Below are 57,671 nucleotides of genomic sequence, written 5' to 3' on the forward strand. Positions count from 1 at the left end.
TGTTGTAAGGCCGATCCGGAACGGGCACCTTCTCTTGTTCCCATTTCTGAAAGACACTGTAGTAATTGCTTTCCTCTTCATATTGATTCACATATGCTTCGACAACTGCGACACTGCGTTCATAATCGGCTTTGGAAGGCTCTTTTCCAGAACCGTCCTTCTTGATGTAATTACCACCGACCAATAAACCGACTGCAATTACGATCAGGAATATACTTGCAGTAACATACACGAGTTTCTTTTTTGTCGTCACTTGATCACAACCTAACAGAATCAATTTTTCGAAATAAGCCGAATTTTCCGATAATAAATCAATAGTTTCTAAATGAATGATCTTCAAATAGAAACTATTGATTGTTCATCTTAAATTATTTACTATTGTATTCACTCAAGTAATCATCAAGTGTCTTGTTCAACAATGCGTCCCATTCAGGAGCAATATCGCTGTATTTTTTACCTTCATCTCTGATGTCGTTCCTAATTTCCCACGGGTTTAATGTTTCGTAGGCCTTAACTACAGCAGGAATGTTTCTTGGGAAAGCCACAGCATTAGAGAGCATTTGTTGGAAATCCACATTTTGGAACGCTTTGAAATTAAACATAGCCAAGCTGCTGCCTTCTGGGAATCCCTTAACAAGAGGATGATGCTTCAAGACTTCAGGATTGGTTGTAATCGGCCAGCCCATTATAAAGTCCATCAATCGATCTTCCGCTCTTAACGGCGCATCCTCTGGCAGATTGCTATATTCATCAATCAATGCCCAGCGGGACTTCAACCCTTCTTCACTGTATGTCAGCCATTTTATTAACTGAAATGCCGCCTCAGCCTTTACCGGATCTTCCGCCAATGCGCTGGATATACTCATGGTGTCATAGTAAGCGCGGATAGCGGTTGTGCCGCCCTCAGGGGCTTTCGGCATTGGGTAGATATCAATTTCCATTTTTCGTGTTTTGATCAATTCATTCACATCTGAACTCAGTCCATACAACCATACGTTTCCGACTGCTTCTAAACCATCACCCCAAGACCAGCTTAATTCTCCAACCTTCTTCTTTCTTTCTGCCTCTGGCAGGTCGTAGAAGTGCAGTCCTTCCTTGCCTTCATTGGAAACTAGATTGAGCCATTCGCCAAATCGTTTGCTATTGGTATAATCAAATTTCCGTGTATCCGTATTGAACCCTTTCCAACCGTTTGGAATACTGTCAAAGTAGTGCGACCCGATCTCGATAAAGTCAATCATTCCAGGGAAGATCGGCTTATTAGGAGTGAGCTTCGCTACTTCCGCACGCAAATGCTCATAATCTTCGTAAGTCCAGTTATATGGTGGTATCGCGATATTATTTTCCTTTAACAGCTTTACGTTAATAGCTGGGAATTGTCCTACAGACATCCAAGCTACCCCGTAAGTTTCTTTACCGTCATACGTTTTCATAATGCTTCTCGCATTATCAGAGATCCATTTGGACTCTGGGTCAGCTTCCAGGAAAGGCGTTAAATCTAACGTCAGCTCTCTATCGTACGCTTCAGCTGAAAGCGGTGAATAGAATATATCAGGCAGCGTTCCTTCCATCGCTCTTGCCGTTAATATCTCGAGCTCATCTGTATCGCTTTGTTCAATTGCAAATTGACGATCACGGACGACTTTGATGTTCGGATACTTTTCTTCAAACTTCCGAATGTTTAGATACAACGGATTGGTATCGTCATTTTCGCCATAGAAACGATGCGCAAATAACAATTCAATCGGTTTCTCTTGCCAATCCGCAACCCCGTTGCCATCTTCGTCAGTACCGTTGGCCTCAGCGGCCTTATCTTCTTCTTTCTCGTCCTCTTTTGGAGTAACGGTTTCTGTCTTATCCGTCTTTTCGGGTTCAGCTTCATTCGAATCTGACGAACAAGCGGACAACACAAGTGAAAAAAGTAACACAAATGAAAGCAGTAAAGAAATTCGTCTTTTCATGTGGACCCTCCATTTCTTTTTATACTTCGTAATTGCATCTTCATATATAAATTATAGTGAATTCACCATTTTTCAAGTTAGGAAGTAGTCGCTAGTTAAGGTAGATAAATGACTGTAAATTTCGGAGTTGAAGCCTGGATGTATTCATTCTGTCGGCATTACTCACCCTGTTTACCCACCATTAGTCCACCATTGTCTAGAAACTCCGCAGTGGGATGATTGAATAGAAAAAACGGCCTTTACCCCCCCCTCGACAAGTGGCCTGTCGATGAGTGTGTAAAAGCCGCTAAGTAAACCAAGCCAGATGCTCGACTATTATTCCTGTTTTATCGCATTTTCAACTTCACTCGTAATGAGACCGCCGCCCTTCTCCTTCCAGTCCATGACCCATTCATCAAATGCTTCGAGCGGAGCGACCCCCATAATGATCTGAGTAAACATATCTTTTTCTGAGTCCAATAGATGTCGCCATTGGGTTTCCATCGTTTCGGTATATGAATTATAAACACTGGTTATTTTATTCACATTCGGATCAAGCAGATTTTTACCGCCTACCAGCAAAGAATAAGCTCGTTTGAAATTGTTCTCCCATGTATTCCAATATTCGATATCCGTATGATCAAATGGCATCAGTTTCGTATTTCTGATGGTATACAAGTCGTTATTTAGCTGCGGATATGTAACTTTGTCCGCGAAGTCCTCCTTCTTGCGAACCCCCGTTAATACATCATTCAAGGCTCTAACCGAAAACGAAATCTCATCGCGCATAGACATGGAAATTCGCAGAGGCTGGAAGTCCACCCCGTATTTATACTCGTCTCTCAGAATAAGATTCGCTACTTTAATAACAGCTTCAGGGTGCTTGTAGCCTTTACGAACGACAACAAACGATCTCGTCGGCTGAAACACCTTGGCATTAAACTTTCCATTTCCATCGAGAGGTAAAGCATAAGCCTGCCAGTTTGCTCTTGGATTGTTCTTCAACGCTTCCGGTACCGGCCAATATCCACCTGAGTAAGGAGCAAAGAAGATTCCGGCTTTTCCGTCAATCACAACTTCTGCGACGGATTCGCTAATACCTATCTCCTGATAGATCAATTGGTTGGCGTATAGATCGCGCAGCTTGGCAAGGGCCTCCTTCATCTCCGGCTGTATGGACCCATAGACCAGGTTGCCTTCAGCGTCATTCAGCCAAAAGCCCGGGTGAGCGTTATAAGCGGAAAAGATAGGATCCAAATTAAAGCTATCGGGACCGGCAAGAAAATCATCATAGAGAGCAGCGCCTGTGACGATTCCCGTCGTATCCGCTCGTCCATTGCTGTCAGGATCGTTCTCGATAAATGCTCTCGCTACTTCTTCCAATTCATCCATCGTCGTTGGGGGTTGAAGTCCAAGTCGATCCAGCCAGTCCTTGCGTATCCACATCATACTGAAATCCTCTGCACATGCGGAGGGAAGAGCAAGCAGTTTGCCGTTGAAAGTGGCCTGTTCCAGCGCATTCCCATTTGTGCTGTCGATAATGCTTTTCATGACAGGCGATGCATAATCATAATAAACCTCCGTCAAATCCGCAAGCTCATCGGCCTTGACCATCTGGTTGAGTTGGAATTGCGAGACTACCATCGCATCCGGCAGCGTATTGCTCGTAATCGCCAAGTCCATCTTCTGTTTCATATTTTGATTGGTGACGATCCAGTCAATTTTGATATTTACATTCAACGTATCTTTTATAGCCTCAACCCAAGGATTTTTAGCCGGAGTATCCCCCAAGTAAGATTTAAAGTTAGGGTCTACACCCATTCCGACACTTAACGTAACCGGCTGCTCGTATTTACCGAATGGAAGATATTCATCACTTTCCGTCATGGAACTGGAATGAAGCGTACTTGATCCGTCACAAGCAGTTATCAATAACAATAATGCGATAATGACTATCATGGCGCTTTTGGTCTGCATTTGATCTCCTCTTTAGCACGGTGTCATTTAGTTGTTGGTACGTTTGCTAAGTCGGTACTCGCTTGGAAGCATACCTGTAAGTTCTCGGAAGGTACGACTAAAATACTTTTCATCCATGTACCCGGTTTTTTCCGAGATCCATTGAATGGTTTTGTTCGTATAGAGCAAATACTGTTTCGCTTTTTCTACTCGAATCATTCGGACATGGTCATTAAACGTATTCCCGATAATATCCTTAAAGCATTGGCTGAAATAGCTCCGGCTTATATTCAATCTTTTAGCTACCTCTGCAGCAGTCAATTGTTGATCCATTTCAGCCCTCATCATTTGCTCCGCTTTAAGGATGCAATCGATGATTTCCTGCGAGTAGCTGGTTTTATCTGCTGCAATCCGAGTCAATCTGCGAACCTCCTCTATCCATAGCTCAATTTGATACCAGGAATGAATAGGTTCGATCAGTTCGATTTCCCCCAGCACGGTTTGAGAAAATGAACGGTTCCACTCGCTTACAAAGGCATATAAGAGTCCAATGAGCTTGGCTTGCGGCAGTCTGAATAACTTTAATTCTCGAACGAGTTTATGGAATAAGTAATCATTAAACAGCCACTTTGGAGAAAGCAGCAGCTCTTTCAAAGCTTCTAAACATCCATCATGTGATTCGGGCCGTTGTTGATATATTCTGTGAATGCATATATTTATGATTTTGTTGTCCGGATGGTAATCATAGAACAAATCTCTTTCTCTAAAATCCCTGATCCATCGCTCTACTTCATTACGTGACAATCCTTTTACATCGGCCAGTTCGACCAACATCGCATGTTCCAATGTTTTCACTTTGGTATGCACTTGTTGAGCTAGATAACTATTATCACCCTCATTAGAAAATAACAGCCAACTGCCCCGATCCACTTCTACCATGCTGACATCTGCGGAAAAATTCATATCTTTGCTCCACTCGCTGCAGGAAACACTGTCTAAACAGAAAACTGCGCATCCATGGTTGATCGCAAGTGATGCTGATTTACTCTGACTGCGTGTTATGGTCTGCTCGTGAATCCGGCTCTCGATCCTGCCAAGGACTTCCTCCAATTGTTCTTTCTCAAGTTCTACCTTCGCGATATAATCTATCGCCCCTAAGCGGAGTGCTTCTTGTATATACTCAAAATCTTGGTGTAAGGTCAGAACGACGATATGGATCTCCGGGAACCGTTTGCGGACAATTCTCATCAATTCAATTCCGGACATCACAGGCATAGCGAGATCGGTCAACAATAAATCAACCTCTTGCGTCTCCAGCAGCTCCAATGCTTTCTCTCCATTGTTTGCTTCGCCAACAACCTGCATGTTGAAATCTTGCCACGGCATCATAGAAATGAGCCCTTTGCGGACCAATTTGTCGTCATCTACGACAAGCACTTTAATCATGTTGTGTGCTCACCTCTTCAATCGGAAAAGTTAAATATATGCTCGTTCCCTTCCCAATCTCGCTTTTTATTTCGAGCTTTGCTTTCCCTTCATATTGGGACTCTATCGTGCGTTTGACATAATTCATTCCAATTCCCATTCCAACCTTCTGATGTTCGGCAGTCGTATTGTTCAGCAGTTTATGAATCGATTCTTCCGATATTCCCATGCCGTTATCATGAATCGCAATCTCAATACCGTCTTTCAACCTGACATCTACTATTATATGTCCATCATCATTTAAACCATGATAAAGCGAGTTTTCCACGAGCGGCTGCAGGATGAATCGGGGGACCTGCATTTTCAGTACATCCTCATCCACCTGAATTCGAACGTCAAATTTAAAGTCATATCGAATCTGCTGCAACACCAAATATTGTTTGATCGCATCGATTTCTTCTTCTATGGTTGAAGGTCGGCCCAATTTGCCTAGATTATAATAGAGTAATTTATTCAGAGACTGCACCAGACGATCAATTTCATGCTGTCCGTTCATGACCGCGAGCCAGTGCGCGGTATCGAGCGTATTCATCAAGAAGTGGGGGTTAATCTGGTACAGCAGCTTTTCCACTTCAAGATCAACCCGCTGTTTCTCTTTCCCTTTGATCTCATTGAACAATTCCCAGATCTGCTCTTTCATGTGTTGAAATTGGCGCAGCAAATCGTCAAATTCAGGTATCTTCGTCTGTTCAATGCTAGTTTGGGATTGAGCATGTGTAATCGTGTTAATTTCCGTCTGAAAACGGTTGAGAGGCTTGTACACCATATTCCACATAAGCCATGCCAGCAATATCGTTACGACAAAAAAGATTAGGGTGAATAGCGTTATCTGGATAATCCATCGATTCTTCTCTTTATTGAAGTCTTCCTCCGCAATAACGGAAACGACACTCCAGCCTTGACTGCTCTCCTGCTTATACCAGTAATAACCTTTGTTATAGCCAGAAGCAGCTCCATTAGAAAATTCGGGATACATCTTTCCACTCCTGAATAAATGCGGAACCTCGCTATAGGAGATTCCTCCATTGCTATCCAAGATCACATGGGAAACACTATTTTTGGATTGTTCGTTTTCCAGCATATCCTGTACCAATTTCAATCCCATTTCGATATATACATACACATCATTGCGTTCTGGGTAATCTACTTTTCGTAATGCCGATATTACATAATTGTTATCAAGGCGATTAAAGCTCTCATGAGGTCCGTAATAAGAAATTCCGTAAAATTGAGCGAAGAGAGGCTGCTTCTCAGGCGAGAAGCTATATTTCACAGGCAGATTTTCGAACTGGTACGTTTTATCATTATTAAAATAATATAACGTCAATCCGACATCTGGATTCGTAAAGGTGATTAAGTTCAACTTGCTCATAAACTGGTGCTGCAGCTTCATTCGATGAAAGGGCTCTTCGGTTTGCATAAGCTCATCAAGCTCTCTTACGATCGTACCTTCATAAGCAAATTGTTGAGATATATGGTTTAGACTATTGATTGAGTTTTCTAAAGATAGAGATACCTGCTTCAGATTGCTCCTGATCCCAGCTTCAATCTTATTGGCCAGAATGGAGTTGATCGTATAGTAAGAGATCGTACTGATACATATCAAAGGAACAAACGAACTTAATAGAAAGATAATAAAGATTCTTACCTTTAACGTCATCGCATCCACCTTGCCTTGGAGGTCTCTAGTTTCAAAGATATGGATGAATAGTATATCTCAACCTTTTAGCTTGTTTTAACTCCACAATATCAAACATTTCCAAATTACGAAAGCGCTCTCTCTGAAAATTTAAAAAAAGAAAAGCCACTTGGAGTTGTTACACTCACATGTGGCTGCATAGCATCTATTTGGAGATTAGCTTATGGAAGCTTTACCGCATCCTCTGTTTTGCCGTCGAGACCATACACTTCAATTTCGTCGAGGAATACAAACCGCTCCACCGGGAACGTTACTTTCACGTACCTAGCATACGCCTTGGTCGCGTCAGGATGCCCAGGTATTCCTACCCTGCTTCCGTTCCATACATACATCTGCATCTGGCTTGTATCCATAAACGTCCCCGGAGGGTATATCGTGTTCGCTTCGCCAACCGGAATCCACGTCTGTCCGTCATCGGATACGGATACGGATATCTTCTCAGGGAACAGAATCGCTGCATCGCCATATTCGAAGAAGTCAGCGCGTACCATGCCAATCGATTTCTCAGCGCCGAGATCGAACACAACATCCCTTGAGCCGCCGTTTACATGGCCTTGATATTTCCAGTCGAACATATCGGTTCCGCCGAAGAAGCCATCCGTAAGCTCTTGCCCGGAATCAGGATACCCTTCCGATGCAGGAGCTGATATCGTATAACTCATACCCGCAACCAAATTCTTCGATCCGTCGGCAGGTCCGCCCTGATGCTTCGTATAGGTCCCTTTAACGAACTGGTACATCCATTCATAGTTATCGCGCACATCCGGGTCTTTACTTTGCGAAGCATTATACAGCGCAAGAATTCCCTGGTAATGTGCCTTGAACGTATTGTGCATATAACCATAATCCACTCCGCCATTCAAATATTCCGCGTATTTCTGTCGGAGCCCGTAGCTTTTGTTCATGTCCTCGTCGGTTTCCATTTCGAAGCCCATTCCATATTGTTTGATACGCTCCGCCGTATCTTGAATACGGTATTCTCCATGTTGGAAGAAGAAATGGTTCGGCTGCAACGCAGCGGCATCAAATCCTAATTCTTTCCATTCGAAGACGGAATTAGATTGGAAATAAGGAATCCAGAAAAACTTCAGATCTAACTGGTGAACGATGTCGCTTGTCGCCCGGATCAGGTCCTTCTCCCTTGGAGTTGTTGGTTCGACGTTTTCATTCAACCAATATAATCCGCTAAGATTCAGGTGAGAGAAATTGCTGTCATTCCATTTCTTCATCAGGTCGTCTACATGCCATTGTATCGTTTTCATCTTATTGTTGTACGCCGCATCGATACCGATGGCTTCCGAATTGAAGTTTTCCGATATTCCGTCGCCGTCGACGTCGCCGAAGTCCGATTGCGATTCAACCGGATACGGGATCGTTAGCACAACGTTTACCTTATGATTCGGCTGGCCGAGCTTCGCCCCGACTTCCTTGACCGCCTCATTCAAATGCTGCAAATCTCCATCCGTAGCAAAAGTTTTATCGGCGTACCACTGCCAGTCGCTTTTGTTGGCTGGCGGATCCGTCGCGAATTTGCGGTAGGACGGCGAATAATTCGGGCAGAACAGCAGCCCATCGTAGAACCAATCCTGGGGTTCGCCGTTACTGTCGACATAGCTGATATAAGGAATCAATTCTTCTTTGGTCCAGTCGCCCATGTTCGCCGGATAATAGCTGTTTGGTATGAGAACCAAATCATGAATACCGCCAGTAGCTTGTCCAGGCTTCAAATATGCCGTGTGATCCGGGGGAACAGGATTAGCGCCTTGAACTTTGCCGTCAACTCCCATAATTTCAATCTCGTCGATAAACACAAACATCTCCATTGTAAAAGTCACCTTAACATACCGTGCATACGCCATGGTCGCATGCGGGTTCCCGCGTGGCAATCCATCGGTTGACCCGTCCCAAATATAATCATGCAATTTAGGTGGTGACCATTTCCAAAATGCAGATTCAGCACCGACATGTGAGAGGAGGCCCCAGTTCTCTCCGTCCATCGAAACGTAATAGGACACGTCCATCGGCAGCATGATGCCTGGGGCAGTGTCGTGCAAGAAATGGGCATTAATGCGGCTGATCGATTTTTCCTCGCCCAGGTCGAACGTTACGGTGCGGGTCTTCCCTCTGGCATGTCCTTGCCAATTCTGATCCCAAAATTCCAAGCCGCCATATTTGCCGTCCGTTAATTCATTGCCGCTGTCGGCATAATCACTGGAAGGCGCTTCAGACAATACATAAGGTAAACCTGCGGCCAAGTTCCTTGGCTCAGGGGTCGGCTTCTTATCCGCTGTGTCCGCCGAAGCCGTTGAAACACTTGTCATCAGAAGCAGTAAGCATAGAAGAACCATAGTATATTTTTTGAAATGCATGATCAGTAAACACCTCCGTTTGTTTCTTCCATATAGCTTGCCTGTAAACAACCCATAAAGATCAAACACGTTACAACAGAGTAAATGGATATACATCGTGATCATGATCGATTGCGGAAGAATGAGCCTCTTCGCTGTTTAGTGTGCTAACACCTGTTAATGCTGAGAATTAAGAGACTAATAGAGGACGAAATGTTCAGTGATTCATGGAATTCAGGTGGGATTGCGTTGTAGACTGACTATGATGCAGGAGAACAATAAGTACAGCGAAGGATTTTTGAAGGCTTTCCTTGCGGCGGTAGAAATTCAGTGGTACGTGGTACGTACTAGATTAGATTCCAAAAAAAGAGACTTGTTGGTTAGCCTGTCATGAAATCATGTATGAAGTGGTTCGAAATAGACTTTCTTCATTCTCTTTCGGTCTGAATGTAGCCCGTTATCCTGTCATACACCTCCTCCAATTGTTAAGAATGAACAAACATGCGGTGTCTAGGATAATGAATATTTGAAAGCCCACCTTCATTTCAATTATATCGGCGTTTTAGTCTCGTACATATGGAAGCATGTACTTCTGGTATGGAGAATTGTAGTCGTTTAACTTGTGGAGAAGTCTCTTAAATAATTATTAATTGCTATTAAAATATCTCTCCAACTCTCCACATACTTCTTCAGTAACAAAAAACGTTTCCTTTGCTGCCAGTACAAGATCATCTATTGTCTTATACTTCACCATCGCGTACATGACACCTCCAATGTCTTCAATAAACCAATCTTGATAAATCACACTGTCTCCAATTTCCAAGCAAATCGAATTATCAATATCTATATTACCTACTTGATCCTCAACAAATTGAGCAACGAATCCTTCAATAACGTAAATTCTGTCACCTTCCAAACAATCATGAATAACACTCAATTTTCTCACCTACTTGTCCATAGTTTCGTTAGATTTCAATCCCAGGTTATCCTCGACACGGTTAATCTCACCGGGCCTCCCAGCCATTTCTCCATTAACATTTGAATGCTTACCATTTTTATGTTCTGCGTTCCAATGGGCATTTACTCCCCTGGAGAAATGATTGGATAATCGAGCAACTTTCTAGGACGCAGAAGAGTCTAATTGCTTATACCGACATTATCTTTTGAAAGTCTTTACGCTATGTCTAGTTGGCATCATATTCACAGGCTGTTCAAAAGAAGAAGTTATTTTAGAGCTGCTAGACAAAGATGGTTCTGGTACCCTTCGGGTCATGTACATAACACCGGGACAATTTAACATGCTATAATTTTCACCTCTCTCATGGACTAATCTAAGAGAGATAATAGAATTTTGGAATAGCTGGTGGATTGACTTTCGAATTATCACCTACTGCAACAAATAAGACATGGCAAGAGGGCGATCTCAACTTTAACGAATATTAATTATCGGGAGGTCAACATGAAAAATAAAAACTTTTGTGGATTAATTGGTAGTATTGCACTGTTTTTATTATCAAACAGGTATACAAAGGATTTTATCTCTGACATTTCGACCGATATTATCTATTCCAATTCATTGTGGTTAATTTTAACAACAATTATTTATTTCGTATCACTAATTGGCCTATTCTTCATAATCTTCTTTTCAGTTAGGCTTATATTAGCTGGCTTAGGAAAAGAATCAGCTCTCCGCGATACCAACATCAAAAAGAACCAATAATATTAATACTTCTTTAGTATCTCTAAATTTTGTTGGACTTGCTCCTCCTTCGGTTGGACTTTCACCAGCTAGATAACGCGTGTCTCTGGGTACGCCCGACATAAAACAACATGAATCTGGCTAACACATGGTTGGATGCCCGTGGAGTGGGGCAAGCCAGCCGGATGGGCTGCGTAAGAGGGTTTTTCCCCGTTATCTCTTCTCTATGAAAAGTAGCAAGCGCTGTAACGGGGAATTTCCCTGCTATCTCATCCACAGAGTGCTGCAAACCAGCCAGATTAGCTCCGAAAGAGGGTTTTTCCCCGTTATCTCCTCTCCATAGAAGGTGGCGAGTGCTGTAACGGGGAATTTCCCTGGTATCTCTTCCGCGGAGTGCAGTAAGCCAGCCGGATTAGCTCCGAAAGAGGATTTTCCCCGTTATATCTTCTCTATGAAAGGCAGCGAGTGCTGTAACAGGGAAATCCCCTGTTATCTCATCCGCAGAGTGCCGCAAGCCAGCCTGATTAGCTCCGAAAGAGGGTTTTTCCCCGTTATCTCCTCTCCATGAAAGGCGGCGAGTAATGCAGAATGCTTATAATAAAAGAACCAGTATATATTCTTCAAAAAATTATAAAAGCATCTCTTTACAGCCCGTTAAGGGAGTAAAGAGATGCTTTTGTTTAGGGAAGTTTCAGTTAGCCAAGGAGTAATAGCTTAACAGATTAATTGCCAAATGTAATTTGTACTGGCTCAGATCTGTTTCCATTGAAGTCCTCCAGCACCACTTCGATCACACCTGAGCTGCCTTCAACCTTGAGCTTGGTTAAATCATCAACGCCTCGAATCGCATAAGTGCGGTTATCTTTAATGGTAATCGGCTTACCATTCTGTGAGGCATACAGATGCCACCAGTCATCTGAGGTAGGACCCGAAAGTTTCACATAAGAGCCTTTCAAGGTTGCAACGCCTTCATATACATCGGAATGGTTATCTACCAACACACCAGTAACATCCGTATAAGTGATCACATTGCCCTTTTTATCCAACAGCGAGATTCTTGCTGTATACGCGCTGCCATCGGTATATGGAACTTTAATTTCAGCGGATGTAGTTCCTTTATCCAAAGTAACTGTCTGAACACCGTCATGTGAGTAGTTAGAGCTCACATCTACTCTTACTTTCTCATGCTTCACATTAGGTGTGCTCCAGGAAAGTGCAATTGATCCTTCCTTCTCTTGGGTCGCAATGCTGTTTACAATGTTTGTAAAGTCCTTCTTCACTACAGCTGGCTGGCCTTCACGTCCATCTGCACCAACGGCAGTAACCAAAATCTCAACGGTACCTTTAGGATTGTATAAGTCCTTGATATAGTACACATCATCATAGGTTCCGCCTAGGAATACTTTCTTGCCGTCTTCATATTTCGCATACACATTGTACTGTTGAACTTTACTGTAATCCTCTAAATCCCAAGAAATATACATCTCCGAAGTGTCAAAGGATTTATCAATCTTCAGGCCGGTCGGTGCTTTCGGTTTCGCTAAGTGATTATCTGTAATCGTGATTTCACCGACGTTAAATTGATAATCTTGAATTGTGCCTTCTTCCGGTGTAAAGGACAGACCGAATGCAGCTAATGTTCTGCCCGCATAAGCGGACAAGCTGATGTTCTTTTGCTCCCAGCCTTTTGTTTTCTTGTTCGCGCCGCTTGGAATATCAACATATACCACGTTGGAAGGATCATCTTCAAATATTAATCCGACTTTAACGCTGCTTGCATCGGTTGCGGATGGTTTCTGATAAGTAATGTTTAACTTCGAAGAAGGTTTAATATCTAGCTTCGTTTTGTATAGATCTACGAAGTTCGTCGCATCCAGATCACCGTACACGACCAACGAGCTGCCACCGTTGAATCCGCCAACTGATGTATAATCATGTCCTGAGCTATATTTCGTGCCATAATCATAGTCCACATTTAAGCGAGTGCCTTCTGTGTCAATTCGCCATTGCCAGGTTGGAAGAATATCTTGAATGTTAATATTCGACCATTCATGATCATTCGAAACTTTGCCGTCTACAAAATACTGCATACCATGTCCGGTATTAAAGTTGGTGGAGAAATTGGAGCCATCAATAACCGATCGTTCCGAGATATACGCTGCCATGCCTGGCCAAGTCTTATACTCTTTGCCTTCGTTTGGCTTGCCGCGTTCGGGATCATTGGCTGTTTGAACAGGATCTGGAGTCGCGTTCAGCACCGCATCCATCAGTTCGTCATGCGTCAAATTAGCTGAATCCAATGTGCCTTTACCTTCGTTATATGTCGGGTCATTTGCCGCACCAGACCACCATGCTCTTTCTCTCGCTGTGATGTATTTGTAGTAATCTGGGTTTCCACGTCTATTTTCCGAATATTTATTCGGTCCCGAATGACCAAATAGCTGTTCGTCCAGGTGTTCATATACGGTAGAACTACCTAAAGTCGCGATGCCCGTTCTAGGTACGAGATTCTCATCGTATGTATTGTACAATGATCCACGGGTGCCGCTAAATCCGGTTTGACCAGCTTCAAGCGTATTAAATACCGTATTTCTTGCATCCAAACCAAGTGACTCCATCGTCGCAACTGAACTGTCAACCATAGCCTTGCTTGGATCAGGATTCATGTACAGCGAGTGGGCTGCGATCGTCTCATCACTAGGGTCTTTGATCCAGTTGCTGAACTCTTTGGCTGTCTTGTTATAGTAATCAATTCTCCCCCATGAGCTCTGGTTTTCTTGTCCATAGCGGTTAGACGCATACACTTGCACATACAAACCTTGAGAAGTCATCGCACGAATAAACTCTTCATATACCGGCATAAAGTCTGCAGGAAGCGTTTCTTCCGCATTCACAAAGTAACCGTCGAAGCCGTAATACTTGGCCATTTCAACAAATTTGTCGGCTAACGGGAAACGTCCATTCTCATCCTTATAAATATAGTCATCCGTATGCTCGGATCTTGGGAAGAAAATACATCCCAGAGATTGAACTCCGTTCTTATGCGCAGCATTCGTATAAGCCGGGTTTGGGATATTTAAGATTCCAAACTCATATTCTCGCTGCCACCAATCGGCTTCTGGATTAAATAAAGTGTCTGGCGTCGGGTTAGTTACAACTCCATGCCATGAAGCAGTATAATCTACATACTGCCAAAAATTGAACAAATATTGAGAGAATTGATCATTATAAATAGTCGGATTAAAAAATTCATTTCCATAGTCCCCTGTTAAAGCCAAGCTTTGCACTTCTTGGTCCAGCATAGGGTTAGCCTGAGTTGGTTTAAAGGGTTCATTTCGCTGCTGAAGCGGAACTTCTGCTCTCATAAACTCATAATACTCATCAGATTGAGGTGTCCAATCCAAAATATTCTGCTTCCGATACCCATGATACACCGGCTGATTAGTCCCTTTATAGCCTTGTTCCCCTTTACGAGGCGGCAGGGTGTCTCCTCCAGCTTGTACGATCGCAGCATTAGGGATAAATGTACCGAGGGTCAAGACAGATGCTAATGCAATGGCTATGCGCTTCTTGGATGTTGCCTTCATGGTCACAGCTCCTCTGTTTAAATTTATAGAAACGATAAACGTTTCTATAGGCAAAATATTGGTTCCACACTGATGCAGTATGTTCAACCTAGTATTTTGCAGTACAATAATAGTATAGTGAAAACGCTTTAATTTCCTCTAGTCTAAAAACATAAGATCATAGTACACATACGTTAGTTGATTTCAATTAAATTTTCATTCCTTTTATTACAAAAGGTCCTTAGGAGGATTGCCTATTGAAAGTATGTGTCTATCGGATCATAAACAAATTGGCTATCCAAAATACGTTTCATTTTGCAACCACGAACGCTTTCAGAAAAACAAAACGACCGTTCCCCGATAAAATACCGAGAAACGGTCGCATCATAAAGATCTCTTTTTATACTACTTAAATCTTATATGCCTTCATCGCCTTGCCAATCTCTTTCCACGTCGGACGCTTGCCGTACATCAGTACGCCCGTGCGGTAGATCTTCGCCGACAACCAGCCGCATACCAAGATGGATACAAGCAGAATCGCGACGGATACTCCAACTTCCCACCATGCTAATTCACCGATACCGACGCGAAGCAGCATCGTCGTTGGCGAGAAGAACGGTACAAAGGACGCGATCTTCACGAGGAGCGAATCTGGAGTCGATACGCTAAAGATCGGGATGTAGAACGCTACCAGCGACAGCATCGTGATCGGCACGATCGCTTGGCCCAGATCCTCTGTACGGCTGACGATCGAGCCAACCGCCGCGAAGAGCGTTGCATACAGGAAGTATCCTAGCACGTAGAATAATAAGCCCAGCCCAACCACAGTCGGATCAATCATGCTTACATCAACATTGAATCCCTCAAGCGCGCTCAAATTGTGCGGCAGCATCAGGTTGACAATAATAACCGCGAAGAATATAAAGATCTGGATAAGTCCGAGCAAGAACATTCCGATGATCTTACCGAACATTTGCGCAAGAGGTGAAACGCTTGTGATCAGAATTTCCATGATGCGTGAGCTCTTCTCCTGCGTTACCTCAGATGCAATCATGTTGCCTGTCATCGTGTTCGTCATAAAGAACAGGACAATCAGCACCGTAACCACGATGATGGATACGCCTTCGCTCGCCTCTTTCTGCGCAGAATCCACCGCTTCGTCAGAGCCTCCCTTGCCTCCAAGCTCAACTTTTACAAAGGATACAGGTTCATTCAACTGCTGTTTCTGAATATCGGTCAATGAATAATCCTTCACTGCCCACTGCGTCTTAAAGACCGTCAGCAGATTCGTCAGCATCATTTCATCAGACATTCCTAAGCTATCTTCACCTGTATATACGATCTGCGGGAATGATTCTTCTGTACCCGCTTCCGGCTTCACAAACTTCAGATAACCATCAATTGTGCCTTCCTCAACGTCTTTCTTCAATTGATCTTCGGAGCCTACAGCGGGCAGCAATTGCAGATCTGGATTGTTCTGCTCTTGCAGCGTCTTGCTGAACGCTTCTTCAATCGCAGGGTAACCACCGTTTAACATACCAAGCTTCGTTGGCTCATCTTTATCAAATAGCGAGATAATATAAGGCAGATTCACGCCGATTGTCATCAGCAGCGCGAGAATGATCGTCGTTACGACGAACGACTTCGTCATCATCTTCGTTCTTAGAGTAAAGCGGATTACTGTGCCAATATTACGCATTGGAGTCGCCTCCTACCGTTTTAATGAAGATTTCATTCAATGTCGGTTCTTTAATCTCGAAGTGGCTAAGCGTCGTTTGCTTCATAGCCGCGTCCAGTATGCGTGGACCTGCCGCTTCATCCGATATCTTAATCGAATAGCCTTCTTCTGTCCGCTTCGCTTCCAGTACGCCAGCGATGGCTTCAAGGCCAGTCACTTCGCCTGAAGTGCGCAGTATAACCTGCTCACGCGGATAGCGCGATTTCAGTTCGCGAATACTGCCTTGTAAGATCGCTTCACCTCGGCGCAAAATTGACATGTTGCGGCACAGCTCTTCGACGTGTTCCATCCGGTGTGTGGAGAACAGCACGCTCGTTCCTTTATCGCGCAGTTCCTTAACCGTTTCCTTCATCTGCTCCACGTTAACAGGGTCCAAGCCGCTGAACGCTTCATCCATGATCACGATCTTCGGGTTATGCAGAATAGATGCGACGAAGCCGATCTTCTGTTGATTACCTTTGGACAGCTCCTCGATCTTCTTGTTATAGTTCTCCGGCACACCGAAGCGTTCCAGCCAATACTTCAAGCTCTTGTCTGCATCGCGTCGGCTCATGCCGCGCAACTGAGCCAGATAGATTAGCTGCTCGTTCACCTTCACCTTCGGGTACAATCCGCGTTCCTCTGGCAAATAGCCGAATATCTTCTCCAGTTCTTTATTGAAGGGCTTGCCGCGGTACAAGATAGTCCCCTCATCTGGATATATTAGCCCCAACACCATGCGCATCGTCGTTGTCTTACCCGCACCGTTCGCACCAAGCAATCCGTAGATTTCGCCTTCCTCTACATCGAAGCTTAGTCCGTTGACAGCGGTCTTGTCTCCGTACTGCTTAACAATTTGTTGAACCTGCAACGATTTCATCTTACAGCTCTCTCCTCTCGTCTTCCATCCGAATTCGATAGTACATGACTTCATCCAGCGGCATTGCTTGCGTGCGAATAGGTATAATATTAAGCTCTTGGAAATGTTGCTCCAACACAGCCGCATCATAGGCTACAGCCCGCACAAGATGGCGTTCCTGTACAGCCGCGGCCAAGCCCGGCATGCCTGTTAAGTCTTCTGCCATAACTCCTTCGAGCCAATACTCTTTCCATGCATCGAACAGCGCATCTTTCTCTATCAGCGTGAGAACCTTCCCTCGATGCAGGAACAAGATATAATCCGCTAACCGCTTTACTTCCTCAATGACATGTGTTGCGATAATAATCGTATGCTTGCCATCGCGCAGCAACTGCTGCAGATCCTCAATCATCATGCGCCACGAGATCGGATCAAGTCCCGAAGTCGGTTCATCCAGCAGAAGCACTTCCGGGCGATGCGATAAGGCCAATATGATCTCAGCCTTGCGCCGCATTCCCTTCGACATCTTATTAAGCTTCGTTCTGGAATCTATCTCATAACGTGCGATCAGCTTCTGATACCACTGCTGATCCCATGTCGAGTACCAATAGGAATACTGCTTCGCCAGTTGTTCCGGCGTCTGATCATCATCTTCGCCGTTAGGCAGCTCTGCTACATAACCGAGCCGCTGCTTCCATTCGTGATCCTGATTCATATCATATCGTTGATCCTTGATGAATATCGCACCTTGATCAGGATGCACAGTACCCAGCATCATGCCCACGAGGCTGCTCTTGCCGGAACCGTTCATGCCTACGATCGCTGTCACACAGCCAGATGGAATCTTAAGATTCAACGGGCCAATATGCAAGTTATGGCGACGCTTCTCGATCTGTTCAAATGAAAGGATCGTCTCCTCCATCATATCCAGCACTCCTCTCAGCCCTCTTTCCAATTGCTTCTCAGAACCTGTTCGAAGCTGGCTCTCAATTCCGTTTCCGTCAACTTCATCTGCTTCGCCGCATCAACGGCTGCTTGCAATGCTTCCTCTACAGCTTGTTTGCGATACTGCTCTCGTTCACCCTGTCTGACTTCCGCTACAAACGTGCCTGTACCCTGTCTCGTACGTAACAGTCCTTCCTGTTCCAGATCCTGATAGACCCGCCTGATCGTAATGATGCTGCAGCTAAGCTGACTGGCAAACTCACGTATAGAAGGCAGCAGGGTCCCTACTTCAAGGTGACCGCTCAGAATCATCGACTTGAGCTGGGTTTCAATCTGGGAATATAGTGGTTCTGCACGATTCTCATCAACCTGTATTGGTATAAACATAAGCTGCGTCACCCCCTATATCATTACAGATCACCGTCGTCACATCAGATCCACCTTTCGCAGCGTGCGAAGCGATAATCGCATGCCAAATGGGATGATCTGGGTCAGCAGTACAAATGCAATAATCGTCGTTACGAGCGGCCAATGCTGGACAGCATAGATAAGGGTCAAGAATACGCTATTGCCTGACAATCCGATTCCTATCGTTACGAGCAGAATCGCAATAACGATCGCCAACACGAATACAAAGTACTTCTTACCGCTATAGCTCCATTCCAACACGACGTAGAAGGAATGCATCATGAACGAATACACGATCGCAACAAAGGCATATGATAGAAATTGCGACAAGCTTAGCTCATCTCTTAGACTGCTTATTGAAAAATACTGAACAGCGAAAAATATAAAACTATTTATCAACGTAAATATCCCCATCGAAATGTACCGCGACAACACAATGGAATGAAGATCGATCGGCAAAGACCGCAGCTTCAACAAGTACTTGCGATATGAATCATCTGTCCAATATCGGAAGGCTCTTCGATTGAACACGAATCCGAGGTTAGATACGAGAGTTAACATCATAAAGTCTAGGATGATGAACGATAGCTTAGAGATACTCTCCCCCGACACCACACTCTGAATCGCAAACAATGTACATAGTGCCATATACGCACTGAATATGAATGTAAACAATGTGCCCAGCTTAAAACGGCAAAGATCTGTCTTCACTAGCATCCATGCATCCTGCCAACGCTTTCCCATCAAGCTCACTCCTCTTCCACTTTCTCAAGAAACTCCGCTAGTCATGCAACAGATGTCCTTCGATCCTATGACTGTGTATATTATCAATGCAGTGTGATTACTGTATATATCTATATACACAGTATATTGACTGCCTTTACCAATTGTCAATCCTTATTTTAGTAATTCGTCGAATTCTAATCCATTAGTTGCTATATCCGTATATTGTATCCTTGTTAAAATGTGCATTTAGAGGAGAAGCGAATTTACGAGGAAACAGAGCATGAGGAATCGCAGCAGAACGATGATCACTCCCTGCTGGATAAGATGATGTTCCCTGCTGTCCGCATCTGAAGATGCTTCTAGCAGGGAGCACCGTATATGTGGTAGAACGAATCCCTATAGTTCATGTATGACATTCTGCTCACGCAGAGCCTTGACGAATAGCTGAACTAATCTCATGCGTTCGTTAATAGTTTGAATATCTGGCTTCTTATGAGCCTCAGTCCAGCTTAATGTTGCTTTATGCTCTTTGATGCGCAAGCGAATCGTTGCAGAGTAATAAGGTAGCAGCTCATCAGACAAGCCGTCATGCTTCAAGACGGTTCGCAACAAGCTGGGATGCGTAGACATGCCTTTAAACAGCTTGCTCATCGCCGAGTCAGGCATCGTAACGGGACGCTTATCTCGATGCATAAACGAAAACATTGATCTCTTCGCAGAGATGAGGAAGAACTCCAGATTGCGACGCGGGCGAAATGTATATTTGATCTCCATCATATCCGAGCTGCTGGATGAGCTGGAATCACCGCTTGACTTGAAGGATATCGCATAGGATCCATGCCCCGAAGGGTCATTCACTTGCACATGTTCGGATCTATAGCTCCAACCTTTAAACGTACTAGGGAAATAGGTGCCGCCGTACTGTTCCGCGTACTGCTTTAACAGCTGGGTGCCTGCTGATTCCCACCATTTCTTGCTGATAGGCTTCTTATTCACCTTCGGTTCCATCATGATCTTCCCTTCCTAGATGATTCAGATTGCAGCAGATTAGCTATTCTGCTATTTGTCACAGATACCCTGAATCAGCTGCTGTCCCGCCAATCCAGGGTACCCGGTTAACACCTGCCGCTATTCCTCATCCTCGAATTGCTTCCTTGTCGAAGGAAGCCTGCCTTGCTTCCGCAAAGCTTCCCTCAATATATACTCGATATGACCATTCACACTTCGGAACTCATCTGCTGCCCAGCGCTCCAAAGCCTCATATACAGTCGGATCAAGGCGCAGTGGGAAGCTCTTCTTCTTACCTGCCATCGTGAATAGCCGCTCCCATTAGTAGATGGAGCTTGTATTGATGACCGGCTGGGCAGATCGGTCAGATACTACTGCTACTAATAAATTATTAACCATCGCCGCTTTACGCTCGTCATCCAACGCGACGATTCCATCCGCTTGCAAACGTTCGATCGCCATCTGCACCATCGTAACTGCGCCGTCAACGATCTTCTCGCGAGCCGCGATGATCGCCGCAGCCTGCTGGCGCTGCAGCATCGCGCTGGCAATCTCCGTGGAGTACGCCAGATGCGTCAGACGCGATTCGATGATCTTCACGCCGGCAATAGACAGGCGATTCTGCAATTCTTCCGTCAATTCAGTAGCAATCTCCTCCGCATTGCCTCGCAAGGAGAAGCCATCCGGTTCATTCGAATCATAAGCGTACTTGCTTGCCACATGGCGCAGAGCAGCTTCACTTTGAATCTCGACAAATGTTTCATACTCATCCACTTCGAACAAAGCTTTAGCTGAATCTACTACCGAAAATACAACCACTGCCGCAATCTCGATCGGATTGCCGTCAACATCATTGACCTTCAGCTTCGCGCTGTTAAAGTTCCGAACTCGTAGGGATACCTTCTTGCGTGTAGAAAGTGGAACTGTCATGAAGAAACCGCTAGTTCTGATGACACCCATATAACGACCGAAGAAAGTTATGACTTGCGATTGGTTCGGCTGTACAACAGTTAAGCCAGTCATCAACAATACCGCAATGACGATAGCCACGATCCCTGTAATAATCGAGGGTGTCGTTTCAATGCTTATCATAAACGCGCCAGCGGCTCCCATTGCCAATACGATTAGCAGAGCAACAAATCCATTCAAACTTGTGCTTTTTTCCTCTTTGAACATGATCATCGAGCTCCTTATTTTTAATATTTATTTGATATTCATATGATATCACTTTTAACTAATATTGTAAAGTTCCATCCATCACATTCTTTGACAGTTCAAGTCTCTCACTTGACCGCTCTATGTACTTGTATTAATGTCCTACATATACCGTTTTGAGGAGGACTCACTTGCTATGCAGCCATCGCATAATCGAGAGAACCATGTTTCACTCGTACAGCAAACGCGAACACAGCCTACTTGGATCTTGATATTAGGCATTGTGTTTATTGCGGCAACCTTGCGCGCACCTTTTACATCGGTTGGGCCGCTGCTCAATACGATTCGCGACTCTTTAGGCATTTCCAATACATTAGCGGGTTTCTTATCAACTGTACCGCTTCTTGCATTTGCCTTTATCTCTCCTCTTGCGCCTAAGCTGGCTCACAGATATGGAACGGAACGCGTTCTATTTGGCGCTCTGTTCCTACTGACAGCTGGAATCGCAATACGCTATATTCCTAGCACTGTTCCTGTATTTATCGGGACAGCTGTACTTGCATCAGCCATTGCTTTGGGAAATGTACTGCTCCCTAGTCTTATCAAGCAGAAATTTCCCGATCGCATCGGACTGCTGACAGGCATCTACACCGCTTCGATGAACTTAAGCGCCGCTGTTGCATTAGGATTAAGCGTGCCGCTTGCTGACCAATTGGGATTAGGCTGGAACGGCTCCCTAGCCTTCTGGGGATTGATCGTGATCGCGACCATCTTGCTATGGATCCCGCAATTGCGAAGTCAAGCCGTCGTTAGCAACGCTTCTACTTCTAAGGTGAGAACAGGTGGGATGTGGAAGTCCGCATTAGCTTGGCAGGTTACCTTGTTTTTGGGCGTGCAGTCGGTCATATTCTATATAACCGTGACTTGGTTCCCTGACCTGCTCATCGATCGCGGGTTCACGCCATCTGCCGCAGGTTGGATGGTGTCGCTCATGCAATTTGCCCAGCTTCCCATGACCTTCATCACGCCTATTATTGCAAGCCGTATGAAAGACCAACGGAAGCTTGTCGTTTTCTTCGGCGCGTGCTACTTTATCAGCATCGCCGGATTCAGCTTCGGTCACGGCTGGGTGATCCCCGTGAGCGCTGTTATTCTCGGCATAGCCGGAGGCTCCTCCTTCAGCTTAGCGATGATGCTCTTTTCATTGCGCACGAGCACAGCTCAGGAAGCAGCCGAATTGTCCGGCATGGCGCAATCGTTTGGCTATATATTAGCAGCTACAGGCCCTCTCCTCTTCGGCATGCTGCATGATGTAACCGGGGACTGGAGCTTATCGCTCGTTTACTTGTTTGTATCAAGCGTTCTGCTGTTCATATTCGGCTTGGGCGCTGCTCGGAATCGATTGATTAACGATAAAAAGCCCGGAACCAGCTCCACATAGTCGGCGTGGAATGACTTTCTTCGAAAATAGCATTATGATAGTAGAAGGGGCCGCGATCACCTGAAGATACGCTCTATAGCGGAATTGCGGATCATGAATAATATTCGAGCGTAAGCTTAACTAATGGAGAGTGAGAGATGATTATACGTAAATTCGCAGTTATCCAAGTGCGCCGGCGTCAGCCTAGCAGGGTAATCGCATACGTTGAGGCGGAGAGCGCTCCGGAGGCTGTACGCATATCACATAAGCAATTTCCATCTCAAAAGGGTCTTGTGATCGAACAGGTCAGCTTTCGATACGCATATGAAGAGGATGGCGTGTCGGGACGGAGCCAGAATGAATCGAATCCGATCGAGCTCGTTGAGCCGCCAAGCACTGGCATGCATAAGCTCCTCTTCGCTATCGGAGTAGCCATCGGTACGCTTGCCGTTTATTCCTTCATGCAGCACTTATAGATATGATCTTAACTGTGCCATATAACCTCAAGAACCTATTACAGCAGTAAAAAAGGGGTTGTCCTAAAAGTCATTTTTCTCATGTCTTTTGGGACAGCCCTTCATTGTTTCTACACCAATTAAAAACCGCTTACCTAGTAGATGATACTGGATCCGCGGTTTTTTTATCCGATAGCACATACGGTGATCGCAAGGCCGTATGACCCGCGCTTGAACGGACACAGGAGCCGCTATTTCATGATTTCGGGGTATTTTTGAGGGCTTGCGGACTCAGATGACGCTATTTGCTTCAAAACTAGCACTAAACTGCTTATTCGGGTCAAATAACGTCTCTACGGTCCGCTAGTATGGCAAATTAGTAGTGTTTGTTGCAAATAGCGGCTCGTGTGTCCGCTCCCGGCTAAAAGTTGGCAGAAGGATATTCGCAAGATCGACAACTGGGAATATAACGCAGAAGAATACAGCATAAATCAAAAACAGCAATCAGGGCATAGCCTCTGAAACTGTTGTTTTTTGTATTTTTGAGTAATTACATAAAAAAGGAGCTTGCCCCTTAGATGGAAAAATCCACTTTTGGGACAGCCCCTTTCTGCTTACAATCCAAATATAGCTTCGATCATTGGTTTCGTATGACCGCCAGGATACAAGACATACAATAGTATATACACCGTTACCCCCGTAATTGCCGTTACGAACCACATAACAGACGTCACTCGGCCAATCTTGCGATGGCGACTATACTTCCCTTTTAAACCAGTGTACAAGGTTGTTAAGCCGAATACTGCCGATGTCGTCGCCAAGATAATATGAAATATCAAGAACACGCGATACACCATCTCCAGGTTATCCGGTCCGCCCCACGCTGTATTCCCCACAAATACCGTTCGCGATACATAGATGATGAAGAACAGCAGCGCCGCAACCGCGGCAGCCAGCATCGTTTTCTTGTGTGCCTCTCTCTTGCCCTTGATGATAAGTACCCAACCAATGGCTACTAATATAGCACTGAGCGCGATAAAGCTCGTACTAATTGCAGGCATAATAGCGAATAAATCCAACTACAATTCCCTCCCAAATGTGCATAATCCCCGAATAGTTTCATTATAACAAGATTAGGCTCAATTAGGTTGCCCTGTCAGTGTCGATTCAACGACAACCTTAGCGCCGACTGCATCAGCTTGATCCTCATCATCCTTGCCTTCGCGCCGGAACCATCGAGAGAATACCGTGAAGAGAATGGTGGCATACATCGTTTCCTGCACCAGCTTCATGAAGATACCGCCAAGCTGCTGGTCTTCAATCGGCGTAAACCAACTGAAGAATTGCGGTCCCGCATTCTGGGTCATAGCGAGCAATGCTTGCGTGTTTCCCGACACACAATACCCCATCGCTTGCGCCCAAGTTTCCGCATCCGTGTAAGTCGCGTACAGCGGCTCCGGCGCGAAGATGATGAGCGCGCATGCAGGGGTGATCAGCACTCCGTTCAGGAAGATATAGCCCATCTTCTTCACATCGCTAATATATTCCCAGTCGGCAACTGGATTCACGATCGGCCACCACATCATAACCGAAGTAATAAACAGCGCGATGTAGTACACGACATGAACCCCGAAGTTCAGCATGATATAATCATGCACGGCAGGAACATGATACACGGAGAACAGCACGTTGAACAATAATGCGGTCAGAATCGGATGCATGGTCCACTTGAATTTATGCATAAATGGCCGGTCTAACAGAAAACGCCACAACCAACCCGGAATTCCGATCATAATCATCGGCGGTACAATAATATAGGAGATCGACATCAGCACCATATGAAATGAAAACATCAGATGGCTCATTACATTAATAGGCCCGCCTTGTACAAAGTACAGAAGTATGACCCCTAGTATAAACATCAGCTTGCGGAATAGACTGATAGGCTCGCTGCCAGCAAATCTCCCGCGAAATGGACCAATCAGACCCATATACAATACGATGATTAGCAATGCAGTTATGAACAGCAGCGGACTCCACAAGTCAGCCGCTGAAAAATATTTCTCCAATCCGAACATCGGCGCATCCCTCCCTCATGCCTGTGCTGTCATCGTTTCGCCACAATTTACCTGCTTACGGAAAAAGAGGCGGCGCTAAAGCACCACCTCTGCAACCCCTGGATAAGAGAAGCTAGCTCCACCATACCCAGAAAACAGCCATTATAATACCCGTGAAGGCGATAATTGCGCCGCCTATAATGAAGAGGAGCGGCATCAGATGACCTTTATCCTTCATATGCATCCAATATGCCATCTGTATAACAACCTGAAGCACTGCCATGACCAACAATAGAATAATGATAAATGTTGTATTGAGTTCACCTGCGGAACCGACGGCTGCGAAAGCGATCAAGGTTAAAAAGATGGAGAACAAGAACGCAACAATATGCTTTTGTTTTCCCTCATGCTTATGACGGCGCTTCGTTCCATCATTGGAAGTCAGTTGTTGTGCTGCCATATGCTATCCCAACTTTCCCATTAAGTATACGACGGTGAAGATGAATACCCACACAACGTCGATAAAGTGCCAATAGATCGCCGACACATATACCTTCGGCGCAGTAACTAAGTTCAAGCCGCGCATCTTCACTTGCACGATCAGGATCGTAATCCACGATACACCGAATGCCACGTGAGCGCCGTGGAAGCCTACTAGCGTATAGAATGCAGTACTGAAAGCACTCGTCGTAAACGTATGTCCTTCGCCTACATAGTGAACAAATTCGTATATCTCCAAGCCTAAGAATCCAAGACCGAGAATAACCGTCACGATCAACCAAGTCAGCATCGACTTGACATTATTCTGGTGCAAGCCCTGTACCGCGAACACGCTCGTCAATGAGCTGGTCAGCAATAGTATAGTCGCTAATGCGATCAATGGGAGCTGGAACAGCTCAGACGCTGCGGGACCGTCACCTATGGAGTCGCGCAGAGCAAGGAAAGTAGCGAACAGCGTTCCGAACAATACCGCTTCCCCGCCCAGGAACAACCAGAAGCCAAGCACTTTATTGCGTCCTTCCAGCGTGGCCTTTTCCGGTTCTGCCGGCCAATGGCCTTCTACTTGATGTGCAGGTGCGCTCATGCTTTAACCCCCTTATCTTCCAGCTCATTCGGTTCGATATGGTAACCATGGTCATCAATGACTGAGCGTAAGAACATGCTGCCGAATAACAGCAGCGCGCCGATTGCCGTTATAATGTAGTTATTGAACATGAAGCCCACAATAGCATTGCTGAACGTATCCTTAGCAAACATAAAGCCGAAGCCCATGATAAACAATCCTATAGACATAATGAACGGCAGAATCGTTGGTGACGGCATGTGAATCGAGCCAACCGGTTCAGCAGGCGTCATCTCCTTATTGCCTTCCATCTTCTCTTTCCACCAAGCATCATAACCGCGAACAAGCGGAATCTGCTTGAAGTTGTACTCTGGAGGAGGTGAAGGAATCGTCCATTCCAGTGAACGTCCATCTTCCCAAGGATCATTAGAGGCCGTCGCCGGCTTCGTAGTCGTGATCACGATGTTAATTAAGAACATAATAACGCCGATACCCATCATGATCGCACCGATTGTACTTACCAAGTTCATCGTTTCGAAGCCCTGGTTCGGCAGATAAGTGAATACCCGTCGCGGCATCCCTGTCAGTCCCAAGAAGTGCTGAACGAAGAACGTCAATTGGAAGCCGATGTAGAACATCCAGAACGTCGCCTTGCCAAGCCCTTCAGCGAGCGTACGGCCAAACATCTTCGGCCACCAGAAATGCAGACCCGCGAATAAGCCGAGCACCAAGCCGCCTACGATAACATAGTGGAAGTGAGCAACCACGAAGTACGTATCATGGAACTGGAAGTCTGCTGGAGCGGATGCGAGCATGACACCCGTTACGCCGCCCATAACGAATGTTGGAATAAAGCTTACCGCATACATATTCGCAGCTGTGAAGCGGATCGAGCCTCCCCACATCGTGAACAGCCAGTTGAAGATCTTGATCCCTGTCGGTACTGCGATCAACATCGTTGCGATCGAGAACAGCGCATTAGCTACTGGTCCAAGACCTACCGTGAACATATGGTGAGCCCATACCATGAAGCCCAAGAAGCCGATCAAGATCGTCGCAAACACCATCGAGCTGTAACCGAATAAACGCTTGCGAGAGAACGTACTGATAACATCAGATATGATACCGAATGCCGGCAAGATAAGAATATATACTTCAGGGTGACCGAATATCCAGAATATATGCTGCCATAGAACAGGGTTGCCTCCGTCTACGACATCGAAGAAGTTGCCGCCGAACAAGCGGTCGAAGGTCAAGAGAATAAGACCTACCGTAATGGCCGGGAAAGCGAACAAGATGAGTGCAGAAGTTATAAAGGATGCCCAAGTGAACATCGGCATGCGCATGTAAGACATGCCTGGAGCACGCATATTAATGATAGTTGCCAGGAAGTTAATCCCCCCGAGCAATGTACCTAGACCCGCAATCTGCAAACCGACCGTATAGAAGTCCATACCTCGATGCGGGCTGTATTCCGTTGTGGATAGCGGAACATATGCCGTCCATCCCGCGTCTGGCACGCTTCCGATCAGCCAGCTCAAGTTCAAGAGCAAGCCGCCGAAGAAGAACGTCCAGAAGCCGAGAGAGTTCAAGAATGGGAACGCGACGTCGCGTGCGCCGATCTGCAAAGGAATAATCGCATTCATAAGTGCAAATATAATTGGCATGACCCCGAGAAAGATCATGGTCGTCCCGTGCATCGTGATCAGTTCGTTGAACTGCTGCGCGGATACGAAATCGTTCAAAGGCTTCCACAATTGAATCCGGATCAGTATGGCTTCAATTCCGCCGATGCCGAAGAATAAGGCGCCTGCGATAAGGTAAAGAATACCGATCTTCTTATGGTCGACCGTCGTGAGCCAATCCATTAAGCCACGATACCGCTTCACTGTGTGCGCTGTATGTGCCAAGGTCGTAACCTCCCCTAGAAGATGCTAATATACACTGCTATTGTTTGTTAACTTCTTTCAACGATTCCAGCTTGTAGTTCGACAAGTAGTCTATGATCTGATCCAGTTCCTTCTTGTCCAATGGAATGTTGCCCATACGGTTGCCTGGCTTCTCTCCTTCGTTGTCTACAAGCCATCTGCGCAGATGATCTTCCACTGCGCTCTGCTCGATTGATTCCTCTGCATTATCACGATTCAGGAGTATACCGCCGACTGCTTCCCTGCTTCCGATACCCTTTAAGTTCGGACCTGCGGATTGAACATTATCTACAGCATGGCAAGTCAAGCAGCTAGTCTTGAACTTATCGGCAACTTCAGCATCGCCCTCGAACGGCTTAGGCTCTGCCAACATCTCATTGACCCAAGCAGTGAACGTCTCATCGCTGACAGCTTTAACCTTGAAGTCCATGTAAGCATGAGAAGGACCGCATAGCTCAGCACATTTACCGCGATATACATTCTCTTTCGGAGCTTCAAGATACATATTATTGAAGTTACCTTCGCGGTTCGTATCCATCTTGCCCGCTAATGCCGGCACCCAGAAAGAGTGAAGCACGTCGGCTGTTCTTAGATTAATCGCGATCTTCTTGCTCGTCGGAATGACGAGATCCTGCGCCGTACGAATACCGAGTTCAGGATACTCGAATTCCCACCAATATTGGTGCGATACCACGTTAACCTTAATCGCATTCTTATCGTTGCTGTAGTCCTCCGCGAAAGCGAACACGTACTTAACCGTTGGTACAGCCAAGATAATGAGCAAAATAATCGGAATAACGGTCCATATCACTTCTAACTTATGACTGCCCTCAACCTGTACAGGTATGTTATTCTGTCCCGGCTTCCGACGGAAACGAATAATAACATAGAAGCAGATAGCGAATACAACGACAACAACCGAAGTCATAATGATAATCGCCAGCTTCATCAGATCGAATTGCTGCTCCGCGATCGGGCCTTGCGGATTGATAGCGGATAGGTCCTCGCGACCGCAAGCGCTAAGGAGCAATACGAGCCCGGCTAACAGAGGAAGGAGTCGTTTCACAGCGTGCCACCGTTTCATCATTGATCAACCCCACTTTTTCCTTTTTCGTAGATCATTGCATGACATGACATCTCGCGTTCTTTCCGATTTCCTCTAGCGATTAGCGGCGTTGGAGATTATGTAGTGAAAGAGAGTATGTATAGTAATCGAAAGCGGACACCTGCTTGACCGATGCGGACATAGAAATGCCCGCGGACATTCAATCCTTCGGGCGTCTGTATGGTCAATTCAAGGTAGATCATCGGCTGAAACACGGATGTTGCAACCCTGTCAATTAATCGAATCACTCACCTAAATATAATTTCCATATTTTTATTTGTCAATGTTTACCGTCGAGTTCACAAAGTGTTCAAACATGGCTCTAAACCGCGCCATATCAACATTTGTAAGCGTTACCAAAAATGAGCCAACCTCTAAAAACCGCTGTCGAACCAAGATGAACACTGTCATTTTCACGCTATTACAAGGATGTTTTTTCCAATGTTTACATGGTTCCGGGCTCATTTATATCTAATAAACGCTCAATAAGTAAAATATATTCTCCCTTGTCACACCCCGTTCTTAATATCGATACGAGAATGTAAGAATATTATTCTATTTGTTCACAATGTTCACAATATTGTAATAATATAAGGGATTTTCTTCATGTACTTCCAACCCCATAACCGTGCAAAAGCATCACACATTATCCCTTGTGTGACTGGCGCTTCGCTTTTTTACCCGGATGGACAGCATGCTTCTTATGCTCGATGAGCTCAGTGAGAATACGTCCACCGGCCGCTGTGACAGCAACTGTATGTTCAAAGTGAGCTCCCCAAGTCCCGTCCACCGTGTGAACTGACCATCCATCCTGCGCTGTCCATACTTGACCTGCCCTGCCTATGGTCAGAATCGGCTCCAGGGTCATCACCATCCCTCGCTGCAGGATCGGACCTGTCCCTGCCAGCCCATCATTAGGCACTTCCGGCGCTTGATGCAGCTCACGTCCGATACCATGTCCAATCATGGACAGCACCATCCCGTACCCCTTCTCACGCGCATAGCGGCCCATCGCCGCCGACACATCCCCCACCGTGCTGCCGACACGAACCTGCTGAATACCGCTCAGCAGCGCCTTATGAGCATGATAGACAAGCTTCTTCACTTCCGGTCGCACCTTTCCGATTGTATAGGTCCAAGCCATATCCGCTAGCCACCCTTTATAATTCACCACGAGGTCGATCGTTACGATATCGCCGGAATGGAGCGGCTGCTCATCAGGCCATCCATGACAGACCACATCGTTTCTAGAAGCGCAGATGGCGAAGGGATAGCTGCGGTAGCCTTTTTGAGCGGGAGAAGCCCCCTGCTTAGCCAGCCATTTATCAACAAATCGGTCGATCTCAAGCGTTGCAACTCCAGGAGCCAGCTTGGACGCTATCATCCGATGACAGTGTGCGGCGATTCTTCCTGCCGCTCGCATCTTCGCAATCTGCTCTGTCGTCTTGATCTCAATTTTCGACATAATCCCACCTCCCCATTCGATGCTTCGCGGTCTAACAGACCTCTTGTAGTCATATTCCATTCATCTGAGTCTTATGACATCCTGACATCCTGACATCCGCGCGCCGCGCTCCGTGAATCAGAATCATGCCTAAACGCAAAGAAAACGTACCGATTAAACGGTACGCCTTCATAAAAATATAATATTATTCTCTTTACTGTACTTACAGCTCGAATTGAACTCTAGGACACACTGGAGTCCATCTTATCCATCTCCAGCTCAACCAATTGAGTTAATTCATCTTCATATCCGCCCATGATCCGATACTTCCGAATGTACTCGCGCACAAACTTTCGAGGGTTCTTCGGCCGGAAAATCTTCGTCATCTCTACCAAGCTTTCTTTCACTTCGTTATGACCTTTTGTTGCCATGAAAATTCCCTCCTAAAGCGTTGTAGGACATGCCCCGCAACCGAGAACTCTTCGGACTTCGCATATAAATGTAATGCTGGAATTCGCAACCTATTTAACCTTTATTATATCATATTCAAACGAACTGCAAAATCAAACTATTAATTTGTAATATTTTTCTAATTTTTAATTGCTAATCCGTACTAATTCCATTCCTATATCAAAAGTACATAAAATTTAAAGTCTTCCGCATGAAGGAATCTAACACACCGTATTCGTCAAACGCATACAAAGGGGTCAAGTTGGAAATGGATGGGACATAACGATATAATAAACTTCAGAATTACAGCTAAAGGAGCTCTACAGGTGAAATCGATTCGCTCATTGGGACTCGGTCCCAACATCTTGCTGCTGGCCGTTATCCTCTTTCTGGTTGAGTTTGTTCGAGGAGCGACATTAATCAGCTTCATTCCCATCTACGGAAAAAATGAGCTGGGCATCAGCCTCTCCGTCATCGGAACAGCAATTACAGCCCACTACCTGACGGATACGGTATTAAAGATAGGTATAGGATACCTGCTCGACCGTTGGTCCGCGCGCATCATTATTAATGTTGGCCTGCTGATATCCTTGATTGGATTAGCTTTATTTCATTGGGGAGATCAGCCTTGGATATTTATCTTTGCTGCAGGGCTTTATGGCGTTGGCATATCGCCTGTGTGGATCGTATGCTTGACCAAGGTCCAAGAAGAACAGCGCGCCGCACAGATGGGTTTCCTATATACCATCTGGCTGGTCGGCATGGGCGCTGGACCGGCAGTGCTGAATGTCATGCTGGATTACTCTGCACAATGGTCCTATGCACTGCTGCTTATTCTGATTAGCGCAGCATGGCTGCTTAGCTTCGCGGTGCCCAGCACTAAAACATCTGGCGCACAGATTAAACAAGCTCCCTTCCATGAGCAATGGGAAGCACTTAAAGAGCGCTTAAAGGCCATGCGGCCGCTTCTGCCTGGAATGGTGCTTCAGACACTCGGAGTCAGCATGCTCGTTCCAATACTGCCTACCTTCGCAGAGCAGAATCTATCGTTAAACAACACACAGTATTCGCTGCTGCTGCTTGTCGGAGGCGCTTGTACCATCGCAGGACTCGTCCCCATGGGGAAATGGTCGGATCGAACGGGACGCAAGCCGTTCTTATACGTAGGCTTTGCTATCTTCGCGATAACGCTGGCCTCTTTATCCTTCTATCCGCCGATCGGGATTGCTTTCCTGTTGGCCGTCATATTAGGTATTTCCTATGCGGCAGTACTGCCCGCCTGGAACGCGCTGCTCGCCTTATATGTTCCACCAGGACAGAAGGGACTGGGCTGGAGCCTGCTCTCAACCGTTGAGGGCATCGGCGTTCTGATCGGACCTGTGCTTGGAGGCTTTCTTGCTGATCTGTGGTCCGTATCCGCTGTGATATGGTTAAGCGCTGGGTTATTCGGCATTATTGCCATTGTATATATGCTGTTTCCTTCCCGTTGGTTCGCAGAACATTAGCGTGTATGGAAGAGCTAGCAGATTGAACTTGGGAAAGGATGTACAATCATGGGAGATTGGTCTCACGACATATGGAATTATGTAAAACACATTGATATGAAGCAAGTTGAATTATGGCTGCAGGAGTACTCCAACCTAGGGCCGCTGCCAGGTATTTTATTGCCATTTGCAGAAGCATTCCTTCCGTTTCTGCCGTTGATTGTATTGGTTATGGGAAATGCGGCAGCTTATGGCTTATGGTGGGGGTTTCTACTCTCTTGGATCGGCGTATGCGCCGGTTCCATCACCGTATTCTGCATCGCCCGCTGGTTCGGTAAAAAGTTCGGAATGTACATTCAGAAGCGGATGCCTGGAACTCAGCGATTCTTTCACTGGATTGAACAGAAAGGCTTTACGCCAATCTTTCTGTTATATTGCTTTCCCTTTACGCCTTCCTCACTGATTAATGTCGCTGCTGGCATAAGTACAGTACCGTTCAGTACATTTGTCGTTGCGGTTATGGCAGGTAAGTCCGTTATGATCTTTATGATCGCCTTTATCGGGCATGAATGGCAGACCTTTATTCACCAACCATGGAGGATCTTGTTCGCCGCCTTTATCTTCTGGCTACTGTGGATGATTGGCAAGAAAGTAGAGAATCGCTATCATCGCGTCTCTTAGGGCATGATCGACTTCATGATCTCCGATGTACGGATAGAAGCTGCTTCTAAAGGGTATGTTAATTGTTAAACAAGCTATTCTAGCCCGGCTAACGCCAATATATGTCTGGGCTGGCTTGCGGTCATCATGACCGGGATTAACGAGATCAGAAAGGAGCAGAACGCGCATGTCGAAAGAAAACGATAAGATGAAGCCTATGAGCCGTGAACCGGTAGAAGTAGATGGCGTGTATGCGAATGAATGGGGACGCGAAGAAGTGCTTCACCGCGGTCAAACATTCCCGTCAGATCCCCAATTAGGAGCAACAGAATGGCAGCTCCAGCAATTTATTTTTGATAATCATCATGAAGGACGAACAGATGAGCGGCTTGTGCCGAAGTCTAAAGATGAAGATCGCACGAATAATACGGACGTTAGTAAACACACAGATCGCGGAGACAAATAAGATAGGGGCAGCCCTGGAAGTAGATCGTTCTACCGAAGGAGCAAGCCCCTTTATACGTTGCAGCTATAAGCGACAGCTCCCTCACTATTAGAGGGAGCTTCATTCATGTTTATATATAACGGCGGATGAGGTTAGAGAGCTCTGACGATGCTCCGTCAGCGCCCAATCGACGCCATTCCGCATTGGGCAAGCGGAATCGGACAAACGATTCATCCATATCCATCGCTTCTGACAGCCAGCTGCTCAAACCGCGGGCACGGCGGTCAATCTGCAGCAACAGCTCCAGTTCATCGCCTCTCGGGTAGAAGATCACTTCCAACTCGTCAAGTTGACCGCGGAAATTCGTAGTAGGAACAAATTCAAATTCCTGAACGAATGGCGCGCCGGCACCCATACGAGATGCGTACTCACACTCCGCATTGCGCAGGCGGAATCCAAGCCGGTTCAAGGCATCGATGACGATGCTTTGCTCTTCGGTAGGAATGATCTCGATTCGGTCGTTATCGCTAGGGTCAATGGCGCTCGGGATATCGAGCTCCGTCTTCAGCCATACAGGCGCTCTTCCGATCGTCAGCGGTGTGTTAGGAGCGAGCCTAATGGCGAATGGCAATTCCTTCGTCTCATTAGCCTGCAGCTCGAAAGCTCCGCTGATCCGAAAGCGATCCAATTCGTAGTTGACCCAATGCTTATGGTCGTTGGACTCCTTTAAATATTGCGTCATCAGCGTTAAGCGAATTCCCTCGACTTGCTGACTGATCTGACCGCCTTTGATCCGCACTATGCCTCGTATCTCATCTCCAGGCGCGTATCGACCTTGCTCCAGCAAAGTATCAACCTTGGCCGCCCCGATGCCAACACTGGCAAGCAAGCGATTAAACATGGACATATAACAACCTCCTGCACGATTGCATATAGAATATTGACGTATGAATGTTCTGTTTAAATTAATGATACGATCACAACTGGTGATTGTTTCATCTTTTTAGTCATTCCTTCTAATACCATTTATGCTATTATGATATAAAATACAAGAATGTATTTAATAGACTCATATAAGGCACAATGGACATTATGGGAGAGGTGCAGCTTGAATTTATTCATAATCAATCCCCGCGCTGGCAACGGCAATGGTCTTAACGTGTGGTCGTTAGTAGAGCGCGAGTGCAAGAAACAAAGGGTACCTTATGTGGCATACTTATCTGACAGCCCAGAGGAAGCAGAAGATCGAGTGTGTACTCACCTTGAGCAATATCCGAATTCGGTTGTCGCGGTAATAGGCGGGGATGGAACGATCCATCGATTGCTGTCTGTTATTGAGCAAAGAAGCGGTATTCTCGCTATTATACCCGCCGGCTCGGGCAATGATACAGCCAGAGGCTTCGGCATTCCGATGGACCCGCTAGGAGCTCTGCGAGTCATCGTTCAAGGCAAGATTCAACAGGTAGACATGCTGAAATCACACGGGAGATGGACCTTAACCGCGCTAGCAACCGGCTTCGATTCAGCCGTAGCCGATGTTGTGAACCGAAGCTTCTACAAGCGCTGGTGCAACAAGCTGAGACTCGGTCCAGTCGCCTATCTGATCGGCATTATTCATACGCTGTTTACGTTCAAACCGACATCGATGAGCATCCGAATCGATGATGAAACGGTCACCTTAGACCGAATATGGCTCGCCGCCATCTCTAATGTGAATTCCTATGGCGGGGGCATTCGCATCTGTCCTGAGGCAAGAGCAGACGACGGCTTACTCGATATGTGCATCGTGCATGGCTGCAGCAGAATGACCCTTCTTCGCTTGCTCCCGACCGTATTTACAGGCAAGCATGTCAACCTGCGCTATGTCACGATGAAACGAGGCAGACGCATTCAGGTCAAGCCGATCAGCGAGGTCATCACATTTGGCGATGGAGAACAGGTTGGAGTCGGCACATTCGAAGCGCAGCTGCATCCGAATCAGCTCAGCATGTATGTCCCATAAATTGTTTTGTTTCACAGAGTCGACATGAAGGTTATAATGCATAAGTATTTAAGGAATGGAAGGATGAATTAGAAATGGGAGAGGTTAAACAATCCAAGATTAGATCATTAGCCACGGAATTCAAGGAATTCGCGATGCGAGGCAACGTTATCGATCTCGCGGTCGGTGTTATTATCGGTACTGCATTCAACAAGATCGTTACATCTATAGTAAATGACTTAATTATGCCTCCAATCGGAAAGCTTCTCGGCAATGTCAACTTTAAAGACCTAGTGCTTCCGCTTGACGGCTCTAAGGTTCCATCGCTGGCATATGCGCAAGAGCACGGTATCCCTGTCATCGCTTACGGTAATTTTATTAACGTGCTGATCGATTTTCTGCTAGTGGCATTGTCCGTGTTCTTCCTCGTGAAAGTGGTCAACATGCTGAATCGTAGTCGCACTAAGAATGAACCGGCTGTACAAGCCGAGCCGACAACGAAGAAGTGCCCTTATTGCATCACCGAGATTGCGATAGAAGCAACTCGCTGTCCGCATTGCACATCCACACTGGAGCAAGCAGCAGTAGGATCTAAATCCTGATAAACGCTGCACATATTCATACCCTGGATAAGAAGACCGCCCTGAATCATGCTTCCATCGAAGCGAAATAAGGCGGTCTTCTGTATATTCTTATATAGAACGGCTATTGCGCTGCATCATCGATTCAGCCAATGCCTTCAATTGCATATCAGGTGTAAAGGTCTCCTCACCCGTATCCATCTTCTTAACTACAATCTTGTTCCAATCTACACCGCTCGAAGCTGGCACATACTCATAATGTTCCGCATCGTCTATTTTAACAGGATACCCCATTATTCGAAGCATGTCTTGGACTTCTTCCACTGTCGGCTTCTTGCCAGGCTCAATCATGACCAATCCGCGCAGCTTGGATATTTCTCCACCGTTCTCGTGTACCTCAAAGTGAACAATACATTCTGCCACTCCTACTCCTCCTCACATGATATCTGTTATCGAGTGACTTTAGATTGACTACTTCTTACTATAACCATCTTCATGCAGTCACAATCTAAGAACTCATGGTATAGAAGGTGATACGGTTGAGAACGAGTAACGTTGCAGATACTTCCTACAAGCAAGTTGTAAATTCGACACTTTATGCACTAGGAATTGGCTAAATAGCCTCGCCGACGAGTTAAGCTCCAAGATACGGATCAATCAACTTTGAAAAATGGGGCCCCACATTGGCGCGCATCTCATCGTCCATCACCTGTTCCAACTCATACAAGATAATATCCTGTATAAAGTGGCTTAACACAAGCTCCGTGACGGCAGGATGATCCGTCATCAGTGCCTTCGTGTAACGTCCATCCCCTCGCATGCCGATAAGCGTCTTCCGACGATCAATGATCGCGACGAAGCGATGTGCTGCAGATGCGGCGCCAGCATAGATATCCGGCATAAGTGCCTCCGCTCTGCGGGCTTCCCCTTCTTCGTTCGACAATGACCACAACACCTTGACTCCGCGGCTCTCCGCCAGTCTAAGCTCGTCCTGCACGATTGCCGCATCTTGCGGAGCGGCATCAACGATAATTTCTGTTTCTGCCTGCGATAAGCTTCGCTTAAGCGTCTCTAGAACCGACTTCTCCCCTTCTACACTGAAGAAGCCACCTTCATCACGCAGCCCAACAGGCATATGCGATTCCACATATTCGAGAGATTGCTGCATACGCTCGCTCATCATGGCAGTCAACTGACGCACATCCAGCGCTTTGTAATAGGTAGGATCTCCTTGAGTCACCAGGATATATCCATGATCAACAAGACGCTGCAAAGCGGCATATACATTGGATCGAGACACGCCTAATTTTTTGGCAACTTCATAACCTGTCATCATTCCTTGTTCAGACAGTGTTATCATGATCTTGGCTTCCATCTCTGTAAATCCAACAGAGCGTAATTGTCGAATAAGATCATTCATCTGGCTGAAGCCTCCTCTCTCGATGTGGTTCTAGGTGGTGCGAGGTGCCAGAAATCGCACTAAATAAATGGCGTGCCGCAGCGCTCACACCATTTGGCCTCTGGATCAGCCTGTGCTCCGCAATGCTTGCAGATTTTCTGCTTCGGTTCGGCCTTGCTCTCCGTCTGATGTCGATTGGCTCTTAGCAGCGGCTCCTTCTCAGGGAAATTCCATGTCCAAGCATTCTCCTGCGCATGTCCATTGATTGTGGATCCGGCAGAGCGCTCCTGCTGCTTCAGCTCTTCTTCCGCCCGGACTGCGGAGTACCCCGGAAGAGACTGCTCATCTTCACTGTTATAGTAGTGAACAGCTTCTTCCTTATACTCAATTGGCTTTATAGCAGTATCATTATGGCGGTACGGAAGCAGTTCCTGAACCCCAAACTCCTCAGTTGGTTCCATCGCCGCAGCCATCTCATGCGTGAACTTCGGCGGATCAGGCAGCTTAGACCCGCATTTCGCGCAATAATTAGCTTCCCAAGCGGCAGTCTGACCGCAATCGCATCGCTTCTCATTGCGAAGCTCGCAGCGTTTCCACTCCAGCTGATCGATTTCTTGTTCGAGCTCCATACTCTCCTTAGCTAATTGCTCAATCTTCGATAAAAGAGATTCCATGTCCTGCTCTTTATATGCTTCGAAGGCTAGATAGCCGATTTCATATGTATTGTTCTTCAATTCCTTCAATCGGTTGTCGATTTGAGCTTGTACTCGGTTCAGCTCCATTACAACTTGCGCTTTCTCTGATGCCTTCGACGCGCCGTCTTTTACCTTTTGCAAGAAACGATTCATACGTCATTCTCCCTTCCCAATCGAATTGGTCACGTTAAATTTACTATTATATCTGGTAGAAATGCAATAACCATTAATCGGATTCTTTCTACACTGAAACGAAGTCCACTCCGGACATACGACGTTCAGTCCTCCTTCCTCCCCTTCTGTCTAACGCTTATCCCTTAGGACAACGTATGCTGCCTTCTGTCAAAACATGTTTATCGCGACACTCCCCTCATTCCATAGAATGCCGTTATAATAGAGAAGTTGTGCACATGTAATGGAAGCTGCGTGCTTCCTGAATATAGGATTGAGGATTGCATCAAACAAGAAGCTGGAATTGACATGAAAAGGAGGAATGTTCAGTTGAATCCCTCTTCATCTTCTCCCTCCACGCGAACGCGGGAGGGGCAGCAAGCCGCTAATATACCGCTTGCTGTATGGACTTGCAGGCCAAGCGGCGTATCCGCCACGGCTAAAGCGCCGAGCGCTGGCATATCTGCAGCCAGCGGGGCTGAGCGCGCGACCGCGCCTAGCGAGCTGGATGCGCGCTACTTCCGCGCGCTCGAGGCACGCGGCTTGGCCCTGCACGCCGCGCAGCGCGAGGCCGTGCGGCATGCCCGCGGCCCGCTGCTCTGCCTAGCAGGCGCCGGCTCGGGCAAGACGTCGGTGCTGACCGCGCGAGCCGGCTACCTGCTTGCCGTGCACGGGGCAGCGCCAGAGGCGCTCTGGCTCGTCACGTTCACCAACAAGGCGGCGGCCGAGATGCGCGAGCGCCTCAGCCGCCTGCCGGGCGTGACCGCCGCCATGGCGCGGCGCGTGCAGGCGCGAACGTTCCATTCGTTCGCGCTTACCCTGCTGCAGGCTTACGTGCCGCCGTTCAAGCTCCTGGCGGAGGAACGCGCCCGCCATGGCTTTATGCGCCGCGTCATACGGGAACTCGGTCTGCAGGATAACCTGCAGGCCGAGACCGTGCTTGCGGCGCTGTCCGCGCTCAAGTCGCGCGGAGAACAGCCGTCCGAATGGAACACGGACGGCCCCGCTGAGCGCGAGATGCAGCGCGCCATGCTGCGCTTCGAAGCTCAGAAGCGCGAGCGCGGGCTGAAGGACTTCGACGACCTGCTGCTCGATACATTGGAGCTGCTCGACAACGACAGCGAGTTAGTGGCCAAGCTGTCGCGGCGATTTCAATATGTAATGGTGGACGAGTATCAAGATACGACACCCATCCAGCTTCGCCTGCTGAAGCATATAACGACGAAGCACCATAATCTCGCCGTGTTCGGCGACGATGATCAAACGATCTATACGTTCAACGGCGCCAATCATCGCTACATCACCGGCTTCAAGGATATGTATCCCGACGCGCAGCAGGTGACGCTGGATCGAAACTTCCGCTCCACACCCGCCATTATTGGCTTAGGCAATGCCGTAATCCAGCATAATAAGGAGCGGCTCGCGAAGACGATGTCCTCCGTTCACCCTGGTGAACATCAACGTATGCCTGCCTACCTGCGTCCAAGCGATGCCGAACAGGAAGCGGAGCTGATCACGGCACGGATACGCGAGCTCGTGGAGAAGGAAGGACGCAGTTATAAGGATATTGCAGTGCTGTACCGTACGGCTAACGCGAGCCGCGCAATGGTGGAGCACTTGACGATAAGTGGCATCCCCTTCGTTCAATACGGCGCGGAGCCGTTATTCTACGATCATGCGCTCGTGAAGCCGCTGATCGATCATCTGCGACTCTCTCTGAATCCGCGCGAATTCGATGCTCTAGGCAGCGCGATAGCCGCCCTATATGTCTCGCGCGAATCCGGACTAACTTACGTCAAGCAGGCGGAACAGAAGCGAGCGAAGAAATATCCGCTCGTTCATCTGGAGTCCTGTCCAGGATTAGCTCCCTTCCAGCAGGACGCCATCAAGCCGCGAATTCGTTATATCAAGAAGCTCGCGATGATGAAACCGCATCTCGCCGTCCGCGATATGCGGCGAGAGTTCTATGATAAATATACAACAGCCTTGAGCGGGGTTAAAGCAACAGCCTATCAGGAAGCCGCCGCCGAAACGCTGGAAGAGCTCGAAAGCGCGGCGAAGCGCTTCGATACCGTAGCGGCGTTTCTCGCTCATATCGACGAGCTGCGCTCGCTGCAGCAGAGCCGCGCGCACAGTCATCACACCTCAACTCGAGATGAAGATGCTCTAACGTGCATGACGATTCACCGGGCGAAGGGGCTTGAATATCCTTGTATCTTTCTACTAGGTGTTACGGAAGAACTGCTGCCCCATCGCTCATCACTGAAAGACAAGCCTCCAGCAGAGAAAGAAGCATCTTCTGCCATCCGCTCTCAAGCACGAGATACGAGTGAAGCCCCTAACGACGCTGCTGTACTGCAGGAAATGCTTGAAGAAGAGCGGCGACTATTATATGTAGGGATAACGCGTGCCAAAGAAGAACTGTACGTCAGTTCTCCCGCTCTGCTGCACGGCAAGAAACAGGAAATCAGCCGTTTCTTGACTGAGGCTTGGAAGGGTGACAGTTCCAAATGATGACTGTGTTTTGTCATAAGCATATGTTATCCGTTACAATGAAGGTAACAGCATTCTAAACAGCGTCATAGACAGTAGTAATGAACAATCGTGGAAACGCCGCATTAGAAGGAGTGGATTCAAGACATGTCCAGGCCCGATTTGATCTTAAAACAGTATGAAGAAGTGAAGCAGCTGCCAGCTCTGTATGAACTGGCTCTTGAAGAATTAGAAACAAAGTTTAAGGTGATACAGGCAGAGTGGAAGATAAAACACGGATATTCCCCTTTCGAACATATTAAGACTCGAATCAAGGAACCGAACAGCATCTTTAATAAGATGCAGCGCAAAGGGTTCCCCCTCTCGCTCGACACAATCGTGAACCAGATCTACGATGTGGCAGGCATGAGAATCGTATGTGCTTTCGTAAAGGATATCTATCTGATCCTCGAGCATATGAAGACGCGCGAAGATATCCGCATCTTCGAGATCAAGGACTATATCGCGAATCCGAAGCCCAATGGATATCAGAGCCTGCACGTGATCGTCCAAGTCCCGCTGATTCTATTTGAAGAAACACGTTGGGTTTTTGTTGAGATTCAGCTGCGCACATTGGCCATGGATTTCTGGGCGAGCCTGGAACACATCATATTTTACAAGTTCGATCAGCATGTTCCGCCTCATGTCACGAAAGAATTGACCGACGCGGCGCGCGCGGTAGATGAGCTGGACCGCAAGATGCTTCAGCTTCGCAAGGAGATCCTGTCCTATAATCAAGAAGAGTGGCTATCGAATGACTCTAGTACGAGTACAATTGCTGAGTTTGCCCGATTAAAAGAACTTATAAAATAAGCTGAATAATCACGAATCATTCTGCACATGATATTGCTGACGCTAGGGAAGTCATCCACTTTACCGGCGTCCTGATGACCATGCCATAGATGTGGCGTTATCACTCGGCTTAGGCTGAGTCTTAACGACTTCTGAAGCATATGGTCAAATGTCTAATGGGTGTTGAACTTGAGATTCGGCATCCATTAGCCCAACAAATAAGCCCGCCCACGGTAAGAACCGTGATGCGGGCTTATTTTATGTCCAGATAAATCCGTGCTCAATTAATTAGATGATGACAAAAATTGCTCCAATGTGATTCCTTGTTCATAAATAGCAGTTGCGGCATCTACACCAACATAACGAATATGCCATGGCTCGTACATGTATCCCGTGATCTCTTCCCCATCCTTCGGATAGCGGATGATGAATCCTGATTCATGTGCATGCTCAGCCAACCATTTGCCCTCTTCGGAATCGCCGAATTCTTGCTCCAGCACATTGTTGACACTTGGGCTGGATACGTCAATGGTTAAACCAGTCTGATGCTCGCTCGTTCCCGGCTTCGCGCTGACTCGATTCGCGTACTCTTCACCTTGTGTCTCAACATAGTGACTGTATAGTGAGGTTTGGCGTTTTTCGGAGCGGTATCCGGATACTGCGTTCAGTTGCATCCCATCTTCTTCTGCCTGTGCAAATAACTTCTCCAATGCATCTGCCGCTTCCTTGCGCATATGGCGTTTCTCATGCGGCTCTTCAAATGAAAATTTCACCTGCGGCTCGACCAGGTCAGGCGGCTCATATCCTTCTGGCAGGAAACGCTCCTTGTTTACAACGACGTAGATCGAATTAGGATTGGTAACAACCTGCTTGTCTCCTTGCTCCTCAATCGTATTGCTTAGTGCGTATTCGGACTGAATATCTGCAACCGCGCTTGTCGAATCGTCCTTATTCTCTTTATCTTTCGATTCTGGATCTTTAGATTCTTGGTCTTTCGATTCTTGATCTGATTTCCCATCCTGTGGAGTCAGGGCCGGATCGACTTCACCCGTCTGCTGTGACCCTTGTCCTTCTGTAGGCTTGTCCGTTCCGCAGCCGCTTAGAACAAGTGCCGCTCCTAGGGACAGCATCAGACAGATCGTCGTTAGTCGACGAAGTTTCATTTCTATCATCCTTTCGTTGTCAACTCTAGTTAACCCAAGTTAACTCTAGTCGTCTGGCAGTCTATTATATCGAAAAATGATAGAGAAATCATTACAGAACAGAAACCTTCATTCCCCATATAAAAGACCGTCAGCAGGCAATGCCCCACTTGTCAGCCCTAAGGATTCCACACATATTGATCATGCACGCTATCAGTATTTGATAGCACCATTCAGTATTCATTCGTTACCTTTATCCACATGACCGACTAATCGACCCAAGCGGATAATCTGGAACCCGTATTCATAGCATGCTGCGGCTACAATCGATAAGCGATGCATCCCTTCATCACATTGGGCAAACTCCTGCATCATATCTCGAAGAAATCTGCCATTCTTCTCTTCAAGAAGCTCCATATCGTCCACATCAGGCTTTACTTTGCCATCGAATTTGAGCAGGACATGTTCATGGCCCTTGATTAAGTTCTCCAGATGCTCATCGAATGCCTGATGCATCTCAGTTGAAGGGGTTGACTGAAAATAATGACTTTCGATCGCCTCCAGCACTTCCAGCCCCTTATACAAGGTATGCAGCAGTTGCTTATATACGACTATTTGACGGGATCGACGGTACTTCGCCCGCTTCACCTTCTTCGTCTCTTCTTCAAACAGCTTGTATTTATCACTTAATGATTTAATACCGTCTTCCAGTGCTTGCTTCTCCTCGCGAAAGGCAGTTTCCTTCATCTCATCCGATATGACTGTGCGCAAGAGCAGAGACATCCGGTTGAACACCGAGTCGATCTGACTCATAAATTGCACCCTCGGTTTAGGAGGCATAAATACAATATTAATGAACGATGCCGCTCCGATCCCGACGATAATCTGCATGAATCGATCAAGCGCATAATGCCATTGGCCGGAAGCTTCCATCACTAAAATGACTGTCACCACTGTCAGACCAATCGTTTCTTCCATCTTCAACTTCAGGCATATCATGATCACAATAATGCATGTAATCCCAACTGTAATCGGGTCGTTGGAGAACGACATCCCGGCAAGCAATGCTATTGCCGCACCGAGTGTATTAGACTGCAGCTGCTCCAGCAAGTATCGCCACGACCGGTAGATGGAAGGCTGCATCGCAAATATAGCGGAAATCGCCGCAATAACAGGTGATGACTGCCCCAAGAGCATGCTGACATACAGCGCCAGCGTAATCGCTATGCCGGTCTTGAGGACTCTGGCTCCCAATGCCATACTTACTCCTCCTTCGTCGTGTAACATTCGTATACTGCCCTTATCTTACACGCTCCCCCTTCTCCTATGCAAAGGTATAGAATGAAAAAATATGCATATTAGCTATTACACGTTGAGCGTCATATTTATAGCAAGTCCACCGTATGGTGAAGATAAGATGGTTAAAACTAAGGATGAGTGCTGTACAGGAGGATGTGTCACATGCTCGAACCTGCTTCTTTAAAATGGTGGAACTTGTTCGCCCTAATCGCGGTTATAATCATCAACGGTTTAGCGGAGTTCATTCCCCTGAACGGCTATAAGACAGGACAAATATCCGCCATGTTCCCTGTCCTGATCACACCAGCCCCTTTTACCTTTGCAATTTGGGGATTGATTTATGTCCTGCTTATTTGCTTCGTCATTTATCAGCTCTTGCCGCAACATCATCAGATCGCACTCCGGCTCGGACCTTTGTTCGTACTGAGCTGCCTGTTCAATATCTCATGGATTCTGCTGTGGCACTATATATATACGCAGGTCTGGCTATCCTTAATCGCAATGCTGGGCTTGCTGATGAGTCTTGTATTTATATATATGAATCTTCGCGGATTGAAGGCTCCAAGCATGGGGCAGCAATGGTTCGTTCGCTTGCCGTTCATCATCTACTTGGGCTGGATCAGCGTTGCGACGATCGTTAATGTGAACGTGGTCCTATATCAGTTAAACTGGAGCGGATGGGGCCAAAGCAGCGAGACGTGGACGATCATTATGCTCGTATCGGGCACCTTTCTTGCATGGTTGGTCGGTGTCCCTTACCGCACACCTGTGTTTATGCTGGTGTACGTCTGGGCTTATATTGGCATCGCTGCCGCTAACAAGAGCCATCTGCCTATATTGTACTCGGCAGTTGGACTTGCCGCCTTGCTTGGACTGCTGGCCATCACGGTGCCATTCCGTCCGAAGCGCCCCCATCACAGCTGAAAGAATAAAAAAGTCTCCTCGTACAGAAGATTAACCGCTGCATGCCGGCTCTTCTATACAAGGAGACCTATAGGTTTAATAACTTATTACTGCTGTACCTCGATGGACTTATAAGGTACGATTCTCTTGCCGTTAGCCATCAATGCCTTACGCCCCCAGGTTGCCGCCAATATCAACATGATGATACCGACAACACCCGTGAAGCCCACTGTTTGCACCCATAGCGGCGTACCTTTCATCCAATCGAACAACCAGCCTCCGATGATCGGTCCAAGGAACGTAGCAAATCCTGTGATGGCTGAATACGTCGCAATAAACATGGGGCGCTCGCTCTTCGGCGTATCCCCTATGATAAAGTTGAACGCCATCTGGTTAAATCCTCCAGTTCCGATACCAACGAGCGCATGCGCAATGATCAGGCCTACTACTGTCGGCATAACCAGTGTTAATCCCCATGAGAGACAGGACAGCGCAATGATCGGCATCGTACATAGGAGCAGAAACGTATTACTGTACTTGGTATTCAGATTTCCCCATACGTACATGCTGGACATCGTCGCCAGCGTCTGAACGACAATGATGATCGATACTAGATTGTAGCTGACATGAAGAATGTCCAACATCATATACGAGTAGAATGGAAGAATGATGTTTTGCACAAACAACCAGCACGCAAGCAGCATGACCGCACGAATAAATTTTTGATCGCGCAGAGGCTTCATAAACATCCCGCGAAAGCTTAGCTCTGTAGACTTTTCGAGCGGCAGATTAGGGAAAAAGATGAACATGGCAATATCCCAGAGGTTAAATATCAGGATAATGATAAATAAGATCTGGAACCCTTGGCTGCCTGGATAAGCATCCAGTATCTGACCGCCGACAAACAAGACGATGCTGCCAATCGCATTAATCAACGTATTGCGAATACCAAAGTAACGTCCGCGAACAGATGCAGGTACGATATCCCCCATCATATTCGTCCATATGATTCCAGCGCCCGCGCTAGCCAAAAATGCTATCGTGTACATCACGATATAGCTGGATACCCACATTTCTTTATCGAACAGAAACGGTATTAAGCCGGTCGCTCCCCATAACAGTCGATGGACGCACACCAACCAAAACATTGCCCACTTTGGATAGGTAATCTTTTGCAGCAGGAATGCAAAACCTATCTGTGAGATGTTAACGAATGTCGTGATGGCCAATACAAACCCGATCTGACTGGAAGACGCGCCTAAATAGAGCAGATACCCTGTCAGAAACGGTCCGCCGAGCAGTGTCATCGCGATAACAGACGGAACACCTTCTATTGTGGCTATCCACAGATTTTTCCGACTATCCGAGAACTTGCGGCGAAACTTAAACTTAGAAGTAAAGATGACCATACACTCCCTTTGAGTCTGGTACTTTGAGTCTGGTTGTGATACTGAACAAGGAAATGCTCCTTTAATTTAAAGCCATTCTACATCCGAGTTTCCTTAAAAGCAATCGGTTTCACGAAACAATTACATTGTAAAAAATGGGTTGAAAACCCTTACAAGATTTAAAGCTTACAAAAACGTAAGCTTAGTGTCACTATACACTATTGAGAACCGTCCTACCTGCCTATTATAATGAATGTAACACTATTTATGATTAAAGGTGGAACCATGAAAAAAATCATAGCATCCGGCATTGCTATTGTTTTTATGGCTTTTGTACTGGTATATGTTGTCACACCCGATAATGACCTTATAAATATTGCGCAAAATTGGGGTGCCAAAAAAATGTATGTGCGCATTACCGAAGACGGCATGCTAAAGCCAGCGGAGAAGCTGCAAGGAAAAGTTGACCCTCGATATTATTACTATCTTGTGGCCTATGATGAATCTGGCGAGGCTTGCCCTATATCGTTCAGCACCCCAAACAACTTGCATATCAACTCTTTACTCCTCGTCCTCGTTAGAGGAATGAAAGATGCAAATGGCAATCATACGATCGGCGATTATGACGTCATCGATATCGATAATATTCCAGTCACTGTCCGCGAGAAATTAGACCCGAATATAGGTTTCAATTAATCTACCGATGCTCGTATCACATAGTCTTGATATTAATTCCTGCTGCAGACTCGTTCTGTAGCTTTTTTATTTTTGGCTCTGTTAAACTTTAATGGTGTTAAATAAAGGGAACCTATTAAAGTTTCTCTTTCATTTTCTAATATTCTTTTTATCCAATCCCTTTGTTGTACTGGTGTTTTAGTGAACTCTTCGGAAACTGTAATTAAATAATCACCTTCGGCAATTACAGAATTCTGTATATTTAATATTGCTTCAGCATCTTCTAATGATCCCGTCCGAATTAGGCATTGCTCATCAATTTTAGAAACCGACATTCCTCACCTCAATAGTTGACAGCTATTCCTTGCGATGCTATATTCATCTCTAGTTCAAGATAATGTTTTTCGAGAAATTAATGAGAAGGTGAATGCGATGAGCCATGACAATCATTTGGACATTTACGAACCCGACATTCAACGCAGTTTAAAATTGATGGTTGTATTGTCGCGAGCCTCCCGTTCTCTTATGGATACCGCCCAGCAAGATATGAAGCGCTATGAGTTGAATCCATCTGAGTTTGCAGTTCTAGAACTGTTGTTTCACAAGGGTCCCACACCGATCCAACAGATCGGACAGAAGATTTTGCTGGCAAGCGGTACGATGACTTATGTCATCGACAAGCTGTCCGGTAAAGGCCTTATCGTTCGGCAAGCATCCGATCAGGATCGCCGTGTCATTAACATTCAGCTGACTGCTGAGGGCGAATCATTGATGGAGCGAGTGTTTCCCGAGCATGCTCAAGTCATACATGATGCTTGCGCGCACTTAACCACGGATGAACAGGATACGTTGATTCATTTATTGAAGAAACTTGGTAAGTCGCCCCTCTCCTAGCTCTGGCTGGGGATGGACGACTTTTTTATATCCGATATCACTGCTTTTGCTCTTTTTTCACCACAATAAGCATAACCATGAAATGGATATTAATTGTCACATGCAGAGTAAGCTAAAATCTATTACAATATAGGTTATGCATCCCATTCAAACTAATTATCCGGGAAATTTTGTTGCAACAGGCATTTTAATGGCCTTGAAGGAGGAAGTACGTTGACTATGGAACAACGCGCCCACGACATGTATCAAGCGTGGCTCAATGACGCGCTGGTCGATCCAGCACTGAAACAACAACTTCACGATATCGCGGGAAATGAGAAAGAAATCATCGATCGCTTCTATACAGATTTAGCATTTGGCACTGGCGGACTCCGTGGAGTTATCGGTGCGGGCACGAACCGCATCAATCTTCACACAGTCGGCAAAGCAACTCAAGGCTTGGCTCAATTCCTGAATGCCTCTGTTGCGGCACCATCTGTAGCGATCGCTTATGACTCCCGCCACTTCTCTCCAGAATTCGCACTCGAAGCCGCGCTGGTTCTTGCAGGCAACGGTGTAAAGGCATACTTGTTCGAAGGCCTTCGTCCAACACCTGAGCTGTCCTTCGCTGTCCGCACCCTTCAAGCAAGCGCTGGTATCGTCGTAACGGCGAGCCACAATCCACCGGAATACAACGGCTACAAAGTATATGGCGACGACGGCGGACAAGTGACGCCAGAGTCCGCAAATAAAATTATCGCCGAGATCCGTGCGATTTCTTCGCTTGCTGAAGTGAAGAAGCTGTCGCAGGCAGAAGCAAAGGCGCAAGGCTTGCTTGTATGGCTTGGCGAAGAGATGGACCAAGCCTATATCAAGGCTGTTGCGGCAGTCAGCCAGAACCCTGAAGTAATCCGCGAGACAAGCGATAACTTCCGCGTTCTCTACACGCCGCTGCACGGTACAGGCAACATGCCGGTACGCCGTGTATTAGAGACCATCGGCTTCCAGCAAGTACGCGTAGTTGCGGAGCAAGAGCAGCCAGACGGCAGCTTCCCAACTGTGAAGTCGCCGAATCCTGAAGAGCGCGAAGCGTTCACCATAGCCATCAACCAAGCGAAGGAATGGGATGCGGACATCATCATGGGTACCGATCCAGACGCAGACCGCATGGGCGCTGTTGTTAAGGACGCGAATGGCGAATATGTTGTGCTGAGCGGCAATCAAGCCGGAGCGATCATGGTTCACTACATGCTCGATTCCATGAAGCGCAAAGGCACGCTGCCTGATAACGGCGCCGTTATCAAAACGATCGTAACGAGCGAGCTCGGCGCTGAAATTGCGAATTCCTTCGGCATGACAGTCCTGAACACACTGACAGGCTTCAAATATATCGGTGAGAAGATGACTCAGTTCGACCAGACGGGCGAACATACATTTATTTTCGGCTACGAAGAAAGCTACGGCTACTTGGCGGGCAACTACGCTCGCGATAAGGATGCTATCATTGCCGCTATGCTCATCTGTGAAGCAGGCGCTTATTATAAGACGCAAGGCTTGACTCTTTATGAAGTGCTTCAGCAATTGTACAAGGAGCATGGCTATTACCTGGAAGGCCTGCAGACTCGCACACTGAAGGGCATGGAAGGTGTAGCGATCATCCAAGGCATCATGGAAGACTGGAGAGCGAACGCTCCGACGGAAGCTGGCGGAATTGCTGTTGTGAAGACAGAAGATTTCGCTCTGGGACTTTATGATCTGCCGAAAGAAAATGTACTCAAATACCATCTTGCAGACGGAAGCTGGTTCACACTGCGCCCTTCCGGCACAGAGCCGAAGATCAAGATGTACTTCGCTGTAAAAGGCGAATCCAACGAAGACGCTAAAGCTCGCTTGGCACAAGTAACAAACGATGTGATGGCACGCATCGACGCGTTTGTTGCTGCGAAACAAGCTTAGCTATCATACAGTGACCGCTCTTCTTCATGATTAGCGGTCTTTGCTGTGTCAACCTAGCTGTTAATGAGTTTTATCCAGAACCAAATCTGCTATATGACTTGACCCTTGGATAAAATAAATTAATACTAATAAATATCACTAGTAAATGACCATGTGTTGGAAACGACACCTGATTGGTCAAAAAAGGAGTAATTATCATGCAACAAGAAACATTGGATTTATTCCGCAAGTTGACAGAGTACCCTGCAGCATCCGGCTTCGAACGCGGGCTGCGCTCCGTTGTAAAGGAAGAGATTTCAAAGTATACGGATGAGCTGATTCACGATGCGCTCGGCGGCATCTACGGCGTCGTTCGCGGCAATGAAGAAGGCCCTCGCGTTATGGTTGCAGGACACTTGGATGAAGTTGGCTTCATGTCCACTCAGATTACAGATACCGGTATGATTAAGTTTACGACGCTTGGCGGCTGGTGGGGACAAGTTGTTCTCGCTCAACAGGTAGATGTTATTACACCAAACGGCCCTATCCGCGGTGTAGTCGGCTCCATTCCTAAGCATCTGCTGGATGAAGCAACAGCTAACAAGCCGGTTGATCCAAAGGTTATGTATATTGATGTAGGTGCAGACAGCCGCGAGGATGCTGAAGCAGCAGGCATTCGTCCAGGACAGCAGATCGTTCCGGTATGCGACTTCACGCCAATGCTCAATCCGAAGAAGATTATGGCGAAGGCATGGGATAACCGTTACGGTGTCGGCCTTACGATTGAGCTTCTGAAGGAAGTACATCGCAATAAGATTCAACTGCCTAATATCTTGTTCGCTGGTGCAACAGTACAAGAAGAAGTGGGCTTGCGCGGCGCTCGTGTAGCGGCTAACCTGATCCAGCCAGACATCTTCTACGGACTGGATTGCAGCGCGGCTAACGATATGACAGGCGACAAGAACTCATTCGGACATCTCGGCAAGGGCGCCCTGCTTCGCATCTTCGACCCAACGATGATCACGCATCGCGGCCTGATCGAATTCGTGCAGGATATTGCAGATACTTACAAGATCCCGTACCAGTACTTCGTATCGCCAGGCGGCACAGATGCAGGACAAGTTCACCTCAGCGGCAAAGGTGTTCCATCGACGATCATCGGTGTTGTCGGACGCTACATCCACACACCTGCTTCCATCGTGCATACGGATGACATCGATGCAGCGAAAGAGCTGCTGATCCAGCTCGTGAAGCATACAGACCGCACAACTTATAACACAATCGTAGAGAACGCATAACGATAATCCGAGAGACTGGCCCAGAAGTAGATTCTTCTACTTTAGTGGCTGGTCTCTTTCTGTTTACAGTTGCATTCGGAGATAAATCGACCTTGTTACCAGCCTAGTCGGACACAGAAGCCCTTATCTGCCTCAAAATGAACGATTTTGTGCTTATTCGGTGTAAATAACGGATCCACGGTCCGCGAGTGGGGTAATATTGCGCTGTTTGCCGCAAATAACGGATCGTGTGTCAATTACTTACTTTATGTCTTATAACTGAATGTGGGATTCGATTCACCAATCACTCCAACCTCTTCCTATCTTGTTGAATAAATAGCTATACCCATTTTATACTGCATCCAGTTAAAGGAATTCGTATAAGAAACAAGAACAGATTCTATACGACTATTTCTTAAGGAGGCACTAATGCTGAATATGATCACGAAGCTGGAAGATTGGATTATTGAAGCGGATATAACCAGTATGCAGACAGCAATGGAAGCAGGACGGCTCACTTCCGAACAATTAGTACAGGCCTATCTGGATCGCATCAACAGGATCGATACCGTTATCAACTCGATACTGGAACTGAATCCAGATGCGATCGAGATCGCACGCGCTCTAGACCAAGAAAGAAGCAACAGCGGCAGCAGAGGACCTCTGCACGGCATCCCTATCCTGTTAAAGGATAATATCGATACTCATGACCGTATGCATACAAGCGCTGGGTCCATCGCCCTAGCCGAATCCTATGCGGCTGAGGATTCTTTCGTTGCTGCTCAATTGCGCGCGGCAGGCGCCGTTCTGCTGGGCAAGGCCAATATGACCGAGTGGGCGAACTTCATGTCGCCTACGATGTGGTCTGGATACAGCTCGCGCGGCGGACTCGTATTGAATCCCTATGGTCCGGGAGACCTCTTTATCGGCGGCTCAAGCTCAGGCTCAGCTGCTTCCGCAGCCGCCAATCTAGCTGCAGGCGCAATCGGGACAGAGACGTCAGGATCCATCGTCTCTCCATCCAGCTATAATTGTGTCGTCGGCATCAAGCCAACGGTTGGATTGATCAGTCGCTCGGGAATCATTCCAATTGCGCACAGTCAAGACACTGCAGGACCTATCGCAAGGACAGTTGCGGATGCTGCAATCTTGCTCGGAGCGATGACTGGTGTAGATGAAAACGACGAGGCTACATATGCGAGTCATGGGCGCAGTTATCGAGACTATACACCATTCCTGGATGAAAGCTATTTATGTCGTGCAAGGATTGGGATACCGCGGGGGTATTATGGAGATTTGGATGAGGCAGCGCTCGCCATTGTGGAAGAAGCCATATCAGTGCTGCGTGATAGAGGGGTCACTATTATCGACCCTGTTACGCTGCCCTGTGAGCAGGTAAAGTGGAGTTCAGATGTCATGCGCTATGAATTCAAGAAGGATCTGAACGATTATTTGTCCGCATTAGATCCTGCGATCTCCGTCCATTCGTTAGAGGAATTGATACAATATAACGAGCAACATGCGGAGGTTGCTTTAAAGTACGGGCAAGGCACGTTGATTTGGTCGAATGAAACGAGCGGTACACTAACCGAGCAGGTTTATCTCGACTGTCTTTCCTATAATAGAGAGCACGCACGTGCTCAGGGCATCGATTATGTGTTAGAGGAGCATCAGCTGGATGCGCTGCTGTTTCCAGGAGATAAAGGATCAGACATCGCAGCAAGAGCCGGATATCCTCTAGTCATCGTTCCTGCTGGCTATGCAGAGACAGGGGTCATCGCTCCAGGGGGATACAATACGAAAGGCCCCCTTGGCATTACGTTCTCAGGCACCGCCTTTAGCGAGCCTACATTGATTAAGCTGGCTTATGGCTACGAACAAGCGACCAAGCACCGTTTTCCGCCGCAGATCGGATAGCAGCACGAGTTTATAGCAACTGGTGTCGTTGGGAGTTGGTTTTTACAGCAGCATTCGGCGGTAAATCGGTGCTGCAGCACGTCGAGTCGGACACAGGAGACGCTATTTTCGAAAAAACAGCTTGTTTGGAGGTTTGACGGACACAGAAGCCCTTATTTGCCTCAAAATGATCGTTATTCTGCTCATTTGGTGCAAATAGCGGATCTACGGTCCGCGAGAGTAGTAATATTGCGCTGTTTGCCGCAAATAACGGATCGTGTGTCCGGATAATAAGAAAGAGACTGGCACAGAAGTAGATTCTTCAACTTTAGTGGCAGGTCTCTTTCTGTTTACAGTTGCATTCGGAGATAAATCGACCTTGTAACCCGCCGAGTCGGACACAGGAGACGCTATTTTCGAAAAAACAGCTTGTTTGGAGGTTTGGCGGACACAGGAGCCCTTATTTGCTTCAAAGTGAACGATTTTGTGCTCGTTCGGTGCAAGTAGCGGATCTACGGTCCGCTAGAGCAGCAATATTGCGCTGTTTGCCGCAAATAACGGATCGTGTGTCCGGATAATAAGAAAGAGACTGGCACAGAAGTAGATGCTTCTACTTTAGTGGCTGGTCTCTTTCTGTTTACAGCGGCGTTCGGCGGTAAATCGACCTTGTAACCCGTCGAGTCGGACACAGGAGCCGCTATTTTCGAAAAAACCAGCATATTTGGAGGTTTGGCGGACACTGAAGCCCTTATTTGCTTCAAAGTGAACGATTTTGTGCTCATTTGGTGCAAATAGCGGATCTACGGTCCGCTAGTGGGGTAATATTGCGATGTTTGCCGCAAATAACGGATCGTGTGTCCGGATAATAAGAAAGAGACTGGCACAGAAGTAGATTCATCTGCCTCTGTGGCCGGTCTCTTTCTATTTACAGCGGCGTTCGGCGGGCAGTCCCTGCCTTCTTTATCATCATAATTCCACGATAGGCTCAACCGCTATCGGGAGGTACCTTGGCAGTCCCGCTCGCTCAATAGCGGCTGCTAATTCCCCGAATAGCACCAGTATAACGGTTCTCCGACTCGTATCCATATAGCCGCCAGCATTCCACGCGGTTAAATCGAAAGGCAGAATATCGATCATGCCATGCTTGTGCAGAAATGGTTCATTGATATCATAAGAATCCCATACCGATTGACTATCTTCTGACTGTGAAAATGGCTTAACGTGATCGGCCCATGCGTCAGCGACGTACTTCAGCCATGCATTCAGTTCACCCTTTTCAAGCTGCTTCCACCACACGGACCGCGGCTTATGACGATGCTGCAGCATATAATCAAGATGCATCATGCCGCGAATCGCCTCTAGCTGCACCGCTCCCTGCTCCACCAGAAATTGCTCCATACGCGCGAATAGATCCGCCAGCTGATGCCCGATTCTCGACCAGCCCTGACGCGCCCAGAAGGCACCGAAGGATTGGAAGAAATCCCACGGCGTTTCAAATGCAAGCGCAAGGCACATCTCAATCGAGCGATCCGCACGATGGTCATTCCAATATTTCTCCAATATATCCTCGACCTGTTTAATCCGCACGACATCGTCAAACGGCAGAACGCTATTCGACAACATTTCGTAGGGTGCATGATCCATATACTTATAACCATATTGCTCAGCGTCGCGCCGCAGACCCGTTCCGCGCAGCAGCTTCAGGAAGCCAAGCTGCAGCTCTTCTGGGCGCAAGCGAAATACATCATTGAATGTCTTCTTAAAGGAGGCATAGTCCTCGCCTGGCAATCCTGCGATCAGATCAAGATGCTGGTCAATGCGTCCGCCCTCTTTGATCAGATTCACGGTCCGGCACAGCTTCTCCCAATTCTGACGCCGCTTAACTAAACGATTCGTCTCCTCATTCGTCGATTGAATGCCGATCTCAAATCGAAATACGCCATGTGGAGCATGCTCATTCAGAAACTCCAACACCTCCGGCCGCATAATATCAGCCGTGATCTCAAATTGAAAGACACATCCATTATGGTTGTCGATCAAAAATTGAAAGATGTCGAGTGCATAGTCCCGATTGATGTTAAAGGTTCGATCGAGAAATTTAATCGTTCGCGCCCCTTGATCAATCAAGTATTTCAGATCCGCCTTTACCCGCTCCTTGTCAAAATACCGTACGCCCACCTCCGTACTCGACAAGCAGAACTGACAGCTGTACGGACAACCGCGGCTCGTTTCAAAGTAGACGATTCGTTTGCCGATCTCTTCCGCATCTTCTGCAAATCGGTACGGTGTCGGAATCGTATCCAGCATCAACTTATCCGTCTGCGGCTGCATACGAATCTCTTCAGGATGAAGGCGATCACGCCATGCAATCCCTGGGATATCCGCATATCCGCTCCCATTCGCACATCTGGAGAGGAGTTCCTTGAAGGCCGCTTCCCCCTCGCCCATCACGATAACATCAATGCTGGGCTCACGCCGCATGAAGTGCTCAGGGTCGAACGATACCTCCGGTCCTCCAAGTATGATGCGGACTTGCGGCAGTACTTTTCGCAGAAGCGCTGCTGTTTGCAGCGTCTCTTCAATATTCCATATATAACAGGATAGACCTACAACATCTGGCTTCCGATTAAATAAATCAGTCACAATATGCAGAATCGGGTCCTTCACGGTATACTCAACCATCTCAATATCAAACTCATCGCCCGCATATGCCTTTAATAAGCGCAGCGATAAAGCTGTGTGTATATACTTGGCGTTAATCGCCGCAACAACTGTTTTCATCGTTAAGACTTCCTTCGTATTCGACGTATAAGCGTGAGTGTGAGTATGTAACGCATGATTCGTGTTAATGCTCACATCGACCCTTACCGTACCGAATCGCCATAACGGCGTCTATGGGGGAAGTCACAAGGGGATAATCTGGCATAGATAAGATCAATCTCTATACTTCATCTGATCTATAAGACCCCAGAAGTTCACGCAGCATCCGCTCGCGGTTATTCAGGAAGCTCTTCGTGATCGCATAATGCTCCGTATCCTCCAGTTGGGTCAAGCGTACCCCCTCCGCATCCAGCACATAAATATCCGCATTCGGATACGACATAAGGATCGGAGAATGCGTTGCAATAATAAACTGCGAGTTGGCCTCCACCAGCTCGTGCAGGCGGACGATGAGCGACATCTGACGCAACGGCGACAGAGCGGCCTCGGGCTCGTCCATCATATACAGCCCATTCCCGTTCAAGCGATGCATAAAGGTCGCGAAGAAGGCCTCGCCATGCGACTGCTCGTGCAGCGAGCGGCCTCCATAGGAGTCCTTTATCGGCGGCGCGGTGGCTGGCTCCGCATCCAGCCGCTCGATCTCAGAGGCGACATTGTAGTAGCTCTCCGCGCGCAGAAAGAAGCCGTCCTTCGGACGCTTCAGCCCTCGGCTTAGCCGCAGATACTCATGCAGTACCGAGTGTGAGGACATCGTCGTAAAGTTGAAGTTCATCGAGCCCCCCTCTGGATTGAAGCCGCAGGCAACGGCAATCGCTTCGAGGAGCGTTGATTTCCCGCTTCCATTTTCACCGACGATAAAGGTCACCGGCTTGCGAAATGCCAACCGATCCAATTCACGGACCGCATTCAGCGCGAATGGGTAGCTCCGAAAGCTGGGTACCTCATCCCGCTTTAATGAGATTTCCTTCAAGTAAAGCACCTGTCCGTCCCTATCTATGAAGTTCATCTTATTCACCGTACCTTCTGTTTGATCTTCCCAAGCAGCAGTCATTCGCTGTACACTACAACTAATTGTACTAGATACATAGATGGATAAGCCACTATTAACCATCAGCGTAGAGGAGGTCGTGCAATCTATGAAAGATGAGAAGTTCACATTAGCGGCTAACACTGAAAATGCAGAATTAGCAACCTTTGCAGGAGGCTGCTTCTGGTGCATGGTGAAGCCATTTGACCAATGGGATGGGGTACATGCGGTCGTATCCGGCTATACGGGAGGTCATGTCGACCATCCGACCTATGAGCAGGTGAAGAAGCAGACAACAGGTCATCTGGAGGCGGTTCAGATAAGCTATGACCCGCGCAAGATCAGCTATGAGCAGCTGCTGG

50 protein-coding genes (2 of these 50 running past the window's edge) are annotated in these 57,671 nt (G+C 47.0%); 16 read left to right on the forward strand and 34 right to left on the reverse strand.

The window, feature by feature from the left end; genetic code table 11:
* The 16 genes from AC3WTP_RS08330 to AC3WTP_RS08405 form a co-directional block, all read right to left on the reverse strand.
* A protein-coding gene (locus tag AC3WTP_RS08330) for an extracellular solute-binding protein (protein ID WP_492394129.1) crosses the window boundary here: on the reverse strand, positions 1 to 253 show its beginning. 2,753 nt of this gene lie to the left of the window's left edge; only the first 253 of its 3,006 coding nucleotides appear in the window; it begins with the start codon at positions 251 to 253; its stop codon lies off the left edge, out of view.
* 115 nt (positions 254 to 368) lie between these two features.
* The gene (locus tag AC3WTP_RS08335; protein WP_492394130.1) at positions 369 to 1,961 is read right to left on the reverse strand and encodes an ABC transporter substrate-binding protein; all 1,593 of its coding nucleotides are present in this window, start codon (positions 1,959 to 1,961) and stop codon (positions 369 to 371) included.
* A gap of 315 nt (positions 1,962 to 2,276) precedes the next feature.
* Positions 2,277 to 3,917 (reverse strand): extracellular solute-binding protein, encoded by a 1,641-nt coding sequence (locus AC3WTP_RS08340; protein WP_492394131.1) that lies wholly within the window; start codon positions 3,915 to 3,917, stop codon positions 2,277 to 2,279.
* Positions 3,918 to 3,944: 27 nt separating this feature from the next.
* Positions 3,945 to 5,342, reverse strand: a complete 1,398-nt coding sequence (locus AC3WTP_RS08345; RefSeq protein WP_492394132.1) for a response regulator — start codon at positions 5,340 to 5,342, stop codon at positions 3,945 to 3,947.
* Positions 5,335 to 7,041 carry a sensor histidine kinase gene (locus tag AC3WTP_RS08350; protein ID WP_492394133.1) on the reverse strand — a complete coding sequence of 569 codons (1,707 nt, stop codon included), beginning with the start codon at positions 7,039 to 7,041 and terminating at the stop codon, positions 5,335 to 5,337. Before AC3WTP_RS08350 ends, AC3WTP_RS08345 begins: the two co-directional genes overlap by 8 nt.
* 200 nt (positions 7,042 to 7,241) lie before the next feature.
* Positions 7,242 to 9,449 carry a DUF4855 domain-containing protein gene (locus tag AC3WTP_RS08355; RefSeq protein ID WP_492394134.1) on the reverse strand — a complete coding sequence of 736 codons (2,208 nt, stop codon included), beginning with the start codon at positions 9,447 to 9,449 and terminating at the stop codon, positions 7,242 to 7,244.
* 625 nt (positions 9,450 to 10,074) lie between these two features.
* Positions 10,075 to 10,365, reverse strand: coding sequence for a hypothetical protein (locus AC3WTP_RS08360; protein ID WP_492394135.1), 291 nt, complete (start codon positions 10,363 to 10,365; stop codon positions 10,075 to 10,077).
* A gap of 1,484 nt (positions 10,366 to 11,849) precedes the next feature.
* A complete protein-coding gene (locus AC3WTP_RS08365; protein WP_492394136.1) occupies positions 11,850 to 14,714 on the reverse strand; it encodes an endo-beta-N-acetylglucosaminidase in 2,865 nt (954 codons plus the stop codon).
* A gap of 388 nt (positions 14,715 to 15,102) precedes the next feature.
* Positions 15,103 to 16,392, reverse strand: coding sequence for an ABC transporter permease (locus AC3WTP_RS08370; RefSeq protein ID WP_492394137.1), 1,290 nt, complete (start codon positions 16,390 to 16,392; stop codon positions 15,103 to 15,105).
* Positions 16,385 to 17,290: an ABC transporter ATP-binding protein gene (locus AC3WTP_RS08375; RefSeq protein ID WP_492394138.1), complete on the reverse strand. Its 906-nt coding sequence runs from the start codon at positions 17,288 to 17,290 to the stop codon at positions 16,385 to 16,387. The genes AC3WTP_RS08370 and AC3WTP_RS08375 overlap by 8 nt, the downstream gene beginning before the upstream one ends.
* Before the next feature lies 1 nt (position 17,291).
* Positions 17,292 to 18,194, reverse strand: a complete 903-nt coding sequence (locus AC3WTP_RS08380; RefSeq protein ID WP_492394139.1) for an ATP-binding cassette domain-containing protein — start codon at positions 18,192 to 18,194, stop codon at positions 17,292 to 17,294.
* Positions 18,195 to 18,208: 14 nt separating this feature from the next.
* Complete coding sequence (locus AC3WTP_RS08385) at positions 18,209 to 18,601, reverse strand: GntR family transcriptional regulator (protein ID WP_458569127.1); 393 nt, start codon at positions 18,599 to 18,601, stop codon at positions 18,209 to 18,211.
* A gap of 39 nt (positions 18,602 to 18,640) precedes the next feature.
* Positions 18,641 to 19,366 (reverse strand): hypothetical protein, encoded by a 726-nt coding sequence (locus AC3WTP_RS08390; RefSeq protein WP_492394140.1) that lies wholly within the window; start codon positions 19,364 to 19,366, stop codon positions 18,641 to 18,643.
* 378 nt (positions 19,367 to 19,744) lie between these two features.
* Complete coding sequence (locus AC3WTP_RS08395; protein WP_492394141.1) at positions 19,745 to 20,359, reverse strand: hypothetical protein; 615 nt, start codon at positions 20,357 to 20,359, stop codon at positions 19,745 to 19,747.
* Positions 20,360 to 20,476: 117 nt separating this feature from the next.
* Positions 20,477 to 20,659, reverse strand: a complete 183-nt coding sequence (locus tag AC3WTP_RS08400) for a type II toxin-antitoxin system antitoxin (RefSeq protein ID WP_492394142.1) — start codon at positions 20,657 to 20,659, stop codon at positions 20,477 to 20,479.
* Positions 20,660 to 20,677: 18 nt separating this feature from the next.
* Positions 20,678 to 21,532 (reverse strand): SPFH domain-containing protein, encoded by an 855-nt coding sequence (locus AC3WTP_RS08405; protein WP_492394143.1) that lies wholly within the window; start codon positions 21,530 to 21,532, stop codon positions 20,678 to 20,680.
* Between the two features lie 175 nt (positions 21,533 to 21,707).
* Here AC3WTP_RS08405 and AC3WTP_RS08410 point away from each other — a divergent pair, with 175 nt between their 5' ends.
* Both AC3WTP_RS08410 and AC3WTP_RS08415 read left to right on the forward strand, forming a co-directional pair.
* Positions 21,708 to 22,952: a CynX/NimT family MFS transporter gene (locus AC3WTP_RS08410; protein ID WP_492394144.1), complete on the forward strand. Its 1,245-nt coding sequence runs from the start codon at positions 21,708 to 21,710 to the stop codon at positions 22,950 to 22,952.
* 137 nt (positions 22,953 to 23,089) lie between these two features.
* Complete coding sequence (locus AC3WTP_RS08415; protein WP_492394145.1) at positions 23,090 to 23,407, forward strand: hypothetical protein; 318 nt, start codon at positions 23,090 to 23,092, stop codon at positions 23,405 to 23,407.
* Between the two features lie 593 nt (positions 23,408 to 24,000).
* On the opposite strand, the gene AC3WTP_RS08420 is transcribed toward AC3WTP_RS08415, so the two are convergent.
* The 8 genes from AC3WTP_RS08420 to AC3WTP_RS08455 form a co-directional block, all read right to left on the reverse strand.
* A complete protein-coding gene (locus AC3WTP_RS08420; RefSeq protein WP_492394146.1) occupies positions 24,001 to 24,465 on the reverse strand; it encodes a DUF420 domain-containing protein in 465 nt (154 codons plus the stop codon).
* A gap of 60 nt (positions 24,466 to 24,525) precedes the next feature.
* Positions 24,526 to 25,464, reverse strand: coding sequence for a cytochrome c oxidase assembly factor CtaG (gene ctaG / locus AC3WTP_RS08425; protein ID WP_492394147.1), 939 nt, complete (start codon positions 25,462 to 25,464; stop codon positions 24,526 to 24,528).
* Between the two features lie 112 nt (positions 25,465 to 25,576).
* The gene (locus tag AC3WTP_RS08430; protein ID WP_492394148.1) at positions 25,577 to 25,903 is read right to left on the reverse strand and encodes a cytochrome C oxidase subunit IV family protein; all 327 of its coding nucleotides are present in this window, start codon (positions 25,901 to 25,903) and stop codon (positions 25,577 to 25,579) included.
* 3 nt (positions 25,904 to 25,906) lie between these two features.
* Positions 25,907 to 26,527, reverse strand: coding sequence for a cytochrome (ubi)quinol oxidase subunit III (locus tag AC3WTP_RS08435; RefSeq protein WP_492394149.1), 621 nt, complete (start codon positions 26,525 to 26,527; stop codon positions 25,907 to 25,909).
* On the reverse strand, positions 26,524 to 28,374 hold the full coding sequence (ctaD, locus tag AC3WTP_RS08440) for a cytochrome c oxidase subunit I (protein WP_492394196.1): 1,851 nt from the start codon (positions 28,372 to 28,374) through the stop codon (positions 26,524 to 26,526). Before ctaD ends, AC3WTP_RS08435 begins: the two co-directional genes overlap by 4 nt.
* A 79-nt stretch (positions 28,375 to 28,453) precedes the next feature.
* Complete coding sequence (gene coxB, locus AC3WTP_RS08445; protein WP_492394150.1) at positions 28,454 to 29,521, reverse strand: cytochrome c oxidase subunit II; 1,068 nt, start codon at positions 29,519 to 29,521, stop codon at positions 28,454 to 28,456.
* A 664-nt stretch (positions 29,522 to 30,185) separates the two neighbouring features.
* The gene (gene map / locus AC3WTP_RS08450) at positions 30,186 to 31,004 is read right to left on the reverse strand and encodes a type I methionyl aminopeptidase (RefSeq protein WP_492394151.1); all 819 of its coding nucleotides are present in this window, start codon (positions 31,002 to 31,004) and stop codon (positions 30,186 to 30,188) included.
* A gap of 221 nt (positions 31,005 to 31,225) precedes the next feature.
* Positions 31,226 to 31,414, reverse strand: a complete 189-nt coding sequence (locus AC3WTP_RS08455; RefSeq protein ID WP_492394152.1) for a hypothetical protein — start codon at positions 31,412 to 31,414, stop codon at positions 31,226 to 31,228.
* A gap of 345 nt (positions 31,415 to 31,759) precedes the next feature.
* Between AC3WTP_RS08455 and AC3WTP_RS08460 the strand changes: the two genes are divergently transcribed.
* From AC3WTP_RS08460 to AC3WTP_RS08470, 3 genes are all read left to right on the forward strand, one after another.
* On the forward strand, positions 31,760 to 32,938 hold the full coding sequence (locus AC3WTP_RS08460) for an MFS transporter (protein ID WP_492394153.1): 1,179 nt from the start codon (positions 31,760 to 31,762) through the stop codon (positions 32,936 to 32,938).
* 48 nt (positions 32,939 to 32,986) lie between these two features.
* Positions 32,987 to 33,598, forward strand: coding sequence for a TVP38/TMEM64 family protein (locus AC3WTP_RS08465; protein ID WP_492394154.1), 612 nt, complete (start codon positions 32,987 to 32,989; stop codon positions 33,596 to 33,598).
* 166 nt (positions 33,599 to 33,764) lie between these two features.
* On the forward strand, positions 33,765 to 34,043 hold the full coding sequence (locus AC3WTP_RS08470) for a transposase (RefSeq protein WP_492394155.1): 279 nt from the start codon (positions 33,765 to 33,767) through the stop codon (positions 34,041 to 34,043).
* 109 nt (positions 34,044 to 34,152) lie between these two features.
* Here AC3WTP_RS08470 and AC3WTP_RS08475 read toward each other — a convergent pair whose 3' ends face one another.
* Positions 34,153 to 34,929 carry a sporulation protein gene (locus AC3WTP_RS08475; protein WP_492394156.1) on the reverse strand — a complete coding sequence of 259 codons (777 nt, stop codon included), beginning with the start codon at positions 34,927 to 34,929 and terminating at the stop codon, positions 34,153 to 34,155.
* 201 nt (positions 34,930 to 35,130) lie between these two features.
* Between AC3WTP_RS08475 and AC3WTP_RS08480 the strand changes: the two genes are divergently transcribed.
* Positions 35,131 to 36,024 (forward strand): diacylglycerol/lipid kinase family protein, encoded by an 894-nt coding sequence (locus tag AC3WTP_RS08480; RefSeq protein ID WP_492394157.1) that lies wholly within the window; start codon positions 35,131 to 35,133, stop codon positions 36,022 to 36,024.
* A gap of 74 nt (positions 36,025 to 36,098) precedes the next feature.
* Entirely contained in the window at positions 36,099 to 36,605 is a 507-nt protein-coding gene (gene mscL, locus AC3WTP_RS08485; protein WP_492394158.1) for a large conductance mechanosensitive channel protein MscL, read from the forward strand.
* Between the two features lie 90 nt (positions 36,606 to 36,695).
* On the opposite strand, the gene AC3WTP_RS08490 is transcribed toward mscL, so the two are convergent.
* The 3 genes from AC3WTP_RS08490 to AC3WTP_RS08500 form a co-directional block, all read right to left on the reverse strand.
* A complete protein-coding gene (locus AC3WTP_RS08490) occupies positions 36,696 to 37,007 on the reverse strand; it encodes a dipeptidyl aminopeptidase (RefSeq protein WP_492394159.1) in 312 nt (103 codons plus the stop codon).
* Between the two features lie 211 nt (positions 37,008 to 37,218).
* Positions 37,219 to 38,004, reverse strand: a complete 786-nt coding sequence (locus AC3WTP_RS08495) for a TrmB family transcriptional regulator (protein WP_492394160.1) — start codon at positions 38,002 to 38,004, stop codon at positions 37,219 to 37,221.
* A gap of 59 nt (positions 38,005 to 38,063) precedes the next feature.
* Positions 38,064 to 38,831, reverse strand: a complete 768-nt coding sequence (locus tag AC3WTP_RS08500) for a hypothetical protein (RefSeq protein ID WP_492394161.1) — start codon at positions 38,829 to 38,831, stop codon at positions 38,064 to 38,066.
* 348 nt (positions 38,832 to 39,179) lie between these two features.
* Here AC3WTP_RS08500 and AC3WTP_RS08505 point away from each other — a divergent pair, with 348 nt between their 5' ends.
* On the forward strand, positions 39,180 to 41,363 hold the full coding sequence (locus tag AC3WTP_RS08505) for an ATP-dependent helicase (RefSeq protein ID WP_492394162.1): 2,184 nt from the start codon (positions 39,180 to 39,182) through the stop codon (positions 41,361 to 41,363).
* Positions 41,364 to 41,489: 126 nt separating this feature from the next.
* Positions 41,490 to 42,194 carry a GTP pyrophosphokinase gene (locus tag AC3WTP_RS08510; RefSeq protein ID WP_492394163.1) on the forward strand — a complete coding sequence of 235 codons (705 nt, stop codon included), beginning with the start codon at positions 41,490 to 41,492 and terminating at the stop codon, positions 42,192 to 42,194.
* Positions 42,195 to 42,457: 263 nt separating this feature from the next.
* Here AC3WTP_RS08510 and AC3WTP_RS08515 read toward each other — a convergent pair whose 3' ends face one another.
* Entirely contained in the window at positions 42,458 to 43,336 is an 879-nt protein-coding gene (locus AC3WTP_RS08515) for a M15 family metallopeptidase (RefSeq protein WP_492394164.1), read from the reverse strand.
* A 219-nt stretch (positions 43,337 to 43,555) separates the two neighbouring features.
* On the reverse strand, positions 43,556 to 44,575 hold the full coding sequence (locus tag AC3WTP_RS08520; RefSeq protein ID WP_492394165.1) for an FUSC family protein: 1,020 nt from the start codon (positions 44,573 to 44,575) through the stop codon (positions 43,556 to 43,558).
* Between the two features lie 201 nt (positions 44,576 to 44,776).
* Here AC3WTP_RS08520 and AC3WTP_RS08525 point away from each other — a divergent pair, with 201 nt between their 5' ends.
* On the forward strand, positions 44,777 to 45,538 hold the full coding sequence (locus AC3WTP_RS08525; protein ID WP_492394166.1) for a TspO-related membrane protein: 762 nt from the start codon (positions 44,777 to 44,779) through the stop codon (positions 45,536 to 45,538).
* A gap of 86 nt (positions 45,539 to 45,624) precedes the next feature.
* Here AC3WTP_RS08525 and AC3WTP_RS08530 read toward each other — a convergent pair whose 3' ends face one another.
* Positions 45,625 to 46,926 carry an MFS transporter gene (locus AC3WTP_RS08530; protein ID WP_492394167.1) on the reverse strand — a complete coding sequence of 434 codons (1,302 nt, stop codon included), beginning with the start codon at positions 46,924 to 46,926 and terminating at the stop codon, positions 45,625 to 45,627.
* 264 nt (positions 46,927 to 47,190) lie between these two features.
* On the opposite strand from AC3WTP_RS08530, the gene AC3WTP_RS08535 reads away from it, so the two are divergent.
* A complete protein-coding gene (locus AC3WTP_RS08535; protein WP_492394168.1) occupies positions 47,191 to 47,601 on the forward strand; it encodes a DUF1093 domain-containing protein in 411 nt (136 codons plus the stop codon).
* A 32-nt stretch (positions 47,602 to 47,633) separates the two neighbouring features.
* Here AC3WTP_RS08535 and AC3WTP_RS08540 read toward each other — a convergent pair whose 3' ends face one another.
* Positions 47,634 to 47,915 (reverse strand): hypothetical protein, encoded by a 282-nt coding sequence (locus tag AC3WTP_RS08540; protein ID WP_492394169.1) that lies wholly within the window; start codon positions 47,913 to 47,915, stop codon positions 47,634 to 47,636.
* A gap of 97 nt (positions 47,916 to 48,012) precedes the next feature.
* On the opposite strand from AC3WTP_RS08540, the gene AC3WTP_RS08545 reads away from it, so the two are divergent.
* The 4 genes from AC3WTP_RS08545 to AC3WTP_RS08560 all read left to right on the forward strand — a co-directional run bounded on the left by AC3WTP_RS08545 (position 48,013) and on the right by AC3WTP_RS08560 (position 53,582).
* Entirely contained in the window at positions 48,013 to 48,474 is a 462-nt protein-coding gene (locus AC3WTP_RS08545) for a MarR family winged helix-turn-helix transcriptional regulator (RefSeq protein WP_492394170.1), read from the forward strand.
* A gap of 219 nt (positions 48,475 to 48,693) precedes the next feature.
* A complete protein-coding gene (locus AC3WTP_RS08550) occupies positions 48,694 to 50,409 on the forward strand; it encodes a phospho-sugar mutase (RefSeq protein WP_492394197.1) in 1,716 nt (571 codons plus the stop codon).
* Between the two features lie 197 nt (positions 50,410 to 50,606).
* Positions 50,607 to 51,686 carry a M42 family metallopeptidase gene (locus AC3WTP_RS08555; protein WP_492394171.1) on the forward strand — a complete coding sequence of 360 codons (1,080 nt, stop codon included), beginning with the start codon at positions 50,607 to 50,609 and terminating at the stop codon, positions 51,684 to 51,686.
* Positions 51,687 to 52,103: 417 nt separating this feature from the next.
* Positions 52,104 to 53,582, forward strand: coding sequence for an amidase family protein (locus AC3WTP_RS08560; RefSeq protein WP_492394198.1), 1,479 nt, complete (start codon positions 52,104 to 52,106; stop codon positions 53,580 to 53,582).
* A gap of 945 nt (positions 53,583 to 54,527) precedes the next feature.
* On the opposite strand, the gene AC3WTP_RS08565 is transcribed toward AC3WTP_RS08560, so the two are convergent.
* Both AC3WTP_RS08565 and AC3WTP_RS08570 read right to left on the reverse strand, forming a co-directional pair.
* Complete coding sequence (locus tag AC3WTP_RS08565) at positions 54,528 to 56,342, reverse strand: B12-binding domain-containing radical SAM protein (RefSeq protein ID WP_492394172.1); 1,815 nt, start codon at positions 56,340 to 56,342, stop codon at positions 54,528 to 54,530.
* 160 nt (positions 56,343 to 56,502) lie between these two features.
* Positions 56,503 to 57,288 carry an AAA family ATPase gene (locus AC3WTP_RS08570; RefSeq protein WP_492394199.1) on the reverse strand — a complete coding sequence of 262 codons (786 nt, stop codon included), beginning with the start codon at positions 57,286 to 57,288 and terminating at the stop codon, positions 56,503 to 56,505.
* A 130-nt stretch (positions 57,289 to 57,418) separates the two neighbouring features.
* Between AC3WTP_RS08570 and msrA the strand changes: the two genes are divergently transcribed.
* A protein-coding gene (msrA, locus tag AC3WTP_RS08575; RefSeq protein WP_492394173.1) for a peptide-methionine (S)-S-oxide reductase MsrA crosses the window boundary here: on the forward strand, positions 57,419 to 57,671 show its 5' end (the start). 314 nt of this gene lie beyond the right edge of the window; only the first 253 of its 567 coding nucleotides appear in the window; it begins with the start codon at positions 57,419 to 57,421; the stop codon falls past the right edge of the window.

Source organism: Paenibacillus sp. EB106-04-04-XG159, from assembly GCF_058791835.1.

Excerpts from the sequence above, each read along its gene's own strand:
- AC3WTP_RS08465 (WP_492394154.1), top strand. The coding sequence starts at position 32,987 with ATGGGAGATTGGTCTCACGACATATGGAATTATGTAAAACACATTGAT.
- ctaD (WP_492394196.1), bottom strand. The coding sequence starts at position 28,374 with ATGGATTGGCTCACGACGGTCGACCATAAGAAGATCGGTATTCTTTAC.
- AC3WTP_RS08370 (WP_492394137.1), bottom strand. The coding sequence starts at position 16,392 with ATGCGTAATATTGGCACAGTAATCCGCTTTACTCTAAGAACGAAGATG.
- AC3WTP_RS08415 (WP_492394145.1), top strand. The coding sequence starts at position 23,090 with ATGATTATACGTAAATTCGCAGTTATCCAAGTGCGCCGGCGTCAGCCT.
- AC3WTP_RS08430 (WP_492394148.1), bottom strand. The coding sequence starts at position 25,903 with ATGGCAGCACAACAACTGACTTCCAATGATGGAACGAAGCGCCGTCAT.
- AC3WTP_RS08375 (WP_492394138.1), bottom strand. The coding sequence starts at position 17,290 with ATGAAATCGTTGCAGGTTCAACAAATTGTTAAGCAGTACGGAGACAAG.
- AC3WTP_RS08500 (WP_492394161.1), bottom strand. The coding sequence starts at position 38,831 with ATGAATCGTTTCTTGCAAAAGGTAAAAGACGGCGCGTCGAAGGCATCA.
- AC3WTP_RS08390 (WP_492394140.1), bottom strand. The coding sequence starts at position 19,366 with ATGGGAAAGCGTTGGCAGGATGCATGGATGCTAGTGAAGACAGATCTT.
- AC3WTP_RS08435 (WP_492394149.1), bottom strand. The coding sequence starts at position 26,527 with ATGAGCGCACCTGCACATCAAGTAGAAGGCCATTGGCCGGCAGAACCG.
- AC3WTP_RS08530 (WP_492394167.1), bottom strand. The coding sequence starts at position 46,926 with ATGGTCATCTTTACTTCTAAGTTTAAGTTTCGCCGCAAGTTCTCGGAT.
- AC3WTP_RS08560 (WP_492394198.1), top strand. The coding sequence starts at position 52,104 with ATGATCACGAAGCTGGAAGATTGGATTATTGAAGCGGATATAACCAGT.
- AC3WTP_RS08475 (WP_492394156.1), bottom strand. The coding sequence starts at position 34,929 with ATGTCCATGTTTAATCGCTTGCTTGCCAGTGTTGGCATCGGGGCGGCC.
- AC3WTP_RS08515 (WP_492394164.1), bottom strand. The coding sequence starts at position 43,336 with ATGAAACTTCGTCGACTAACGACGATCTGTCTGATGCTGTCCCTAGGA.
- ctaG (WP_492394147.1), bottom strand. The coding sequence starts at position 25,464 with ATGTTCGGATTGGAGAAATATTTTTCAGCGGCTGACTTGTGGAGTCCG.
- AC3WTP_RS08350 (WP_492394133.1), bottom strand. The coding sequence starts at position 7,041 with ATGACGTTAAAGGTAAGAATCTTTATTATCTTTCTATTAAGTTCGTTT.
- AC3WTP_RS08340 (WP_492394131.1), bottom strand. The coding sequence starts at position 3,917 with ATGCAGACCAAAAGCGCCATGATAGTCATTATCGCATTATTGTTATTG.
- mscL (WP_492394158.1), top strand. The coding sequence starts at position 36,099 with ATGGGAGAGGTTAAACAATCCAAGATTAGATCATTAGCCACGGAATTC.
- map (WP_492394151.1), bottom strand. The coding sequence starts at position 31,004 with ATGTCGAAAATTGAGATCAAGACGACAGAGCAGATTGCGAAGATGCGA.
- AC3WTP_RS08470 (WP_492394155.1), top strand. The coding sequence starts at position 33,765 with ATGTCGAAAGAAAACGATAAGATGAAGCCTATGAGCCGTGAACCGGTA.
- coxB (WP_492394150.1), bottom strand. The coding sequence starts at position 29,521 with ATGATGAAACGGTGGCACGCTGTGAAACGACTCCTTCCTCTGTTAGCC.
- AC3WTP_RS08380 (WP_492394139.1), bottom strand. The coding sequence starts at position 18,194 with ATGATGGAGGAGACGATCCTTTCATTTGAACAGATCGAGAAGCGTCGC.
- AC3WTP_RS08400 (WP_492394142.1), bottom strand. The coding sequence starts at position 20,659 with ATGGCAGGTAAGAAGAAGAGCTTCCCACTGCGCCTTGATCCGACTGTA.
- AC3WTP_RS08520 (WP_492394165.1), bottom strand. The coding sequence starts at position 44,575 with ATGGCATTGGGAGCCAGAGTCCTCAAGACCGGCATAGCGATTACGCTG.
- AC3WTP_RS08545 (WP_492394170.1), top strand. The coding sequence starts at position 48,013 with ATGAGCCATGACAATCATTTGGACATTTACGAACCCGACATTCAACGC.
- AC3WTP_RS08410 (WP_492394144.1), top strand. The coding sequence starts at position 21,708 with ATGCAGCCATCGCATAATCGAGAGAACCATGTTTCACTCGTACAGCAA.
- AC3WTP_RS08540 (WP_492394169.1), bottom strand. The coding sequence starts at position 47,915 with ATGTCGGTTTCTAAAATTGATGAGCAATGCCTAATTCGGACGGGATCA.
- AC3WTP_RS08570 (WP_492394199.1), bottom strand. The coding sequence starts at position 57,288 with ATGAACTTCATAGATAGGGACGGACAGGTGCTTTACTTGAAGGAAATC.
- AC3WTP_RS08395 (WP_492394141.1), bottom strand. The coding sequence starts at position 20,359 with ATGATGGAACCGAAGGTGAATAAGAAGCCTATCAGCAAGAAATGGTGG.
- AC3WTP_RS08495 (WP_492394160.1), bottom strand. The coding sequence starts at position 38,004 with ATGAATGATCTTATTCGACAATTACGCTCTGTTGGATTTACAGAGATG.
- AC3WTP_RS08355 (WP_492394134.1), bottom strand. The coding sequence starts at position 9,449 with ATGCATTTCAAAAAATATACTATGGTTCTTCTATGCTTACTGCTTCTG.
- AC3WTP_RS08510 (WP_492394163.1), top strand. The coding sequence starts at position 41,490 with ATGTCCAGGCCCGATTTGATCTTAAAACAGTATGAAGAAGTGAAGCAG.
- AC3WTP_RS08550 (WP_492394197.1), top strand. The coding sequence starts at position 48,694 with ATGGAACAACGCGCCCACGACATGTATCAAGCGTGGCTCAATGACGCG.
- AC3WTP_RS08405 (WP_492394143.1), bottom strand. The coding sequence starts at position 21,532 with ATGTTCAAAGAGGAAAAAAGCACAAGTTTGAATGGATTTGTTGCTCTG.
- AC3WTP_RS08565 (WP_492394172.1), bottom strand. The coding sequence starts at position 56,342 with ATGAAAACAGTTGTTGCGGCGATTAACGCCAAGTATATACACACAGCT.
- AC3WTP_RS08335 (WP_492394130.1), bottom strand. The coding sequence starts at position 1,961 with ATGAAAAGACGAATTTCTTTACTGCTTTCATTTGTGTTACTTTTTTCA.
- AC3WTP_RS08365 (WP_492394136.1), bottom strand. The coding sequence starts at position 14,714 with ATGAAGGCAACATCCAAGAAGCGCATAGCCATTGCATTAGCATCTGTC.
- AC3WTP_RS08385 (WP_458569127.1), bottom strand. The coding sequence starts at position 18,601 with ATGTTTATACCAATACAGGTTGATGAGAATCGTGCAGAACCACTATAT.
- AC3WTP_RS08525 (WP_492394166.1), top strand. The coding sequence starts at position 44,777 with ATGCTCGAACCTGCTTCTTTAAAATGGTGGAACTTGTTCGCCCTAATC.
- AC3WTP_RS08345 (WP_492394132.1), bottom strand. The coding sequence starts at position 5,342 with ATGATTAAAGTGCTTGTCGTAGATGACGACAAATTGGTCCGCAAAGGG.
- AC3WTP_RS08555 (WP_492394171.1), top strand. The coding sequence starts at position 50,607 with ATGCAACAAGAAACATTGGATTTATTCCGCAAGTTGACAGAGTACCCT.
- AC3WTP_RS08455 (WP_492394152.1), bottom strand. The coding sequence starts at position 31,414 with ATGGCAACAAAAGGTCATAACGAAGTGAAAGAAAGCTTGGTAGAGATG.
- AC3WTP_RS08535 (WP_492394168.1), top strand. The coding sequence starts at position 47,191 with ATGAAAAAAATCATAGCATCCGGCATTGCTATTGTTTTTATGGCTTTT.